Source organism: Streptomyces sp. NPDC056580, from assembly GCF_042793175.1.
In the GTDB taxonomy this organism is placed as follows: Bacteria; Actinomycetota; Actinomycetes; order Streptomycetales; family Streptomycetaceae; genus Streptomyces.
The window spans coordinates 54,105-106,916 of record NZ_JBHTVE010000022.1; the positions used below are offsets into that span (position 1 = coordinate 54,105).

The 52,812-nt window shown below is 72.0% G+C and carries 42 protein-coding genes (1 of these 42 cut by a window edge); 29 read left to right on the top strand and 13 right to left on the bottom strand.

Features of this window, described 5'->3' with window-relative positions:
• Positions 1-1,863: the 5' portion of a helix-hairpin-helix domain-containing protein gene (locus tag ACFQ9Z_RS35565; RefSeq protein WP_383029852.1), read on the bottom strand. The gene continues 612 nt to the left of window position 1, outside the view; 1,863 of the gene's 2,475 nt are visible here — the first part of the coding sequence; its start codon is at positions 1,861-1,863; the stop codon falls past the left edge of the window.
• A complete protein-coding gene (locus ACFQ9Z_RS35570) occupies positions 1,860-2,840 on the bottom strand; it encodes an aldo/keto reductase (protein ID WP_383029855.1) in 981 nt (326 codons plus the stop codon). Before ACFQ9Z_RS35570 ends, ACFQ9Z_RS35565 begins: the two co-directional genes overlap by 4 nt.
• A 197-nt stretch (positions 2,841-3,037) precedes the next feature.
• Between ACFQ9Z_RS35570 and ACFQ9Z_RS35575 the strand changes: the two genes are divergently transcribed.
• Complete coding sequence (locus ACFQ9Z_RS35575) at positions 3,038-4,093, top strand: LLM class F420-dependent oxidoreductase (RefSeq protein WP_383029858.1); 1,056 nt, start codon at positions 3,038-3,040, stop codon at positions 4,091-4,093.
• 123 nt (positions 4,094-4,216) lie between these two features.
• Here the strand turns inward: ACFQ9Z_RS35575 and corA are convergent, their stop codons facing one another.
• Positions 4,217-5,215 (bottom strand): magnesium/cobalt transporter CorA, encoded by a 999-nt coding sequence (corA, locus tag ACFQ9Z_RS35580; protein WP_383029860.1) that lies wholly within the window; start codon positions 5,213-5,215, stop codon positions 4,217-4,219.
• Between the two features lie 62 nt (positions 5,216-5,277).
• Here corA and ACFQ9Z_RS35585 point away from each other — a divergent pair, with 62 nt between their 5' ends.
• The 4 genes from ACFQ9Z_RS35585 to mshC all read left to right on the top strand — a co-directional run bounded on the left by ACFQ9Z_RS35585 (position 5,278) and on the right by mshC (position 8,766).
• The gene (locus ACFQ9Z_RS35585; RefSeq protein WP_383029863.1) at positions 5,278-5,964 is read left to right on the top strand and encodes a histidine phosphatase family protein; all 687 of its coding nucleotides are present in this window, start codon (positions 5,278-5,280) and stop codon (positions 5,962-5,964) included.
• Between the two features lie 91 nt (positions 5,965-6,055).
• A complete protein-coding gene (locus ACFQ9Z_RS35590) occupies positions 6,056-6,646 on the top strand; it encodes a DUF3090 domain-containing protein (RefSeq protein WP_383029867.1) in 591 nt (196 codons plus the stop codon).
• Positions 6,610-7,443: an SCO1664 family protein gene (locus tag ACFQ9Z_RS35595; protein WP_383029869.1), complete on the top strand. Its 834-nt coding sequence runs from the start codon at positions 6,610-6,612 to the stop codon at positions 7,441-7,443. Before ACFQ9Z_RS35590 ends, ACFQ9Z_RS35595 begins: the two co-directional genes overlap by 37 nt.
• Positions 7,444-7,536: 93 nt before the next feature.
• Positions 7,537-8,766: a cysteine--1-D-myo-inosityl 2-amino-2-deoxy-alpha-D-glucopyranoside ligase gene (gene mshC, locus ACFQ9Z_RS35600; protein WP_383029872.1), complete on the top strand. Its 1,230-nt coding sequence runs from the start codon at positions 7,537-7,539 to the stop codon at positions 8,764-8,766.
• Positions 8,767-8,870: 104 nt separating this feature from the next.
• Here the strand turns inward: mshC and ACFQ9Z_RS35605 are convergent, their stop codons facing one another.
• The 5 genes from ACFQ9Z_RS35605 to ACFQ9Z_RS35625 form a co-directional block, all read right to left on the bottom strand.
• Positions 8,871-9,881 (bottom strand): PAC2 family protein, encoded by a 1,011-nt coding sequence (locus ACFQ9Z_RS35605; RefSeq protein WP_383029875.1) that lies wholly within the window; start codon positions 9,879-9,881, stop codon positions 8,871-8,873.
• A gap of 308 nt (positions 9,882-10,189) precedes the next feature.
• Positions 10,190-11,806 (bottom strand): FAD-dependent oxidoreductase, encoded by a 1,617-nt coding sequence (locus ACFQ9Z_RS35610; protein WP_383029879.1) that lies wholly within the window; start codon positions 11,804-11,806, stop codon positions 10,190-10,192.
• Between the two features lie 40 nt (positions 11,807-11,846).
• Positions 11,847-13,385 carry a glycerol kinase GlpK gene (glpK, locus tag ACFQ9Z_RS35615; RefSeq protein WP_383029882.1) on the bottom strand — a complete coding sequence of 513 codons (1,539 nt, stop codon included), beginning with the start codon at positions 13,383-13,385 and terminating at the stop codon, positions 11,847-11,849.
• Between the two features lie 69 nt (positions 13,386-13,454).
• Positions 13,455-14,249 (bottom strand): MIP/aquaporin family protein, encoded by a 795-nt coding sequence (locus tag ACFQ9Z_RS35620; RefSeq protein ID WP_383029884.1) that lies wholly within the window; start codon positions 14,247-14,249, stop codon positions 13,455-13,457.
• 389 nt (positions 14,250-14,638) lie between these two features.
• The gene (locus ACFQ9Z_RS35625; RefSeq protein ID WP_383029887.1) at positions 14,639-15,403 is read right to left on the bottom strand and encodes an IclR family transcriptional regulator; all 765 of its coding nucleotides are present in this window, start codon (positions 15,401-15,403) and stop codon (positions 14,639-14,641) included.
• Positions 15,404-15,698: 295 nt separating this feature from the next.
• Between ACFQ9Z_RS35625 and metH the strand changes: the two genes are divergently transcribed.
• The 3 genes from metH (at position 15,699) to ACFQ9Z_RS35640 (ending at position 22,130) form a co-directional block, all read left to right on the top strand.
• Entirely contained in the window at positions 15,699-19,214 is a 3,516-nt protein-coding gene (gene metH / locus ACFQ9Z_RS35630) for a methionine synthase (RefSeq protein ID WP_383029889.1), read from the top strand.
• A 122-nt stretch (positions 19,215-19,336) separates the two neighbouring features.
• A complete protein-coding gene (locus tag ACFQ9Z_RS35635; protein WP_383029893.1) occupies positions 19,337-20,038 on the top strand; it encodes an HAD family hydrolase in 702 nt (233 codons plus the stop codon).
• Positions 20,039-20,525: 487 nt separating this feature from the next.
• A complete protein-coding gene (locus ACFQ9Z_RS35640) occupies positions 20,526-22,130 on the top strand; it encodes an ABC transporter substrate-binding protein (protein ID WP_383029895.1) in 1,605 nt (534 codons plus the stop codon).
• 89 nt (positions 22,131-22,219) lie between these two features.
• Here the strand turns inward: ACFQ9Z_RS35640 and ACFQ9Z_RS35645 are convergent, their stop codons facing one another.
• Together ACFQ9Z_RS35645 and ACFQ9Z_RS35650 are read right to left on the bottom strand one after the other, a co-directional pair.
• Positions 22,220-22,891 carry a response regulator transcription factor gene (locus tag ACFQ9Z_RS35645; RefSeq protein WP_281293604.1) on the bottom strand — a complete coding sequence of 224 codons (672 nt, stop codon included), beginning with the start codon at positions 22,889-22,891 and terminating at the stop codon, positions 22,220-22,222.
• 83 nt (positions 22,892-22,974) lie between these two features.
• Entirely contained in the window at positions 22,975-23,976 is a 1,002-nt protein-coding gene (locus tag ACFQ9Z_RS35650; RefSeq protein ID WP_383029899.1) for a RecB family exonuclease, read from the bottom strand.
• Between the two features lie 177 nt (positions 23,977-24,153).
• Between ACFQ9Z_RS35650 and ACFQ9Z_RS35655 the strand changes: the two genes are divergently transcribed.
• From ACFQ9Z_RS35655 to ACFQ9Z_RS35665, 3 genes are all read left to right on the top strand, one after another.
• The gene (locus tag ACFQ9Z_RS35655; RefSeq protein WP_383029901.1) at positions 24,154-26,070 is read left to right on the top strand and encodes a site-2 protease family protein; all 1,917 of its coding nucleotides are present in this window, start codon (positions 24,154-24,156) and stop codon (positions 26,068-26,070) included.
• Positions 26,071-26,123: 53 nt separating this feature from the next.
• Positions 26,124-27,026: a tRNA (adenine-N1)-methyltransferase gene (locus ACFQ9Z_RS35660; RefSeq protein WP_360666348.1), complete on the top strand. Its 903-nt coding sequence runs from the start codon at positions 26,124-26,126 to the stop codon at positions 27,024-27,026.
• Between the two features lie 242 nt (positions 27,027-27,268).
• Positions 27,269-27,850: a hypothetical protein gene (locus ACFQ9Z_RS35665; protein WP_383029903.1), complete on the top strand. Its 582-nt coding sequence runs from the start codon at positions 27,269-27,271 to the stop codon at positions 27,848-27,850.
• Between the two features lie 114 nt (positions 27,851-27,964).
• Here ACFQ9Z_RS35665 and ACFQ9Z_RS35670 read toward each other — a convergent pair whose 3' ends face one another.
• Positions 27,965-28,267: a ferredoxin gene (locus ACFQ9Z_RS35670; protein ID WP_383029906.1), complete on the bottom strand. Its 303-nt coding sequence runs from the start codon at positions 28,265-28,267 to the stop codon at positions 27,965-27,967.
• Positions 28,268-28,784: 517 nt separating this feature from the next.
• Here ACFQ9Z_RS35670 and arc point away from each other — a divergent pair.
• The 6 genes from arc to prcA all read left to right on the top strand — a co-directional run bounded on the left by arc (position 28,785) and on the right by prcA (position 34,950).
• Positions 28,785-30,551: a proteasome ATPase gene (arc, locus tag ACFQ9Z_RS35675; protein ID WP_143635368.1), complete on the top strand. Its 1,767-nt coding sequence runs from the start codon at positions 28,785-28,787 to the stop codon at positions 30,549-30,551.
• Positions 30,552-30,783: 232 nt separating this feature from the next.
• Complete coding sequence (gene dop / locus ACFQ9Z_RS35680; RefSeq protein WP_383029910.1) at positions 30,784-32,295, top strand: depupylase/deamidase Dop; 1,512 nt, start codon at positions 30,784-30,786, stop codon at positions 32,293-32,295.
• A gap of 199 nt (positions 32,296-32,494) precedes the next feature.
• A complete protein-coding gene (locus ACFQ9Z_RS35685) occupies positions 32,495-32,713 on the top strand; it encodes a ubiquitin-like protein Pup (protein WP_058079921.1) in 219 nt (72 codons plus the stop codon).
• 42 nt (positions 32,714-32,755) lie between these two features.
• The gene (locus tag ACFQ9Z_RS35690) at positions 32,756-33,349 is read left to right on the top strand and encodes an endonuclease VII domain-containing protein (protein WP_383029914.1); all 594 of its coding nucleotides are present in this window, start codon (positions 32,756-32,758) and stop codon (positions 33,347-33,349) included.
• Positions 33,301-34,146, top strand: coding sequence for a proteasome subunit beta (prcB, locus tag ACFQ9Z_RS35695; protein WP_383029918.1), 846 nt, complete (start codon positions 33,301-33,303; stop codon positions 34,144-34,146). The genes ACFQ9Z_RS35690 and prcB overlap by 49 nt, the downstream gene beginning before the upstream one ends.
• A 60-nt stretch (positions 34,147-34,206) precedes the next feature.
• A complete protein-coding gene (gene prcA / locus ACFQ9Z_RS35700; protein WP_383029921.1) occupies positions 34,207-34,950 on the top strand; it encodes a proteasome subunit alpha in 744 nt (247 codons plus the stop codon).
• A gap of 525 nt (positions 34,951-35,475) precedes the next feature.
• On the opposite strand, the gene ACFQ9Z_RS35705 is transcribed toward prcA, so the two are convergent.
• Positions 35,476-35,667 carry a hypothetical protein gene (locus tag ACFQ9Z_RS35705; protein WP_383029923.1) on the bottom strand — a complete coding sequence of 64 codons (192 nt, stop codon included), beginning with the start codon at positions 35,665-35,667 and terminating at the stop codon, positions 35,476-35,478.
• 66 nt (positions 35,668-35,733) lie between these two features.
• On the opposite strand from ACFQ9Z_RS35705, the gene ACFQ9Z_RS35710 reads away from it, so the two are divergent.
• Positions 35,734-40,035: an HAD-IC family P-type ATPase gene (locus ACFQ9Z_RS35710; protein WP_383029926.1), complete on the top strand. Its 4,302-nt coding sequence runs from the start codon at positions 35,734-35,736 to the stop codon at positions 40,033-40,035.
• On the opposite strand, the gene ACFQ9Z_RS35715 is transcribed toward ACFQ9Z_RS35710, so the two are convergent.
• Positions 40,032-41,048 carry a LacI family DNA-binding transcriptional regulator gene (locus ACFQ9Z_RS35715; RefSeq protein ID WP_383029929.1) on the bottom strand — a complete coding sequence of 339 codons (1,017 nt, stop codon included), beginning with the start codon at positions 41,046-41,048 and terminating at the stop codon, positions 40,032-40,034. The two genes, ACFQ9Z_RS35710 and ACFQ9Z_RS35715, sit on opposite strands and share 4 nt — an antisense overlap.
• Positions 41,049-41,188: 140 nt before the next feature.
• Here ACFQ9Z_RS35715 and ACFQ9Z_RS35720 point away from each other — a divergent pair, with 140 nt between their 5' ends.
• The 11 genes from ACFQ9Z_RS35720 to ACFQ9Z_RS35770 all read left to right on the top strand — a co-directional run bounded on the left by ACFQ9Z_RS35720 (position 41,189) and on the right by ACFQ9Z_RS35770 (position 52,669).
• Positions 41,189-42,448 carry an MFS transporter gene (locus ACFQ9Z_RS35720; RefSeq protein WP_383029931.1) on the top strand — a complete coding sequence of 420 codons (1,260 nt, stop codon included), beginning with the start codon at positions 41,189-41,191 and terminating at the stop codon, positions 42,446-42,448.
• A gap of 9 nt (positions 42,449-42,457) precedes the next feature.
• Positions 42,458-43,819, top strand: coding sequence for a Pup--protein ligase (gene pafA, locus ACFQ9Z_RS35725; protein WP_073899688.1), 1,362 nt, complete (start codon positions 42,458-42,460; stop codon positions 43,817-43,819).
• Between the two features lie 144 nt (positions 43,820-43,963).
• Positions 43,964-44,983: an FKBP-type peptidyl-prolyl cis-trans isomerase gene (locus ACFQ9Z_RS35730; protein ID WP_383029935.1), complete on the top strand. Its 1,020-nt coding sequence runs from the start codon at positions 43,964-43,966 to the stop codon at positions 44,981-44,983.
• 94 nt (positions 44,984-45,077) lie between these two features.
• On the top strand, positions 45,078-45,458 hold the full coding sequence (locus ACFQ9Z_RS35735; RefSeq protein ID WP_143635351.1) for an FKBP-type peptidyl-prolyl cis-trans isomerase: 381 nt from the start codon (positions 45,078-45,080) through the stop codon (positions 45,456-45,458).
• Positions 45,459-45,619: 161 nt separating this feature from the next.
• Entirely contained in the window at positions 45,620-46,597 is a 978-nt protein-coding gene (locus ACFQ9Z_RS35740) for a helix-turn-helix transcriptional regulator (RefSeq protein WP_383029938.1), read from the top strand.
• 19 nt (positions 46,598-46,616) lie between these two features.
• Entirely contained in the window at positions 46,617-47,660 is a 1,044-nt protein-coding gene (locus ACFQ9Z_RS35745) for a helix-turn-helix transcriptional regulator (RefSeq protein ID WP_383029940.1), read from the top strand.
• A 62-nt stretch (positions 47,661-47,722) separates the two neighbouring features.
• Entirely contained in the window at positions 47,723-47,983 is a 261-nt protein-coding gene (locus ACFQ9Z_RS35750) for a hypothetical protein (RefSeq protein WP_383029973.1), read from the top strand.
• A 20-nt stretch (positions 47,984-48,003) separates the two neighbouring features.
• Positions 48,004-48,198: a hypothetical protein gene (locus tag ACFQ9Z_RS35755; RefSeq protein ID WP_383029943.1), complete on the top strand. Its 195-nt coding sequence runs from the start codon at positions 48,004-48,006 to the stop codon at positions 48,196-48,198.
• A gap of 229 nt (positions 48,199-48,427) precedes the next feature.
• Entirely contained in the window at positions 48,428-48,715 is a 288-nt protein-coding gene (tatA, locus tag ACFQ9Z_RS35760) for a Sec-independent protein translocase subunit TatA (RefSeq protein ID WP_383029945.1), read from the top strand.
• A 48-nt stretch (positions 48,716-48,763) separates the two neighbouring features.
• On the top strand, positions 48,764-49,708 hold the full coding sequence (tatC, locus tag ACFQ9Z_RS35765) for a twin-arginine translocase subunit TatC (RefSeq protein ID WP_383029948.1): 945 nt from the start codon (positions 48,764-48,766) through the stop codon (positions 49,706-49,708).
• A 108-nt stretch (positions 49,709-49,816) separates the two neighbouring features.
• A complete protein-coding gene (locus ACFQ9Z_RS35770) occupies positions 49,817-52,669 on the top strand; it encodes a DEAD/DEAH box helicase (protein ID WP_383029952.1) in 2,853 nt (950 codons plus the stop codon).
• Positions 52,670-52,812: the final 143 nt, after the last annotated feature.

Here is a 52,812-nt window from a genome sequence, read left to right on the forward strand (position 1 = left end):
CTTGCCCGGCGCCGCCACCTGGTTCAGCTCGCCGGCCCCGATGCCCGAGACCAGCTCGCCCAGCGGGCCCGGGTCGGGCACGCGGGAGGCGAGCTGCGGGCAGGCGCGGGCGGCCAGCAGATCGGCGAAGACCCGGCCGGGCCCGGCCGACCACAGCACCGCGGGGTCGCCGCTGAGCACCAGCCGGGCCCCGTCGGGCAGCGACTCCACCAGCATCGCGCCGCTCTCCACGTCGAGTTGCGGCGCGTCCAGCACGATCAGGAGATCCAGGTCGAGCGCGCCCTCCGCGTCCCGGCCGGGCCCCTCGGCCCCGGAGAGGACACCGGCGACCGTGCCGACGGCCCGGGCGCCCTCCGGCCCGCCGAGCAGGGCGGCCAGGCGCCGGCGGCCGCCCGGGGTGTGGCAGACGGCGAAGGCACGCAGCCCCGCGGCCCGGGCCGCGCCGAGCAGCGCGGCCGGTTCGGCGCGGGCCGCCTCGCCGCCGGTGTGCAGCACCAGCGCGTGCCCGGCGACCGCGCGGGCCAGCTCGGCCGCTGCGCCGGACGCCGCCCCGGCGGCGACCGTCTCCCAGGGCCCGGCGGCCTCCTTGGGCAGCGAGTTGACCAGCCGGGCCAGGCCGTCGGCGAGGCTCTCCTCGGCGAGCGCGTACCGCTCCAGACCGGCGAGGACCCGGACCGGGCGCTCCTCCTCCTCGCCGTCCTGCTCCTGCGACCCCGGGGCGCCCGGCTCCTCCAGGGCGTCCTGGAAGACCAGCGCCTCCGCCTCGGCGACCGTGCTCTGCACCGCCGCGTCCGGGTCCGGGACGCCGCGCTGCGCCACGGCCGCGGTGAGCGCAGGCAGTTCCAGCGCGGTGTGGCCGGCCAGCGCCGCCTGCTCCAGCAGCCAGACGGTCACCGCGCGGCCCCGCCGCTCGTCGTCCGGACGGCACTCCGCGCCGAGCAGCGCCCGCGCGAACCCGTCGGCCTGCTCCGGGCGCACCCCGCCTACCCGCAGCAACTGCCAGGGGTCCTCGCGCAGCACGGCGTCGGCGCCCTCGCCGAGTCCCGCGGCCACCTGGGCGGCCAGGGCCTCCGGCGCCCCGCCCTCGGCGAGCAGCCGCCGCACGGCCTCGACTGTCCCGGGCGCGGGAGCGTGGGCGGCGGGCGCCGCGGCGGGGACGGGCTGCGGCCGCCGTACCGGCTCGGGAGCCGGCCGGCGCGGAGCCGGCGCGGGCTCGGCGAAGACCGTGGCGGCCGGCTGCGCGCCGCCCTCCACGGCCCGGACCGCGGCGAGCAGATCGGCCGCCTTGCCGCTCAGCTTGGTGCCGCTGGCGATGGGCGCCGTACGCTCGGCCTTGCGCCGCTCGATCCGGTCCCGCTCCACCCGCTGCGCGGCCAGCTCGGCCTCCGCCTCGGACCGCTCGGACGCCCCCGCGCTCCCACCGGGCTCGGTACCCGCGTTCCCGGTGGGATCCGCTCCCGCGTCCTCGGCGGGCTCGGCCTCCGTGCTCCTGTTGGGCTCGGCCAACGCGTCTCCGCCGGGCTCGGCCCCCGCGTCCCCGGCAGGCTGGGCACCCGTGCCCCCGGTGGGATCCGCTCCCGCGTCCTCGGCGGGCTCGGCCTCCGTGCTCCTGTTGGGCCCGGCCCCCGCGTCTCCGCCGGGCTCGGCCCCCGCGTCCCCGGCAGGCTCGGAACCCGCGCCCCCGGTGGGATCCGCCTCCGCGCCCTCGGCGGGCTCGGCCTCCGTGCTCCCGGTGGGCTCCGGGTCTGTCGGGCCGTCGCCGGCCGCCGTGCCCTGGTGCGGGGTTCGCGCCGTGTCCGGGCTCTCCGGGGTGTCCGGGTCCTTCGGCCCGGTGCCCTCCGTGGTCTCCGGCTCCGTGCTCACAGCGTGCTCCAGTCGTGATCGGGATAGCGGTGCACGGGCGCCGACACATCGTCCAGCGCCCGGCAGATCTCGTCAGGAAGACTAAGCGCCTCCACTGACAGTGCCGCCGTGAGCTGTTGAGCGTTGCGCGCGCCGACCACCGGCGCGGCCACCCCGGGCCGGTCCCGGACCCAGGCGAGCGCCACCTGGAGCGGCGTCACCGCGAGCCCGTCCGCGGCCGTCGTGACGGCGTCCACGATGTGGCAGGCGGTGTCGTCGAGGTACGGCTCGACGAACGGCGCGAGGTGCTCGGAGGCGCCGCGCGAGTCCGCCGGGGTGGTGTGCCGGTACTTCCCGGTGAGCACACCGCGGCCCAGCGGGGAGGAGGGCAGCAGCCCGACGCCCAGGTCGAGCGCGGCGGGCAGCACCTCGCGCTCGGCGCCGCGCTGGAGCAGCGAGTACTCGAGCTGTGTGCCGGCCAGCCGGGTCCGGCCCGGCGCCGCGAGCTGCCAGGTGGCCGCCTTGGCGAGCTGCCAGCCGCAGAAGTTGGCGACGCCCACGTACCTGGCCCGGCCGCTGTTCACCGCCAGGTCCAGGGCCTGGAGGGTCTCCTCCAGCGGGGTGCCGGGATCGTAGACGTGGATCTGCCACAGGTCGACGTGGTCGGTGCCGAGGCGGGCCAGGGAGGCGTCGAGGGCGGCGAGCAGATGGCCGCGGGAGCCGTCGACGCGGCGGTCCGGGTCGGCGACGCTGCCCGCCTTGGTGGAGATCACCAGATCCCGGCGCGGCACCAGGCCGTCCATGAGCCGCCCGAGCAGGTACTCCGCCTCACCGTCGGCGTACACGTCCGCGGTGTCGACGAGGGTGCCGCCCGCCTCCCAGAACGTCTTCAGCATGTCCGCGGCGTCGTGCTCGTCGGTGTCCCGGCCCCAGGTGAGGGTGCCGAGCCCGATCCGGGACACGCGCAGGCCGGTACGGCCGAGATGCCTCTGCTCCATGTGCGCGAGATTACTGGCCGGAACTGGCGCCGTGGGTGCCTGTGGACAACCGGATCCGCCCCGGCGGGCGCCCGGATTCCCGGGCCGCCGCGCGGCCCGCGCCCGCGGGGCGCGGCGGGCGGGGGCTGTGCGCGGACGGCCCCGGCTCGCTAAGGTCGCAGCCAACGGACGTTACTCATGGGTAAGGGGATTCGGCCATGCAGCTCGGGATCAACCTCGGCTACTGGGGTGCCGGGATGGACGCGGACAATCTGGCCGTCGCGCAGGAGGCCGAGCGGCTGGGCTACGCCGTGTGCTGGGCCGCCGAGGCGTACGGCTCGGACGCGGCTACGGTGCTCAGCTGGGTCGCCGCCCAGACCGAGCGCATCGACGTCGGCTCGGCGATCTTCCAGATCCCGGCCCGGCAGCCCGCCATGACCGCGATGACCGCGGCCACCCTGGACTCGCTGTCCGAGGGCCGCTTCCGGCTCGGCCTCGGCGTCTCCGGACCGCAGGTCTCCGAGGGCTGGTACGGCGTCAGGTTCGACAAGCCGCTCTCCCGCACGCGCGAGTACGTGGAGATCGTGCGCAAGGCGATGACGCGCGAGCGGCTCTCGTTCGAGGGCGAGCACTGGACGCTGCCGCTGCCCGGCGGCCCGGGCAAGCCGATCAAGCTGACCGTGCACCCGCAGCGCGAGCACATCCCGCTGTACATCGCAGCCATCGGCCCGAAGAACCTGGAGCAGACCGGCGAGATCGCCGACGGCGCCCTGCTGATCTTCCCCTCCGCCGACCACCTCGAGGACACCACGATCACGCACCTGCGCGCCGGACGGGAGAAGGCCGGCAAGACCCTCGACGGGTTCGACATCTGCCCGACGCTGCCGCTGGCCGTCGGCGACGACAAGGACGTGTCCCGGCTCGCCGACACCTTCCGGCCCTACACCGCGCTGTACGTCGGCGGCATGGGCAGCGCGAAGCAGAACTTCTACAACCGGCTCGCCCAGCGCATGGGGTACGAGAAGGAGGCCGCCGAGATCCAGGAGAAGTACCTGTCCGGCGACAAGCAGGGAGCCGCGGCCGCGGTCCCGCAGGACCTGATCGACAAGACGACGCTGCTGGGCTCGGTGGACCGCATCGCGGACCGGATGAAGGCGTACGCCGCCGCCGGCGTCACCACCCTCTCCCTGGCCCCCGCCGGCTTCACGCTCGACGAGCGGATCGCCTCCCTGCGGGCCGGCAGCGAGGCCCTGGAGCGCGCCGGGCTCGGCTAGGGGCTGTCGCGGGGATGTTCAGCGGCCGTGGTGGGGGCTCGGGGGTCCTCCCCGCCACGGCCGTCACGCGGAACAACGCGCCGGACGCCCGCTGGTTACGACCCCCGGCGCCCCTTCTTCCGCTCACAGCCAGCCGCGCCGCTTGAACTGCCGGTACAGCAGCAGCTCAAGCACGGCCATCAACGCGATCACCGCCGGGTACGACCACAGCCAGTGCAGCTCGGGCATGTGGTCGAAGTTCATCCCGTACACGCCCGCGATCATCGTCGGCACCGCGGCCATCGCCGCCCAGGCGGAGATCTTCCGCATGTCGTCGTTCTGCCGCACGCTCGTCTGCGCCAGGTGCGCCGACAGGATGTCCGACACCAGCCGGTCCAGGCCCTCCACGGACTCGTTCACGCGCGTGAGGTGGTCGCTCACGTCCCGGAAGAAGGGCCGCGCCTTGTCGTCCACGAACCGCACCCCGCCACTGCCGAGGGGCCCGGTGCCGGCCAGCCGGTTCAGCGGCGCCGCGAGCGGCCCGGTCGCCCGGCGGAACTCGAGGACCTGCCGCTTGAACGCGTAGATCCGCGACGCGGTGTGCCGCGAACCGCCGCTCACCGGCTCGAAGACCTCGGCCTCCAGTTCCTCCAGGTCGGTCTGCAGCTCCGTCGCCACCTCCAGGTAGTGGTCGACGACGGCGTCGGAGATCGCGTACAGCACCGAGGTGGGGCCCTTGCCGAGTATCTCCGGGTCCTCCTCCAGCCGGTGCCGAACGGCCGCGAGCGGCGCTCCCACGCCGTGCCGGACCGTCACCACGAAGCCGTCGCCGACGAACACCATGACCTCCCCGGCCGATACGGTGTCGTCCTTCGGCTCGTACACCACCGGCTTGAGGACCATGAAGAGCGAGTCGTCGTACACCTCGAGCTTGGGCCGCTGATGGGCCTTGAGGGCGTCCTCCACCGCCAGCGGGTGCAGCCCGAACTCCCGGGTGACCAGGTCGAACTCCCGTTCCGACGGCTCGTGCAGGCCGATCCACACGAAACCGCCCGCCGCCCGCGCCTCGTCCAGCGCGTCGGAAAGGTCCTCGGGGCCCTCGATGCGGTGCCCGTGCCGGTACACCGCGCAGTCCACGATCACGGAGCGCACTCTCCCTTCGCCCGTTCACCGGTGCATGTACTGATGCGCTTACCCTGGGCCGCATGCCCACGCTGATCCTCGTCAGGCACGGACGGTCAACCGCAAACACCTCGGGCGTGCTCGCCGGGTGGACGCCAGGCGTCGCCCTCGACGAGCGCGGCGCCGCCCAGGCCGCCGCGCTGCCCGGACGGCTGGCGGGACTGCCGCTCGCCGAGGTCGTCGCGAGCCCCCTGCAACGCTGCCAGGAAACCGTACAGCCGCTGCTCGACGCCCGGCCGGGGCTGCGCGCCCACACCGAGGAACGCATCGGGGAGTGCCACTACGGCGACTGGTCCGGCCGCAAGCTCGCCGAGCTGAAGGACGAGCCGCTGATGGAGGTCGTCCAGGCGCACCCGTCCGCCGCCGCCTTCCCGGGCGGCGAGTCCATGCGGGCCATGCAGACCCGCGCCGCCGAGGCCGTGCGCGAGTGGAACGCGCGCGTGGAGCGCGACCACGGCGCCGACGCCGTCTACCTCATGTGCTCGCACGGCGACGTCATCAAGTCGCTGGTCGCCGACGCCCTCGGACTCCATCTCGATCTCTTCCAGCGGATCTCCGTCGAACCGTGTTCCATCACCGCGATCCGCTACACCCGCCTCAGACCGTTCCTCGTCCGCCTCGGCGACACCGGGGACTTCGCTTCACTCGCCCCGCGCGAGGAACCCGCAGAGGGCGACGCACCGGTCGGTGGCGGTGCGGGCGCACCGTGATCGTCGCCCGCAGTAGGGTGAAGCGGTCCACCCCGTAAAACCGCCCACGGCCCGCACCGCAGCAGCCCCCGATCCCACATGGAGACAGGACGTGTCCCGTCAGGTGTTCCTCTTCGACCCGCCGGACCGCTTCGTCGCGGGCACGGTGGGCCTGCCCGGACGCCGTACGTTCTTCCTCCAGGCCACCGCAGGCCCCCGGGTGACCAGCGTGGCCCTGGAGAAGACCCAGGTCGCCGCGCTCGCCGAGCGCATGGACGAACTGCTGGACGAGGTCGTGCGGCGCAGCGGCGGCAGCGCCGCGGTGCCCGCCGTGGCGCCCACCGAGATCACCGACACCGGCCCGCTGGACACCCCCGTGGAGGAGGAGTTCCGGGTCGGCACCATGGCCCTGGCCTGGGACGGCGAGGAACAGCGCATGATCGTCGAGGCGCAGGCCCTGGTGGAGCTGGACGCCGACACCGAGGAGGACCTCGCCGAGGCCGAGGAGCGACTGCTCCAGGACGAGGAGAACGGGCCCCCGATGCTGCGGGTCCGGCTGACCGGCGCGCAGGCCAGGGCCTTCGCCAAGCGCGCCCTCGACGTCGTCAACGCCGGGCGGCCGCCGTGCCCGCTGTGCAGCCTCCCGCTCGACCCGGAAGGACACGTATGTCCGCGCCAGAACGGATACCGCCGCGGAGCGTGACGGCCGCTGACGAAGGCGCCGCCGAGCTGCTCGCGCGCGGTGAGCTGTCCGTGCGCGGACGCATCCGCGAGGCGTCCAACGCGGCGCTGTACTGCACGGTCGCGCTCGACGGCCGGGAGGCCACCTGCGTGTACAAGCCGGTGGCCGGGGAGCGCCCGCTGTGGGACTTCCCCGACGGCACCCTGGCAGGCCGCGAGGTGGCCGCCTACGAGGTCTCCGAGGCCACCGGCTGGGGCCTGGTCCCGCCGACCGTGCTGCGCGAGGGCCCCTACGGCGAGGGCATGTGCCAGCTCTGGATCGAGGCCGTCGCCGACGCGGAACTGCTCGCCCTGGTGGACGCCGAGGAACCGGAACCCGGCTGGAAGGCGATCGGCCTCGCCGACGTCGGCGAGGGCCGTACCGCGCTGCTCGTCCACGCAGACGACCAGCGGCTGCGCCGCATGGCCGTGCTCGACGCCGTGATCAACAACGCCGACCGCAAGGGCGGCCACCTGCTTCCCACCGGGGACGGCCGGCTCTACGGCATCGACCACGGAGTGACCTTCAACACCGAGGACAAGCTGCGCACCCTGCTGTGGGGCTGGGCCGGGGAACCGCTCACGGCCGAGGCCGTGGCGGTGCTCGGGGAACTGCGCGGGTCGCTCGCCGCCGGCGGCGAGCTGGCCGCGCGGCTGGCCCCGCTGATCACCCCGGCCGAGATCGACGCGACGCGCGCGCGGGTCGACGCGCTGCTCGGCGCCGGCCTCCACCCGGAGCCCGGCGGGGAGTGGCCGGCGATCCCCTGGCCACCCGTGTGAGCACATCACGGCGCGAACCGCAAGGACGCACAACCGGCCATCCGGTCCGATCCCGTTCGTATCCGCAGCTCGCGGCCGGTTAGGCTCATGTACATGCATGCCTGGCCCGCTTCCGAGGTCCCCGCCCTGCCTGGTCAGGGCCGCGACCTGAGGATCCACGACACCGCGACCGGCGGCCTCGTCACCCTCGACCCCGGTCCCGTCGCCCGTATCTACGTCTGCGGCATCACGCCGTACGACGCGACCCACATGGGTCACGCGGCGACCTACAACGCGTTCGACCTCGTGCAGCGCGTGTGGCTCGACACCAAGCGGCAGGTCCACTACGTCCAGAACGTCACCGACGTCGACGATCCGCTGCTGGAGCGCGCGGACCGGGACGGCGTCGACTGGGTCGCCCTCGCCGAGAAGGAGACGGCCCTCTTCCGCGAGGACATGACCGCCCTGCGGATGCTCCCGCCGAAGCACTACATAGGCGCCGTCGAGGCCATACCCGGCATCGTCCCGCTCGTGGAGCGGCTGCGGGAACTCGGCGCGGCCTACGAACTCGACGGCGACGTCTACTTCTCCGTCGGGTCCGACCCGCACTTCGGGCAGGTCTCGAACCTGGACGCGGCCGCCATGCGGCTGCTGTCCGCCGAGCGCGGCGGTGACCCGGACCGGCCGGGCAAGAAGAACCCGCTGGACCCGATGCTGTGGATGGCCGCCCGCGACGGCGAGCCGAGCTGGGACGGCGGCACCCTCGGCCGCGGCCGCCCGGGCTGGCACATCGAGTGCGTCGCCATCGCTCTCGACCACCTGGGCATGGGCTTCGACGTCCAGGGCGGCGGCTCCGACCTGGCCTTCCCGCACCACGAGATGGGCGCCTCGCACGCCCAGGTGCTCACCGGCGAGTTCCCCATGGCCAAGGCGTACGTGCACGCCGGGATGGTCGCCCTGCACGGCGAGAAGATGTCCAAGTCCAAGGGCAACCTGGTCTTCGTCTCCCGGCTGCGCCGCGACGGCGTCGACCCGGCCGCCGTCCGGCTGGCCCTGCTCGCCCACCACTACCGCTCCGACTGGGAGTGGACCGACCAGGTGCTGCGGGACGCGGTGGACCGGCTCGGCCGCTGGCGGGCCGCCGTGTCCCGGCCCGACGGCCCGTCCGCCGACGCGCTCGTCGAGGAGATCCGCGAGGCCCTCGCCGCCGACCTCGACGCGCCTGCCGCGCTCGCCGCGGTCGACCGCTGGGCCGAACTCCAGCAGCGCGAGGGCGGCACCGACACCGGCGCCCCCGGCCTGGTCTCCCGGGCCGTGGACGCGCTGCTCGGCGTGGCCCTGTGACGCACCAGCCCGGCCCGGGCGCGGTCCGGGCCTGACGGCGAAGGGGCGGTACGCGAGTCGCGTACCGCCCCTGATGCAGTCCTGGGAGCCGGCTTCGTCCCTGTTCAGTCCTCGGAGCCGCCTTCGTCGTCGCCCTCGGCGCCGTCGGGGGTTTCCGTGTCCGGCTTGGCCGGCCGCGGCGGCCGGGCGCGGCCGCCCGGTGCGTCGCGGGGCGTGTCCCGCCGGAACGAGCCGCCCTCGCCGCCGTCCGCCGTGGCGTGCCCGCCCGGCGGGCCGACGTCCCGGCGCCGCAGGTACCGCTCGAACTCGCGGGCGATCGCCTCGCCGGACGCCTCCGGCAGCTCGGCGGTGTCCCGGGCCTCCTCCAGCGTCTGCACGTACTCGGCGACCTCGCTGTCCTCGGCGGCGAGCTGGTCCACGCCCACCTGCCAGGCGCGCGCGTCCTCGGGCAGCTCGCCCTGCGGGATCCGCAGGTCCAGCAGGTCCTCCAGCCGGTTGAGCAGGGCCAGGGTGGCCTTGGGATTGGGCGGCTGGGACACGTAGTGCGGCACCGCCGCCCACAGCGACACCGCCGGCACGCCCGCGTGCGTGCACGCCTCCTGCAGGACGCCGACGATGCCCGTCGGGCCCTCGTACTTGGTCTCCTCCAGGTCCATGCGGCGTGCCAGGTCGGGGTCCGAGGTGACCCCGCTGACCGGCACCGGGCGCGTGTGCGGGGTGTCGCCGAGCAGGGCGCCCAGGACGACCACCAGCTCCACGCCCAGCTCGTGCGCGAAGCCAAGCAGCTCGTTGCAGAACGACCGCCAGCGCATGGATGGTTCGATGCCCCGGACCAGCACCAGGTCGCGCGGCTTCTCCCCGCCGACCCGCACCACCGACAGCCGGGTCGTCGGCCATGTGATCTTGCGCACCCCGCCGTCCATGAACACCGTGGGGCGGTTCACCTGGAAGTCGTAGTAGTCCTCGGCGTCCAGCGCCGCGAACACCTCGCCCTTCCACTCGCGTTCCAGGTGCGCGACCGCCGTGGAGGCGGCGTCACCGGCATCGTTCCAGCCCTCGAACGCGGCCACCATGACTGGGTCGATCAGCTCGGGAACCCCCTCCAGCTCGATCACCCAGTGCCTCCTTCCGACGTGCTCTCGCCTGACCACCCAACCTTACGGCGTCCGGCGGGAGCGCCCGCGACCCCCTTGACCGGGGGCTGCCCGGATCACTGCCCCGTTCACCACGCCGGAACACACGGCGGAGCGGGGCGCGCCGGGCGCCCCGGCCGGGCCGCGGCGGGCCGGCCGGGCAGGCGGGAGGGGGCGGCCCCACGGTCGTGGAGCCGCCCCCTCCCGCCCCTGCGGCCCCGGTGCGGCGGGGTCCGGCTCGGCAGCGGCGGCCGGCCCTGGTCAGGGGAGGGGCCGGCCGCCGCGCGGTCCTACTTCTTGTCGAGCACGTCCTGGACCCTGGCGCGGACCTCGTCCGTGGCGAGGCCGCGGACAGTCAGCGTGGTGCGGCGGCGCAGCACGTCGTCGGGCGTCTCGGCCCACTCGTGGTCCCGGGCCCAGACGACCTGCGCCCAGATCTCCGGGGCGTCGGGGTGGACGCGCTCGGCCAGCTCCGGGTGCTCGTTGGCCAGCCGGGCGATGTCGAAGGCCAGGGAGCCGTAGTGGGTCGCCAGGTGCCTGGCGGTGTCGGCGGCCATGCGCGGGCCGGGCGCCGGGTGGTCCACCAGCAGGCGGTGGGCGACCGCGCGCGGGTTGGCCACGCCGGGCAGCGGCAGCTTCTTCGGCAGCGAGGAGACCGGCTCGATGTCGTCGCCGAGCGGGTGGCCCGGCAGCTGCTCCAGCTTCTGCATCACCGTGCGGCCGATGTGGCGGAACGTCGTCCACTTGCCGCCCGCGACGGACAGCATGCCGCCCCTGCCCTCGGTCACCACGGTCTCGCGCTTGGCCTTGGCGGTGTCGCCGGGCCCGCCCGGCAGCACCCGCAGACCGGCGAAGGAGTAGGTCATCAGGTCGCGCTGGAGCTGCTGGTCCCGGACGGAGAACGCGGCCTCGTCCAGGATCTGGGCTATGTCCTTCTCGGTGACCGAGACGTCCGCCGGGTCGCCCTCGTACTCCTCGTCGGTGGTGCCCAGCAGCAGCATGTCCTCCCACGGGAGGGCGAAGGTGATGCGGTACTTGTCGATCGGGGTGGCCAGCGCCGCCTTCCAGGGGGCGGTGCGCCTGAGCACCAGGTGCGCGCCCTTGGAGAGGCGGATCGAGGGCGCCGCGTTCGCGTCCTCCATCCGGCGCAGGTGGTCGACCCAGGGGCCGGTCGCGTTGAGCACCAGCCGGGCGTTGACCCCGAACTCCGTGCCCGAGATCCGGTCCTTGAGGTCGGCGCCGGTGACCCGGCCCTGGGTGAAGCGCAGGCCGGTGACCTCGGCGTGGTTGAGCACGACCGCGCCCGCCTCGACGGCCGCGCGGACCGTCATCAGCGCCATGCGCGCGTCGTTCATCTGGTCGTCGCCGTACACGGCCACGGCCTTGAGGTTGTCGGTGCGCAGCTCCGGCACGTCCTGCGCGGCCCGCGCGGGGGAGAGCAGGTGGCCGACGCCGTCGCCGAACGCGGAGAGCGCGGAGTAGGCGAAGACGCCGGCGCCCAGCTTCGCCGCGCCGTGCGGGCCGCCCTTGTACACGGGGAGGTAGAACGTGAGCGGGTTCGCCAGGTGGGGGGCCACCTGGCGGGAGACCGCGCGGCGCTCGAAGTGGTTCTCCGCCACCAGCTTCACCGCGCCGGTCTGCAGGTAGCGCAGACCGCCGTGGAGCAGCTTGGAGGAGGCGGAGGAAGTGGCACCGGCGAAGTCGCCGGCGTCGACCAGAGCCACCCTGAGTCCGGACTGCGCGGCGTGCCAGGCGGTGGAGATGCCCAGGATGCCGCCGCCGATCACAAGAAGGTCGTACGACGCCTTGGCGAGTTGCTCCCTGGTCTCGGCGCGGCTCGGGTTGGAGCCGGAGGCCGGGTGCGTTCCCAGGGCAGGCACGGACTGCAGGGTGGACTGACTGGTCATGTCGGGTACTTACTCCTCGTCAGAGCTGTCGGGGGTCAGCTCAGCTCTCGTCCTCGATCCAGCCCATGGTCCGGTCGACGGCCTTGAGCCAGTTCTTGTACTCACGGTCGCGGGTCTCCGCGTCCATGCGGGGGGTCCATTCGGCGGCCCGGCGCCAGTTGGCGCGCAGCTCGTCGGTGCTGGACCAGAAGCCGACGGCGAGGCCGGCGGCGTAGGCGGCGCCGAGGCAGGTGGTCTCGGCGACCATCGGGCGCACCACGGGTGCGTCCAGGACGTCGGAGAGCGTCTGCATCAGCAGGTTGTTGGCGGTCATGCCGCCGTCGACCTTGAGGGTCACCAGCTCGTCGCCGGAGTCCTTGGTCATGGCGTCCGCGATCTCCCGCGTCTGCCAGGCGGTGGCCTCCAGGACCGCGCGGGCGAGGTGCGCCTTGGTGACGTACCGGGTCAGGCCGGCGATCACACCACGGGCGTCGGAACGCCAGTGCGGGGCGAACAGGCCGGAGAAGGCCGGCACGAAGTAGGCGCCGCCGTTGTCCTCGACCGAGAGCGCGAGCGTCTCGATCTCGGCCGCGGTGGAGATCAGGCCCATCTGGTCGCGCATCCACTGCACCAGGGAGCCCGTGACGGCGATCGAGCCCTCGAGGGCGTAGACCGTCGGCTGCTCGCCGATCTTGTAGCCGACGGTGGTCAGCAGACCGGCGTAGGAGTTGATGATCTTGTCACCGGTGTTCATCACCATGAAGGTGCCGGTGCCGTAGGTGGACTTGGTCTCGCCCTCGGAGAAACAGGTCTGGCCGAACAGGGCCGCCTGCTGGTCGCCGAGCGCGGAGGCGACCGGGATGCCGCCCAGCAGTTCGCCCAGCTTGCCGCCGGTGATCTCGCCGTAGACCTCGGCGGAGGAGCGGATCTCCGGCAGCATCGCCAGCGGGACGCCGATGGACTCGGCGATCTTCGCGTCCCACTGCGTGGTGTGCAGGTTCATCAGCAGGGTGCGGGAGGCGTTGGTGACGTCGGTGACGTGCTTGCCGCCGTTGACGCCGCCGGTCAGGTTCCAGATGACCCAGCTGTCCATGGTGCCGAAGAGGATGTCGCCGGCCTCGGCGCGCTCCTGGAGGCCGTCGACGTGGTCGAGCAGCCAGCGGGCCTTGGGCCCGGCGAAGTAGGAGGCCAGCGGCAGGCCCGTCTCGCGGCGGAAGCGGTCCTGGCCGACGTTGCGGCCCAGCTCCCTGCACAGGGCGTCGGTGCGGGTGTCCTGCCAGACGATGGCGTTGTGGACGGGCTCACCGGTGTTCTTGTCCCACAGCACGGTGGTCTCGCGCTGGTTGGTGATGCCGATGGCCTTGATGTCGTCACGGGTGATGCCGGCCTTCTCGACGGCGCCGGCGACGACTTCCTGGACGTTGGTCCAGATCTCGTTGGCGTCGTGCTCGACCCAGCCCGGCTTCGGGAAGATCTGCTCGTGCTCCTTCTGGTCGACGGAGACGATCCGGCCGTCCTTGTCGAAGACGATGCAGCGCGAGGAGGTGGTGCCCTGGTCGATCGCGGCGATGAACGGGCCTGCGGTGTGGGCGTCGGTCACTGTGTGCTCCTGAAAGATCCGTGGTGGTGGGGCTTTACGTACGGCGCGTGCGCGGAGGCTCGGTGCTTCCTAGACGAAGGCGACGTTGTAGATGCCTGCGGCGATGGCGCCGCCGATCAGCGGACCGACCACCGGGACCCAGGCGTAGCTCCAGTCGGAACCGCCCTTGTTGGGCAGGGGCAGCAGGGCGTGGACGATGCGGGGGCCGAGGTCACGGGCGGGGTTGATCGCGTAGCCCGTGGGGCCGCCGAGGGAGAGGCCGATGGAGACGACCACGAGCGCCGTGATCAGGGCGCCCAGGGTGCCCAGGCCGTTGCCCTTGTCGTTCAGGCCCTGAGTGAGGACGGCGAGCACCAGCACCACCGTGCCGATGATCTCCGTGAGGAGGTTCTGGACCGCGTTGCGGATCTCCGGACCGGTGGAGAAGACGCCCAGGACCGGGCCGGCGCCCTTCTCCTGCGCCTCGACGGCCTTGGTCGTCGTGGCCTGCGCCCCCGGACCGCCGACGATCTCCTTGTCGGTGAGGTGCGCGTGGAACTGGCCGTAGTAGGCCGCCCAGACCAGGGCCGCGCCGATCATGGCGCCGAGCAGCTGACCGCCCCAGTACACGGGCAGGGTGCTGAAGTCCTTGTCCTTGATCGCGAGTGCGAGCGTCACGGCCGGGTTCAGGTGGGCGCCGGAGAGCGGCGCCGAGGTGTAGACGGCCGTCAGAACGGCGAAACCCCACCCGAAGGTGATGGCGAGCCAGCCGGCGTTACGGGCCTTGGAGGCCTTCAGTGTGACGGCGGCGCACACGCCACCGCCGAGCAGGATGAGTATGGCGGTACCGATGGTCTCGCCGATGAAGATGTCGGAGCTGGACACCCGCGACTCCTTTGTCCTTCGTCCAGGGAAACCGAACCCCGGGTCCCTCCGGGGGTTCTGGCGCCCTCGGGGGTGAGAGCGATGCCGGCCCTTGGCGTTGTCACACTCTAGCGCTTATTGCCGTTAGGCGTTCGACAATGCCGACCGATGGACGGGAGTCTTGCTTCGGCGTCACGCGTGCGTCAAGGGTTCTGTTATCGAAAACAGGATCGTTATTGATCGATGTCGGTTATCGCTCTTCCTGCGCTGACGTACCTACTCACCCGATATGTCCACTTCAGGGTATGGCGATAACCGGGACGTCGCCTCGCGTCCCGGTCGTCAGGGATTCCACGGGCCCGGCGGGCCTCCTGGGCCCGCGGCCCGGCAGTGGACCGCCCCTCGGGCGGTCAGAAACGCGCCGCGCCCAGGTCCCGCGACACCGCGCGGGCGCAGTCGCGCACCGCGGCGATCAGCTCGGGGCGCACCTCGCCGTCCCGGCACAGCCGCTCCACCGCGCCCGCGATGCCGAGCGCGCCCACCGGCATCCGGCGCCGGTCGTGGATCGGCGCGGCGATCGACGCCACGCCCTCCCAGGTCTCCTCCACGTCCGCCGCGTAGCCACGCGCGCGCGTGAGGTCCAGCAGGTGCTCGAAGTCGGCCGGCTCGCACACCGTGCGGTCCGTGAACGGCTTGCGGTCGGCCTCGAGGGCCTCGCTGTGCGCCACGGGGTCGTACGCGGCGAGCACCTTGCCCAGCGCCGTGGAGTGCAGCGGCTGCATCGCCCCGATCTCCAGCACCTGCCGGCTGTCGTCCGGCCGGAAGACGTGATGCACGATCAGCACGCCCTGCTGGTGCAGGACGCCCAGGTACACGCTCTCCCCGCTGGAGCGGGCCAGGTCGTCGGTCCACACCAGGGCCCGCGCCCGCAGTTCGTGCACGTCCAGGTAGGTCGTGCCCAGGCGCAGCAGCTCGGCGCCGAGCTGGTAACGGCCGGAGACGCCGTCCTGCTCGACGAACCCCTCCTGCTGGAGGGTGCGCAGGATGCCGTGGGCGGTGCCCTTGGCGAGGCCCAGTGACGAGGCGATGTCCGAGAGGCCGAGTCGCCGCTCGCCCCCCGAGAGCAGCCGCAGCATCGCCGCCGCCCGTTCGAGCGACTGGATGTTCCGTGCCATCGCCGTCCTGCCCTCCGTCCCTTCCGACCATTGCCGAACAGGGCACAACACCCCGTTCGGCAATGTCGAACACTACCGGTCCATGTCGACCGACCGCCAATAGTCGGACGACACCTGTTACATCCCGCGCGGCCCGACGGTGACGATCCGGCCATCCGGCACGCCCCGCGTCCGTCTCGTGGACGCCGGTGCCCATCCAAGCCCACCGGCGGTTACGCTGACGCCGTGCCCTGCCCCGGTTACCGACCGGAGAAGGCGCATAGCCGACAGCCGTCGCACCTCAGGGAGCCCCTTCATGGCCTCGTCGCCAACGACCCCTTCCGCCGACAGCCGGACCCGTGTGTCCGCGCTCCGAGAGGCACTCGCCACCCGTGTGGTGGTCGCCGACGGAGCGATGGGCACGATGCTCCAGGCCCAGGAGCCCACCCTCGAGGACTTCCAGCAGCTCGAGGGCTGCAACGAGATCCTCAACCTCACCCGCCCCGACATCGTCCGCTCCGTCCACGACGCGTACTTCGCCGTGGGCGTCGACTGCGTCGAGACCAACACCTTCGGGGCCAACCACTCCGCCCTCGGCGAGTACGACATCCCCGAGCGCGTGCACGAACTGTCCGAGGCCGGCGCCCGCGTCGCCCGCGAGAGCGCCGACGCGTTCACCGCCAGGGACGGCCGGCCCCGCTGGGTCCTCGGCTCCATGGGCCCCGGCACCAAGCTGCCCACCCTCGGCCACGCCCCCTACACCACCCTGCGCGACGCCTACCAGCGCAACGCCGAGGGCCTGGTCACCGGCGGCGCCGACGCACTGCTCGTCGAGACCACCCAGGACCTGCTGCAGACCAAGGCAGCCGTGCTCGGCGCCCGCCGCGGCCTGGACGCCCTCGGCCTCGACCTGCCGGTGATCGTGTCCGTCACCGTCGAGACCACCGGCACCATGCTGCTCGGCTCCGAGATCGGCGCCGCCCTCACCGCGCTCGAACCGCTCGGCATCGACATGATCGGCCTGAACTGCGCCACCGGCCCGGCCGAGATGAGCGAGCACCTGCGCTACCTCGCCCGCAACGCCCGCATCCCGCTGTCCTGCATGCCCAACGCGGGCCTGCCGGTGCTCGGCAAGGACGGCGCCCACTACCCGCTGAGCGCGCCCGAGCTGGCCGACGCCCAGGAGACCTTCGTCCGCGAGTACGGCCTCTCGCTCGTCGGCGGCTGCTGCGGCACCACCCCCGAGCACCTGCGCCAGGTCGTCGAACGCGTCCAGGGCCTCGCCCCGGGCGCCCGCGACCCGCACCCCGAGGCCGGCGCCGCCTCGCTCTACCAGAGCGTGCCCTTCCGCCAGGACACCTCCTACCTCGCCATCGGCGAGCGCACCAACGCCAACGGGTCCAAGAAGTTCCGCGAGGCCATGCTCGCGGGCCGCTGGGACGACTGCGTGGAGATGGCCCGCGACCAGATCCGCGAGGGCGCGCACATGCTGGACCTGTGCGTGGACTACGTCGGCCGCGACGGCGTCGCCGACATGGAGGAACTCGCCGGCCGCTTCGCCACCGCCTCCACCCTGCCGATCGTCCTCGACTCCACCGAGGTCGACGTCATCGAGGCGGGCCTGGAGAAGCTCGGCGGCCGCGCCGTGATCAACTCCGTGAACTACGAGGACGGCGCCGGACCCGGCTCCCGCTTCGCCAAGGTCACCGCGCTGGCCCGGGAGCACGGCGCCGCGCTGATCGCGCTGACCATCGACGAGGAGGGCCAGGCCCGCACCCCGGAGAAGAAGGTCGAGATCGCCGAACGGCTCATCGACGACCTCACCGGGAACTGGGGCATCCGTGAGGAGGACATCCTCATCGACACCCTGACCTTCACCATCTGCACCGGCCAGGAGGAGTCCCGCAAGGACGGCATCGCCACCATCGAGGCCATCCGCGAACTCAAGCGCCGCCACCCGGCCGTCCAGACCACCCTGGGCCTGTCCAACATCTCCTTCGGCCTGAACCCGGCCGCCCGCATCCTGCTGAACTCCGTCTTCCTCGACGAGTGCGTCAAGGCCGGACTCGACTCGGCGATCGTGCACGCCTCCAAGATCCTGCCCATCGCCCGCTTCAGCGAGGAGGAGGTCACCACCGCCCTCGACCTCATCCACGACCGCCGCGCCGAGGGCTACGACCCGCTGCAGAAGCTGATGCAGCTCTTCGAGGGAGCCACCGCCAAGTCCCTGAAGGCCGGCAAGGCCGAGGAACTCGCCGCGCTGCCCCTGGAGGAGCGCCTCAAGCGCCGCATCATCGACGGCGAGCGCAACGGCCTCGAAGCCGACCTCGACGAGGCCCTGCGGGACCGGCCCGCCCTGGACATCGTCAACGACACCCTGCTGGACGGCATGAAGGTCGTCGGCGAACTGTTCGGCTCCGGCCAGATGCAGCTCCCCTTCGTGCTCCAGTCCGCCGAGGTCATGAAGACGGCCGTCGCCCACCTCGAACCCCACATGGAGAAGTCGGACGCCGAGGGCAAGGGCACCATCGTGCTGGCCACCGTGCGCGGAGACGTCCACGACATCGGCAAGAACCTCGTCGACATCATCCTGTCCAACAACGGCTACAACGTCGTCAACCTGGGCATCAAGCAGCCCGTCTCCGCGATCCTGGACGCCGCCGAGGAACACCGCGCCGACGTCATCGGCATGTCCGGCCTCCTGGTCAAGTCCACCGTGATCATGAAGGAGAACCTGGAGGAGCTGAACCAGCGCGGCCTCGCCGCCCGCTTCCCGGTCATCCTCGGCGGCGCCGCCCTCACCCGCGCCTACGTCGAGCAGGACCTGCACGAGATCTACGACGGCGAGGTCCGCTACGCCCGCGACGCCTTCGAGGGCCTGCGCCTGATGGACGCCCTCATCGGCGTCAAGCGGGGCGTGCCCGGCGCCAAGCTGCCCGAACTCAGGCAGCGCCGGGTCCGCTCCACGGCCGCCGTGGAGGTCCAGGAGCGCCCGGAGGAGGGGCACGTCCGCTCCGACGTCGCCACCGACAACCCCGTGCCCACCCCGCCGTTCTGGGACACCCGCGTCATCAAGGGCATCCAGCTCAAGGAGTACGCGACCTGGCTCGACGAGGGCGCGCTGTTCAAGGGCCAGTGGGGCCTGAAGCAGGCCCGCACCGGCGACGGCCCGACCTACGAGGAACTCGCCGAGACCGAGGGCCGCCCCCGCCTGCGCGGCCTGCTCGACCGACTCCAGACGGAGAACCTGCTGGAGGCGGCCGTGGTCTACGGCTACTTCCCGTGCGTCTCCAAGGACGACGACCTGATCATCCTGGACGAGCGGGGCAACGAACGCACCCGGTTCACCTTCCCGCGCCAGCGCCGCGGCCGCCGCCTGTGCCTCGCCGACTTCTTCCGCCCGGAGGAGTCCGGCGAGACCGACGTCGTCGGCTTCCAGGTCGTCACCGTCGGCTCCCGGATCGGCGAGCAGACCGCCAGGCTCTTCGAGGCCAACGCCTACCGCGACTACCTCGAACTGCACGGACTGTCCGTACAGCTCGCCGAGGCCCTCGCCGAGTACTGGCACGCCCGGGTGCGCGCCGAACTCGGCTTCGCCGGCGAGGACCCCGCCGCCATGGAGGACATGTTCGCCCTGAAGTACCGGGGCGCCCGCTTCTCCCTCGGCTACGGCGCCTGCCCCGACCTGGAGGACCGCGCCAAGATCGCGGATCTGCTGCGGCCCGAGCGGATCGGCGTCCACCTGTCCGAGGAGTTCCAGCTCCACCCCGAGCAGTCCACCGACGCGATCGTGATCCACCACCCGGAGGCCAAGTACTTCAACGCCCGCTGACTTCCCCGGCCCGGAGCGCCGGACGAGGCGTTCCGGACGTCGGCGTCGTACACTGGTCGGTCCACCGCAGGCCGGTTCCCGCACGGGAACCGGCCTGGCCGTCCCCAAGGAGGTGCGCCCGGATGACCAGTACGGTCCCAGCGCTCGGAACCCGCACGGCCGAAGGCTCCGCCCTGCAGGCGGTGCTCCTCGACATGGACGGCACCCTGGTGGACACCGAGGGATTCTGGTGGGACGTCGAGGTGGAGGTATTCGCCGCCCTCGGCCACGTCCTCGACGAGTCCTGGCGGCACGTCGTCGTCGGCGGCCCCATGACCCGCAGCGCCGGCTTCCTCATCGAGGCCACCGGCGCCGCCATCACCCTCCCCGAAGTCTCGGTGCTGCTCAACGAAGGCTTCGAGACCCGCATCGGACAGTCCCTGCCGCTGATGCCCGGCGCCGCCCGGCTGCTCGCCGAACTCCACGAGCACGGCATCCCCACCGCCCTTGTCTCCGCCTCCCACCGGCGCATCATCGACCGCGTGCTGGACGTGCTGGGCCCCCACCACTTCGGCCTGTCCATCGCCGGCGACGAGGTCTCGCGCACCAAGCCCTACCCCGACCCCTACCTGCTGGCCGCCGCCGGGCTCGGCGTCGACCCGGCCCGCTGCGCGGTCGTCGAGGACACCGTCACCGGGGTCACCGCCGCCGAGGCCGCCGGCTGCCAGGTGGTCGCCGTCCCCTCCATCGCCCCCATCGCCCCGGCCGAACGGCGCACCGTCGTGTCCTCCCTCGAAGAGGTGGACCTGGCATTCCTGCGCGGCCTGATGACGCAGGTGCGCTGACCGTTCACCGGCGGTACCACCGGACCCGGATCCCGCCGGATCCCGGCGGACTGACAAGCCCGCAGGGCCTGTTGGACAGATTTCCGGGAAGGTACACCAGGAGTGGAATACCGGAGGAGTGGAATACCGGCCGGTCACCCGGCTGAATTCCGGTGACCGCCGACCGGGCCCGACGCTGTGACGTTCCCCACGCGTCGGGTCCTCGACAACGTTGCCCAAGTGTGCAGACCGCCCCCATCCGGGACGTGACGGCACGTCCTTGTGTCCCGATTGGGGGGACGCTGCACTAATCCTGCCGCTGTCGGGTTTTCGGTGTGTCCACACCCGGTTTCACTCCGTGATGGACGCTCAACTCACGCGCCTGTGAACCCCCGTGCGGGCGCGGACTAATCTCGTTCGCGGAAACATCGAAGCAACCCCCGTGACTCGCCGCACCACCCCTGCATGCCGAGTACATGGACTCGAACAGCTCTGGAGAAACTCCCGCATGAACCGCAAGACTTTGGTGCTGCCGGCAGTGGTCGGCCTGCTGACGCCGGTTCTCGCCGCGTGCGGCGGATCCGACAGCGGGAGCAAGAGCGGGGACGCCATCGTGGTCGGCACCACGGACCGCTTCGAGGCCACCAGCGACGCCCCGGCGCCCCTCGACCCCGCCTACGCCTACGACGTCGGCACCTGGAACATCCTGCGCCAGACGGTGCAGACCCTGATGACCCAGCCCAAGGGCGAGGGCAACCCCGTCCCGGAGGCCGCCGAGAGCTGCTCCTTCACCGACAGCGGCAACGAGCGCTACGCCTGCAAGCTGCGCGAGGGCCTGAAGTTCTCCGACGGCGACAATGTCACGGCCGCCGACGTCAAGTACTCCATCGAGCGTGCCCTGCGCATCAACGCGGACAGCGGTGTCGCCACCCTGCTGAACACGATCGACACGGTCGAGACCCAGGGCGACCGCGAGGTGATCTTCCACCTCAAGACGGCCGACGCCACCTTCCCGTACAAGCTGTCCACCCCGGTCGCGGCCATCGTCAACCCGAAGGACTACGCCAAGGACAAGCTGCGCGACGGCTTCGAGGTCGACGGCTCCGGCCCCTACACCCTCAAGGCCGACGTCAAGGACAACGCGATCGTCACCGCCACCTTCACCAAGAACCCTTCCTACAAGGGCAGCGTGACGGTGAACAACGACCAGGTCCAGATGCGCTCCTTCGACGACGCCGACGCCATGGGCCAGGCCATCGAAAAGGGCGACATCGACCTGATGACCCGCACCATGTCGCCGTCCCAGATCGACAAGCTGGACTCCGGCTCCCAGGCCAACGTCGACCTCGTCGACATGCCGGGCCTCGAGATCCGCTACCTCGCCTTCAACACCGACGCGCCCACCGTGAAGTCCAAGGCCGTCCGCCAGGCCATGGCCCAGGTCGTCAACCGCGGCGAACTCGTCTCCAAGGTCTACGGCACCCAGGCCGAGCCGCTGTACTCGCTCGTCCCGGCCACCCTCACCGGCCACTCCAACTCGTTCTTCAACAAGTACGGCGACCCCAGCGCCGCCAAGGCCAAGAGCCTGCTCGAGAAGGCCGGCATCACCACCCCGGTGAAGCTGACGCTGCACTACACCACCGACCACTACGGCTCGGCCACCAAGCAGGAGTTCGAGATCCTGCAGAAGCAGCTCAACGACAGCGGCCTGTTCGACGTGAGCATCCAGGGCCACCCCTGGAAGACCTTCCGGCCCGACGAGCAGAAGGGCCGGTACGACGTCTACGGCATGGGCTGGTTCCCCGACTTCCCCGACGCCGACAACTTCGTCGCGCCCTTCCTCGACAAGGGCAACTTCCTCGGCTCGCCCTACTCCAACAGCACCATCCAGCGCACCCTGATCCCCGAGTCCCGGCGCGAGGCCGACCGCCTCAACGCGGTCAAGACCCTCACCGAGATCCAGGACACCGTCGCCGACGACGTCCCCGTGCTGCCGCTGTGGCAGGGCAAGCAGTACGTCGCCGCCCGCGACAACATCACGGGTGTCTCCTACGCCCTCAACTCCGTCTCCTCGCTCCAGCTCTGGGAGCTCGGCCGCGGCGTGAGCGGCTGACCCCCCTCCCGCACAGCACCGAGGGCGCCCCTTCCCGCACGGGAAGGGGCGCCCTCGGCGTCGTACCGGCGTGCCGCCGCGGACCCGGCTCAGCTCGCGCCCGGCCGCACCAGTCCGCTCTCGTAGGCGTACACCGCCGCCTGCACCCGGTCACGCAGCCCCAGCTTGGTCAGCACATGCCCGACGTGCGTCTTCACCGTCGTCTCGCTGACGAACAGGTCCGCGGCGATCTCCGCGTTGGACAGCCCGCGCGCCACCAGCTTCAGCACCTCCACCTCGCGGTCGGTGAGTGTGTGCAACGTGTCCGGCACGGACTCCTCGCCGGACGGCAGGTGCGTGGCGTACTTGTCCAGCAGACGGCGCGTGATGCTCGGCGCCAGCATCGCCTCCCCGGCGGCCACCACCCGGATCGCCTGCACCAGTTCGTTGGCGGGCGCGTCCTTCAACAGGAACCCGCTGGCCCCGGCGCGCAGCGCCTCCACCACGTACTCGTCCAGGTCGAACGTGGTCAGCACCAGCACCTTCGCCGGGCCGTCCCGCCCCGGACCGGAGATCTGCCGGGTGGCCTCCACACCGTCCATCCGCGGCATCCGGATGTCCATCAGCACCACATCCGGCTGCAGGGCCCGTACCTGATCCAGGGCCTGCAGACCGTCACCGGCCTCGCCGACGACCGCGATGTCCTGCTCGGCCTCCAGGATCATCCGGAAACCGGTGCGCAGCAGGGGCTGGTCGTCGACCAGTAGGACGCGGATGGCCACGTGACACTCCTTCGCTAGTCCGCACCCATTCTGCCCTGCCCCCTCCAGGCCGCCCGAGGCGCCCTGGAGGCAGCCGCCGGCCGCTACTCGCCGGCCGCGGCAGGCCGCACCGGCAGCGGGTAGGGCGGGGGAGTGCCGCCGAACTCCGGGCAGTGCGACCGGTGATCGCACCAGCCGCACAGCTTCGTCGGCCGGGCCCGCCACTCGCCGGTCTCCGTCGCCTGCCGGATCGCCTCCCACAGCGCCAGCAGCTTGCGCTCCACCCGCTCCAGGTCGGCCAGGACGGGATCGTAGGTCAGCACGTCACCGCTGCCGAGGTACACGAGCTGCAGCCGGCGCGGGACGACCCGCTTCAGCCGCCACACCACCAGCGCGTAGAACTTCATCTGGAACAGCGCGCCCTCGGCGTACTCCGGCCGCGGCGCCTTCCCCGTCTTGTAGTCCACGATCCGCACCTCGCCGGTGGGCGCCACGTCGACACGGTCGATGATCCCGCGCAGCCGCAGCCCCGACTCCAGCTCGGCCTCCACGAACAGCTCCCGCTCGGCCGGCTCCAGCCGGGCGGGGTCCTCCAGCGTGAACCACCGCTCCACCAGCCGCTCGGCCTCACCCAGCCAGCGGGCCAGCCGCTCGCCCTCCGGGTCCTCGGCGAAGAGCTCCCCGACCTCCGGCCGGCTCTCCCGCAACCGGTCCCACTGCCCCGGGATCAGCGACTTCGCCCGGGGCGCCGTCCGCTCCGCGGCGGGCGCGTCGAACAGCCGCTCCAGCACGGCGTGCACCAGCGTCCCCCGCGTCGCCGCCTCGCTCGGCTTCTCCGGCAGCCGGTCGATCACCCGGAACCGGTACAGCAGCGGGCACTGCATGAAGTCACTGGCCCGCGACGGCGACAACGAGGACGGCGCGACGGCCGCGCGCTCACGGGCGGACCCGGCCGCACCGCCGCCGGACACCGCCGCCTCCCCGGCGGCCGGCGGGGGAACGGCCACGGCCGCCGCCGGCTCCGCCGCCCCCACCGCGCCCGCTGCCGGATCCGTCTCCCCGGCCGGACCCGGCAGGGCCCCCGCGTCCTCGATGCTGCTGTCCATGACCCCAGACCATACGGCCCGGCACTGACAGCGACCCAGCCACGGCCCGCGTTAGGCCGCGCGACAGCGGGGCAAACACAAGGGGTGCCGGGGCGGAACGGACCACCCGAGCCGCATACCATCGACCCGAGACCTTCCGGCCCCTGGCGCGGAAGACGCTTCGAACGAGGGGACAGCGTGGACGTGAGCGGCGGGAGCGGGCAGCCGCGGTCCGGCAACGACGAGCCGGCCGAGCACCCCGCGGGTCCTACGGCCCCGGCGACCGGATCCACCGGCCACCACCGCGGACCGGAGCCCCACGACGCCCCCGAACCCGCCGGCGCCCCGCGGCCCGGCCCGGGCGACCACGACGACCGGCCCGGGACGGGCGGCCACGGCGACCGGCTGGAGTCCTCCGACCACGACGGCCGGCCCGGGACGGGCGGCCAGGACCGCCGACCCGAGACGACTGGCCACGACGGCCGGTCCGAGACGGGCGGCCACGACGGCCGGCTCGAGTCCTCCGACCACGACGACCGGCCGGGGACCGGCGACCACGACGACCGGCTCGAGTCCTCCGACCACGACGACCGGCCCGGGACGGGCGACCACGACGACCGGCTCGAGTCCTCCGACCACGACGGCCGGCCCGAGGCGACCGGCCAAGGCGACCGGCCCGAGGCGACCGGCCACGGCGACCGCGCCGAAGCGGGCGAGCGACACGAGCGGGGCGGCGCGCACGAGCACCCCGCCGCCGACGAGCACCCCGGCACGGACACCCGGCGGGACACCGGGACCGCGAGCCCAGGACCGCCCGGAACCGGACAGGCCGCCGGCCCCGCCCGCTCCCACCCCCGCCCCGACGAGGAAACCCCCGCCACCGGCAGCGGCACCCACCCCACCGAACACCGCACCCTCGCCCACTCCGGCATCGCCAAGGGCGAACCCCCGACGCCACGGCCCAAGGAACCCGGCGGCGGACTGCTCATGGGCCGCCCCTTCGGCGTCCCCGTCTACGTCGCACCCAGCTGGTTCCTGGTGGCCGCCCTGATCACCTGGGTCTTCGGCGGCCAGCTCGACCGGGTCCTGCCCGAACTCGGAGCCGCCCGCTACCTGGTCTCCCTCTTCTTCGCCGTCGCCTTCTACGCCTCCGTCCTCGTCCACGAACTGGCCCACACGGTCGCCGCGATCCGCTTCAGACTGCCGGTGCGCCGCATCCAGCTCCAGTTCTTCGGCGGCGTCTCCGAGATCGAGAAGGAGGCCGAGACCCCAGGGCGCGAATTCGTCCTCGCCCTCGTCGGCCCCCTGCTCTCCCTCGTCCTGGCCGGCCTGTTCTACCTGGCCATGAAACCCGTGCAGCGGGACAGCGTCCCCGGCGTCCTGCTCGCCGGCCTGATGATCTCCAACCTCATCGTCGCCGCCTTCAACCTGCTGCCCGGCCTGCCCCTCGACGGCGGCCGCATGCTCCGCGCCGTCGTCTGGAAGATCACCGGCAAACCCATGAGCGGCACCGTCGCCGCCGCCTGGGTCGGCCGTGCCCTCGCCATCTCCGTCCTGGTCGGCCTGCCGGTGCTCAACCAGTCCGGCGCCTTCGGCGGCGGCAACCGGGACGTGGGCGGCATGCACACCGTCACCGACGCCCTGCTCGCCGCCATCCTCGCCGCGATCATCTGGACCGGCGCCGGCAACAGCCTGCGCGTGGCCCGCCTACGCGAACACCTCCCCGAACTCAAGGCCCGCGCCCTCACCCGGCGAGCTGTCCCCGTCGAGACCGACACCCCCCTGTCCGAGGCCCTCCGCCGCGCCAACGCCGCAGGCGCCCGCGCCCTCGTCGTCGTCGACGCCGAAGGCAACCCCCTCTCCCTCGTCCGCGAGGCCGCCATCGTCGGCGTACCCGAACACCGCCGTCCCTGGGTCGCCGTCAGCGGCCTCGCTCAGGACCTCACCGACGGCATGCGGGTCTCCGCCGAGCTGGCCGGAGAGGAACTCCTCGACACCCTCCGGGCCACCCCCGCCACCGAATACCTCGTCGTCGAGGAGACCGGCGAGATCTACGGCGTCCTGTCCGCCGCCGACGTCGAGCGCGCCTTCGTCAAGGCCATGGCCCGCCCCTGACCGCCCGCCCTCCCGTGGTCGGCGGCCCCCGTAAACGCCGGTAGGCTGGTCACATGTCCGAACCGACCGGTGCCGCCCGCAGGCGCGGGCCCTTCAAGGTCGGGGACCAGGTTCAGCTGACCGACCCCAAGGGCCGCCACTACACGTTCACGCTCGAAGCCGGGAAGAACTTCCACACCCACAAGGGCTCCTTCCCGCACGACGAACTGATCGGCGCTCCCGAAGGCAGTGTTGTCCGCACCACCGGCAACGTCGCCTACCTCGCGCTGCGCCCCCTGCTCCCCGACTACGTCCTGTCCATGCCCCGCGGGGCAGCCGTCGTCTACCCCAAGGACGCGGGGCACATCCTCGCCTTCGCCGACATCTTCCCCGGCGCCCGCGTCGTCGAGGCCGGCGTCGGCTCCGGCTCGCTCAGCAGCTTCCTGCTGCGCGCCATCGGCGACCAGGGCATGCTGCACTCCTACGAGCGCCGCGAGGACTTCGCCGAGATCGCACGGGCGAACGTCGAGCGCTACTTCGGCGGCCCGCACCCCGCCTGGCAGCTCACGGTCGGAGACCTCCAGGACAACCTGTCCGACACCGACGTCGACCGCGTCATCCTCGACATGCTCGCCCCCTGGGAGTGCCTGGAGGCCGTCTCCAAGGCACTCGTGCCCGGCGGCATCGTCTGCTGCTACGTGGCCACCACCACCCAGCTCGCCCGGACCGTCGAGTCCATCCGGGAGATCGGCTGCTTCAACGAGCCGACCTCCTGGGAGACCATGATCCGCAACTGGCACATCGAGGGCCTGGCCGTCCGCCCGGACCACCGCATGATCGGCCACACCGGCTTCCTGCTCACCGCCCGCCGCCTCGCCGACGGAGTCGAGCCGCCCATGCGCCGCCGCCGCCCCGCCAAGGGCGCCTACGGCGAGGACTACGCCGGACCCAACGCCGACGGCGGCGCCGGCCGCTGACCGGCCCCTCCCGGCCCGCCCAACGCCGAGGCGCCGTGGCCCAGTTCCCCATCGCAACCGGGAACCCGGCCACGGCGCCCACGCGTTGACACGGCAGCAGGCAGCACACGGGGGCCCCACACGCGCATACTGCTCGCCTGCGAGACCCCAGTACCGACCCCGCCGTTCCCCCGCACTGTGACGTGTGGCACCATGCTGGCCACCCCCCCCCACCGGCACAGCCCTCACAGGAGACACTCCTAGTGCAGCCATCCGCCGTTCCGGAGCTCGCCCACACGCACACCCGGCCCGTCCACTGGGTCGCCACCGCCGCCGCGATAGCCGGCGTCGTCGCCCTGTCCTCCGCCCTGCAGCCAGGATCGGCCACGGCCGCCCAGCCCGCCGCCGGCACCGAGGGCAGGACGGCCCCCGCGGCCGCCGCCCCGCCCAGCACCACCGGCGTGCACTTCCCGCTCGACTGCGGACCCGTCAAAGCACTCGTGGTCAAGAAGGCCACCGGCGACCTGGACGGCGACGGCACCCCGGAGACCGTCGCGGTCGTCCACTGCGACGCCCCCATGGGCACACCGCCCGACGGCGTCTACGTCCTCACCCGGGGCGCCGCCGGCGCCGCCGCCCGCGTCGTCGCCACCCTCGTCGACCCCAAGGACCGGCACACCGTCACCGACTTCGCCCTCGACACCGGCACCGTCACCGCCACCCTGCTCGGCTACTCCTCGGCCGACGTACCCAGTTGCTGCCCCGACCTGAAGACCCCCACGAGCTGGCACTGGAACGGGAAGGCGTTCATCCGCTCCACGCCCACCGCGGCCCACAGCGTGTGACGCCTTCCGGCCGCACCCCACACCCTTGCACCCGGCCCGAACACGCCGCACGCGCGCGACCCGCCCGAAGACGGCCCACGCGCGCGCACACCACAGCCGGTCACCGGCCGGACCTCACTCCGCGTCCGGACCGCAGACCTCGACCTTGTCCAGAACCCGGCGCACATGGATGCACTCCCCGGGGCACTCCTTCGCCGAGTCCACCACGTCCGTGAGCAGCGGCAGCGGCACCGGCACCGTCGCGCCCTCTGCCTGCAGCAGCTCGTCGTCCGCGCCCTTCACGTAGGCCAGCCCGTCGATGTCCAGCTCGAACACCTCCGGCGCGTACTGGGCGCAGATCCCGTCGCCGGTACACAGAGCCTGGTCGATCCAGACCTCCAGCGCCTCGCCGCCCGCGGCCTCCTGCTGCACGGTCACCTCTCCTGCCGTCGAATCGCCGGACGGCGCCCCGGCACCACGGCCAGCGACGTCCGCACCAGCGGCTGTTGAACAACCCCGACCCTACCCCCGCCCGCACACCCTCCCGATTCCACGGGTATCGGGGTTTCCCTCGGCACCCCCTCGGGTACGAGCGCCCGACCGGGCAAGGGAGCCCCGGAACCGAGCGAACAGATCCAGCCACCCCGACGATGACAACGACCGACCAGACCATCGCTCTGCGTGATGACCGCACGAGTGCCCCGAAACGTGCCCGCGAACCGGCCGACCGGCCCGGAACGGACAACTCCGGCCACACACGCCGGGTATTGACCACCACGGACCAGGAACAACCGGCTTCCGAATCACGTTCAGTGGGTATCCCCTCCGTGCGAGAGGGAGCGCACCGGGTGACCGACGACACACCTTGACAGTCTTTGTGATCTAGGGGTTTCAATCGACACCCACCCAGGTAGGGTCTGGAAGCGTCCAGCTCCCCTTGGAGGAGGTGAGGACCGTGGCAGCCCACGACGACGACATGAACCGCGGCATCCGCCCGGGACGAGGGTCCGACGACCCCGCCGGACAGATCGCCTACCTTGAGCAGGAGATCGCCGTCCTGCGACGCAAGCTCGCCGACTCTCCGCGGCACACGAGAATTCTCGAAGAGCGGATCGTCGAACTGCAGACCAACCTGGCCGGCGTGTCCGCCCAGAACGAGCGACTGGCCAACACGCTCCGCGAGGCCCGCGACCAGATCGTGGCCCTCAAGGAAGAAGTCGACCGGCTCGCCCAGCCGCCCGCCGGCTTCGGAGTCTTCCTGCAGGCCAACGAGGACGGCACCGCCGACATCTTCACCGGAGGCCGCAAACTCCGCGTGAACGTCAGCCCCAGCGTCGAACTCGACGACCTCAGGCGCGGCCAGGAAGTCATGCTCAACGAGGCGCTCAACGTGGTCGACGCCATGGAGTTCGAGCGCGTCGGCGACATCGTCACCCTCAAGGAGATCCTCGAGGACGGCGAGCGCGCCCTCGTCCTCGGGCACACCGACGAAGAACGAGTGGTCCGGCTCGCCGAACCCCTCCTCGACGTCACCATCCGCCCCGGCGACGCACTCCTGCTCGAACCCCGCTCCGGCTACGTCTACGAGGTCGTCCCCAAGAGCGAGGTCGAGGAACTCGTCCTCGAAGAGGTCCCCGACATCGGCTACGAGCAGATCGGCGGCCTCGGCAACCAGATCGAGGCGATCCGCGACGCCGTCGAGCTGCCCTACCTCTACCCCGACCTCTTCAAGGAGCACGAGCTGCGCCCGCCCAAGGGCGTCCTGCTCTACGGACCGCCCGGATGCGGCAAGACGCTCATCGCCAAGGCCGTCGCCAACTCGCTCGCCAAAAAGGTGGCCGAGGTCACCGGACAGGCCGCCGGCAAGAGCTTCTTCCTCAACATCAAGGGCCCCGAGCTCCTCAACAAGTACGTCGGCGAGACCGAGCGGCAGATCCGCCTCGTCTTCCAGCGGGCCCGCGAGAAGGCCAGCGAGGGCACCCCCGTCATCGTCTTCTTCGACGAGATGGAATCGCTCTTCCGAACCCGCGGCTCCGGCGTCAGCTCCGACGTGGAGAACACCATCGTCCCGCAGCTCCTCGCCGAGATCGACGGCGTGGAAGGCCTGCAGAACGTGGTCGTCATCGGCGCCTCCAACCGCGAGGACATGATCGACCCCGCCATCCTGCGCCCCGGCCGCCTCGACGTGAAGATCAAGATCGAGCGCCCCGACGCGGAGGCCGCCAAGGACATCTTCGGCAAGTACCTCACCGAGCGCCTCCCGCTCCACGCGGACGACCTCGGCGAGCACGAAGGCGACAAGGCCACCACCGTCCAGAGCATGATCCAGACGGCGGTCGAGCACATGTACGCCGAATCCGAGGAGAACCGCTTCCTGGAAGTCACCTACGCCAACGGAGACAAGGAAGTCCTCTACTTCAAGGACTTCAACTCCGGCGCCATGATCGAGAATATCGTCGGCCGCGCCAAGAAAATGGCGATCAAGGACTTCCTGGACAAGAACCAGAAGGGCCTCCGCGTCTCCCACATCCTCCAGGCCTGCGTGGACGAGTTCAAGGAGAACGAGGACCTGCCCAACACCACCAACCCGGACGACTGGGCCCGCATCTCCGGAAAGAAGGGCGAACGGATCGTCTACATCCGCACCCTCATCACCGGAAAGCAGGGCGCCGACACCGGACGCTCCATCGACACAGTGGCGAACACCGGTCAGTACCTGTAGAACCAGGGCGGCTGCGGGTGCCCACCACGGGTACCCGCAGCCGACTGCTTTTCCGGCCACGACCGGAGCAGCCAATGACGCAAATGATCTCCCCACCAGCGCAAAGGCGTTCTAGGCTCTTTCCTACCGCCGAGTCGCACAATGCGGGGACGGGCACCGCACACGCACCGGAGCGCCGGCGGTACGCGAGCGCCACCCACGACCGAGGGTGCCGCCGGGCAAGGAGGGCCGCATGACCGTACGGCGAGTAATGGGCATCGAGACGGAGTACGGGATCTCCGTCCCCGGCCACCCCAACGCCAATGCCATGCTCACCTCATCCCAGATCGTCAACGCCTACGCCGCGGCGATGCACCGGGCCCGCCGGGCCCGCTGGGACTTCGAGGAGGAAAACCCGCTGCGGGACGCCCGGGGCTTCGACCTCGCCCGCGAGGCCGCCGACGCCAGCCAGCTCACCGACGAGGACATCGGCCTCGCCAACGTCATCCTCACCAACGGTGCGCGCCTCTACGTCGACCACGCCCACCCCGAATACAGCGCCCCCGAAGTCACCAACCCCCGCGACGCCGTCCTCTGGGACAAGGCCGGCGAACGCATCATGGCCGAGGCCGCCGAACGGGCCGCACAACTCCCCGGCGCCCAGCCCATCCACCTCTACAAGAACAACACCGACAACAAGGGCGCCTCCTACGGCACGCACGAGAACTACCTGATGAAGCGGGAAACCCCGTTCTCGGACATCGTGCGCCACCTGACGCCCTTCTTCGTCTCCCGCCAGGTGGTCACCGGCGCCGGCCGCGTCGGCATCGGCCAGGACGGCCACGAACACGGCTTCCAGCTCAGCCAGCGCGCCGACTACTTCGAGGTCGAGGTCGGCCTGGAGACCACGCTGAAGCGGCCCATCATCAACACCCGCGACGAACCGCACGCCGACGCGGAGAAGTACCGCCGCCTGCACGTCATCATCGGCGACGCCAACCTCTCCGAGATCTCGACGTACCTCAAGCTGGGCACGACCTCCCTGGTCCTGTCCATGATCGAGGACGGCTTCATCGCGGTCGACCTGGCCGTCGACCAGCCCGTGCGGACCCTCCACCAGGTCTCCCACGACCCCGGCCTCCAGCGCCTGATCACCCTCCGCAGCGGCCGCACCCTCACCGCGGTACAGCTCCAGATGGAGTATTACGAACTGTCCCGCAAGTACGTCGAGGAACGCTTCGGCGCCGACGCCGACGACCAGACCAAGGACGTCCTCTCCCGCTGGGAGGACACCCTCAACCGGCTCGAGAACGACCCGATGAGCCTGGCCGGCGAACTCGACTGGGTCGCCAAGCGAGAACTCATGGAGGGCTACCGCCGCCGCGACGGCCTCGACTGGGACGCCGCCAAGCTCCACCTCCTCGACCTCCAGTACGCCGACGTACGCGCCGAGAAGGGGCTGTACAACCGCCTGGCGGCCCGCGGCCGCATGAAGCGCCTCCTGGACGAGGCCGCGGTCGAGCGCGCCCGCACGACGCCTCCTGAGGACACCCGGGCCTACTTCCGCGGCCGCTGCCTGGAGCAGTACGCCGACGACGTGGCCGCGGCGAGCTGGGACTCGGTCATCTTCGACCTGCCCGGCCGGGACTCGCTGCAGCGCGTCCCAACCCTGGAACCGCTTCGCGGAACGCGAAATCACGTCAAGGAGTTGCTGGACCGCTGCCGCACGGCGGAAGACCTGGTCAGGGTGTTGTCGGGCGGCTGAGCGGGACCAGCGGGGTACTCGGACCGGTCCGGGCGGCCGGGGTGGAAAGCCCGCCGTCCGGGAATCATCGAGATGGCCCCCGCACGTTGTCGAAACTGCGGGGCCGATGTCGGACCCGGCTTGTAGGGTCTGATCATCACCGATCGGCAGCAATGCCGACCCGTCGACCATGTCGGGCGAACTGAGCGGGGTGAGGGATATGGCAACCAAGGACACCGGCGGCGGCCAGCAGAAGGCTACGCGCTCCACCGAGGAGGTCGAGGAGCAGGCGCAGGACGCGCAGGGCTCCGAGGACCTCAAGGAACGGCACGAGAAGCTGAGCGACGACGTGGACTCGGTCCTGGACGAGATCGACGACGTCTTGGAGGAGAACGCAGAGGATTTCGTGCGCTCCTTCGTTCAAAAGGGTGGGCAGTAAGCGCAAATCGCCTTCGAATCGAAGGTGACGGGGGAGTTGGGGTTGGCGAGCGGAGAAAGTGCGAAGCGTTGCTCGCGGTGTAAGCAACACAAACCGCGGGCAACGTTCGCGCGGAACAAGGCGATGCGTGACGGGCTGCAGGCCTACTGCAGAGAGTGCGCCGCCGAGTACCACCAAGAGCGCCAGGTAGCCAAAGGACGCAATGTCCGGCCGAGGGTCGCTGTGCCGCCAGGGCACAAGTTCTGCCGTACGTGCGGCGAGATCAAGCCGCACGGCGAGTGGTCTCGGAACCGCAGCGCCTCGGACGGCTTGGCGACCCTCTGCAAGGCGTGCAAGGCCGCAAAGGGGAGGACGCAGTACCTGAAGCGCAATTACGGCCTCACCGAGGCCGAGCGTGACGCGATGATCGCCTCCCAGCGGGGCCTGTGTGTGATTTGCCTGGAAGCCCCGGCCGCACATGTGGATCACTGCCATGAGACGGGTAGGGTCCGTGGCGTACTGTGCTTCAGCTGCAATGCCGCACTGGGGCAGTTCAAGGATCAGCCCGAGGTCATAAGGCGGGCTGCTGCATACGTGGAAGGAAACGCGTGGAAGCCAACACTCGTAGCACCGGGCGTCTACCAGCTGCCTTCCTGACGCCAGGATCCTCCTCCTTCATGGACTTCCTCTCCGAGCACCAGCCCGAGCTGCTGCCCGGCAAGCGGCAGCTCCCGCCCACCCAGGGTGTGATCGAGGCGCCGCACGGGACGACGATCGTCGCCGTGACCTTCCCCGGGGGTGTCGTGCTCGCCGGTGACCGCAGGGCCACCATGGGCAACGTGATCGCCCAGCGGGACATCGAGAAGGTGTTCCCGGCGGACGAGTACTCGGCCGTCGGCATCGCCGGCACCGCCGGTCTCGCCGTGGAGATGGTGAAGCTCTTCCAGCTCGAGCTGGAGCACTTCGAGAAGGTCGAGGGCGCGCAGCTGTCGCTCGAGGGCAAGGCGAACCGGCTGTCGACGATGATCCGTTCCAACCTCGGCATGGCGATGCAGGGTCTGGCCGTGGTGCCGCTGTTCGCCGGGTACGACCTGGACCGGGAGCGTGGGCGGATCTTCTCGTACGACGTGACGGGCGGGCGTTCCGAGGAGCACAACTTCGCGGCGACGGGTTCGGGCTCGATCTTCGCGCGTGGTGCGATGAAGAAGCTGTTCCGGGACGACCTGTCGGAGGAGCAGGCCACGACGCTGGTGGTCCAGGCCCTGTACGACGCGGCCGACGACGACTCGGCGACCGGTGGTCCCGATGTCGCCCGCCGGATCTATCCGATCATCACCGTGATCACCGAGGACGGTTTCCGCCGGCTCACCGAGGACGAGGCCTCGGAGCTGTCGCATGCGGTGCTCCAGCGGCGGCTGGAGGAGCCGGACGGTCCGAAGGCCGCTCTGCTCTGAGCGTGGCCCGGCTGTTTTCGAGGTGATCCAGTGACCATGACAGAAAGGGACGGATAACCGGTGTCGACGCCGTTCTATGTCTCACCCCAGCAGGCGATGGCCGACCGGGCGGAGTACGCCCGCAAGGGCATCGCGCGTGGCCGCAGCCTGGTGGTCATGCAGTATGCCGATGGCATCGTGTTCGTCGGCGAGAACCCGTCCCGTGCGCTGCACAAGTTCAGCGAGATCTACGACCGGATCGGTTTCGCGGCCGCCGGCAAGTACAACGAGTACGAGAACCTGCGGATCGGCGGTGTGCGGTACGCGGATCTCCGTGGCTACACCTATGACCGGGACGACGTGACGGCCCGGGGTCTGGCGAACGTGTACGCGCAGACGCTGGGCACGATCTTCTCTTCGGCGGCTGAGAAGCCGTACGAGGTGGAGCTGGTCGTGGCCGAGGTCGGGGCGACGCCGGAGGGGGATCAGATCTACCGGCTGCCGCATGACGGTTCGATCGTGGACGAGCACGGCTCGGTCGCGGTGGGCGGCAACGCGGAGCAGATCAGTGGCTTCCTGGATCAGCGTCATCGTGACGGCATGTCGTTGGCCGAGGCGCTGAAGCTGGCCGTGCAGGCGCTGTCGCGTGACACCAACGGCAGTGAGCGGGAGATTCCGGCCGAGCGGCTCGAGGTCGCGGTGCTGGACCGTACGCGGCCGCAGCAGCGCAAGTTCAAGCGGATCGTGGGCCGTCAGCTGGCGCGTCTGCTGGAGGCGGACGGTGCGGCCACGGAGGCGGAGAGCTCTGTGGAGGACGAGGAGTAGTCCTTGCGGGGCGGTTTCGCCGTGCCCCTTCCTCTGTCGCGCCCCGGCCGTTTCGGCCGGGGCGCGGTGCGTTGCGGGGCCGGCCGGGTGTCGTTCCGGGTGCGGTGCGCGCCGGGGGACCGGAACCTGGAGGTGTGGGCGTCGTTTCGCCCGTTTTCCTGCGGGATGACGGTCTGTGCCGGGGCACTCGGAGGCGCGGCAGGACTGTGCGGAGGTGGAGGAGTCATGGCGGAGCAGAGGTCGTCCTCGGTTCTCACCGCACCGGTGCGGGGTGCGGCCTCGGTGCTGGGGCGGTTGCCCGGTGCCGGGATGGTGAGCAGGGCCGCGGAGGGCGCGCTGAACAAGGTGGGCGCGGTGTCGCCGAGGAGCCGTCGGCTGGCGGTGTACACGGGGGCCGGGGTGCTGGGGGTGGCCGGGGTGGTGGAGTGGCCGGTTGCGTTGACGGGTGCCGCGGTGGCGTGGCTGACCCAGCCGCGGCCCGGTGGTGTGGTCGCCGGGCAGGTGGCGGCGGGGGCGGGGCGGGGTCTAGGTGAGCCGGTGGAGGACGGTGAGCCGCTGGAGCGTACGGATGTGGCGGATGTGCCGGAGGAGCCGGTGCCGGCCGAGCCGGACGACGAGGCGATGGCGTGGGCGGCGACGCACCGGACGGCGCCCGCCGGGGAGCGGGCGGGGCAGCCGCATGGCGAGGCTGCCGGGTCTGCGGGTGCGGCTGGGCACGCTCTGCACGGTGGGCCGCTCGGGCCTACGGCGCGACCGGACCGTACGACGCGCTGAGGGCGTGCGATGGCGTTCTCCTTGCTGACGGTTCCTGCGTCCGCCGCCCGGCTGGTGCCGGCGGCGCCGCGGTTGCTGGCGCGGGTGGCCGTTCCGGCGGTGGGTGTGGCGGCGGGGGCGGTGGCGGGTGCGGCGCGTGCCGGGGTGCGGGGCGCGGATGCGGCGGTGCGGGTGGCCCGGGTGGCGGGGAACGCGCTGCCGGGTGGTGCGGGGCGGTGGCGTTCGGGGGTGCGGCAGCATGTGGCGTTGCGGCCGGTGGACGAGGCGGCGGCGCGGTGTGGGGTGGCGCGGCTGGGGCGGCGGGTGGCCGCGGTGGTGGCGGAGCATCCCGATGTGCTGCTGGCGTACTGGGACGAGGGGTTGGGGCGTCTGGTGGTGAAGGTGACCGAGGCGGAGCTGTCGGATCGGGTGCTGGAGTATGTGGCGGATGTGGCGGCGCGGCACGGTCTGGAGCTGGGTGGTGATCCGGGGGAGTTGTCGCATCCGGCGGATCCGGTGGCGGTGCGGGTGGCGGCTGGGGCGCTCGCGGCGGATGTGGTGGGTACGGGTGCGGCGTTCGCGGCGTATGCGTGGCGGTTGCCGCCGTCGCCGCGGACGGTGACGGCGGCGGTGACGTTCGTGCGGGAGAACCCGTGGGTGCGTGCGGTGTTGCGGCGCCGGCTGGGCGAGCCGGGGATGGATCTGGTGCTGGCGGGTGCGAACGCGGTGGCGCACGGGGCGGGACAGAGTCCGGCTTCGCTGGTGCTGGACGGGGCGTTGCGGCTGTGTCAGCTGGCGGAGGCGGTGGCCATGGTCGCGGCGTTCGACGTGGTGCATGACGAGTTGTGCGCTCCGGAGCGGGTGAGTGTGGGGGGCGGGAGGTGGGAGCGGCCGGAGTTGCGGTCGACTCCGGCGCAGGAGTACGCGGCTCACGCAGGGGCGGGGAGTGTGATCGGCGCGCTGGTGACGTTGTTGCTGAAGCACGACGTGGATGAGGCGGCGGAGGCGGTGCTGGCGGGTTCGCCGAAGGCGGCGCGGTACGGTCCGGCGGCTTTTCACGCGGTGCTGGGTGGTGCGCTGGCGCGGGTGGGGGTGCTGGTGCGGGCGCCGGAGCGGTTGCGGCAGCTGGAGCTGGCGGGGACGGTGGTGCTTCATCCGAGTGCGCTGCGGGCGCCGGACGGGTCGGCGGACGCGTGGACGGAGCCGGTGCTGGACGCGGCGCGGCGGGCGGGGCTGCGGGTCGTGGTGGTGGACGATCCGGTGCTGGAGGATTTCGCGGGTCTGGCGGATGTGGTGGTGGACGCGCGGCGGCCGCTGGATGACGTGGTGTGTGGGATGCGGGGTGACGAGGGGGCGGTGATCACGGTCGCCCGGCTGGGTTCGGCGGACGAGGGCGGGGTGCTGGCGGGGCTGTGTGCCAGTGATCTGGCGGTGGCTCTGGTGGACGGGGACGGGGCGGTGGTGTGGGGTGCGGATGTGCTGGCCCGGCGTGGGCTGCCGGATGTGTGGCGGCTGCTGAGGGCGGTTCCGGTGGCGCGTGCGGTGGGTGGGCGGTCGCAGACGTTGGCGCGGTCGGGTGCCGCGTTGTCGGGGTTGCTGGTGGCGGTGGGGGAGTCCCGGCGTGTGCGTGGGCGGCTTGCGCTGCTGCCGGGGCTGCGGCATGTGCCGGTGGACGCGGCGGCGGCGGGGGCGCTGCTGTCGGGGGTGCGGGCGGGTTTCGCGGTGGCGGTGGCGTCGGCTCCGAGTCCGCGTCCGCGGGTGCACTGGCATGAGCTGGACGCGGAGGAGACGCGGGAGCGGCTGGGCCGGGAGCCGGCCGCGGAGGTGGGCGGGGCGGGCCGGGTGGTGGCCGGGGTGCGTGGGGCCGCGGGAGCGGTGGCCGGGCTTCCGGCGGTGGCTCCGCTGCGCTGGGGGGTGCGGCTGGGCCGGGCGGTCAGTGGTGAGCTGCATGATCCGTTGACTCCGGTGCTGGCGGTGGGTTCGGCGGCGTCGGCGATCCTGGGTTCGGTGGTTGACGCTCTGCTGGTGGTGGGTGCGCTGGATCTGAACGCGCTGGTGGGTGGGGTGCAGCGGTTGCGTGCGGAGCGGGCTCTGTCGGGGCTGCTGGCGGATCAGAAGCGCAAGGCGCGGGTGGCGCCGGCGCGGGACGAGGCGCCGGCGGCTGGTACGCGCACGGTGGACGCGGGTGGTCTGCGGCCGGGTGACGTGATCGAGCTGGCCGGGGACGACGTGGTGCCGGCGGATGCCCGGTTGTTGTGGGAGGAGGGTCTGGAGGTCGACGAGTCCGCGTTGACGGGGGAGTCGCTGCCGGTGCAGAAGCAGACGGACCGGACGCCGCATGCCGTGGTGGCGGACCGGCGGTGCATGGTGTTCGAGGGGACGACGGTGGTGGCGGGGCAGGGCCGTGCGGTGGTGGTGGACACCGGTGACCGTACGGAGGCGGCGCGGGCGGTTCATCTGGCGGCTCGGACGCCGCCGGCGGGTGGGGTGCAGGCGAGGCTGCAGGAGCTGACGCGCCGTGCGCTGCCGTGGACGCTGGGGGGCGGGGCGGCGGTGTCGGGGCTTGCGTTGTTGCGGGGGACGCCGGTGCGGGACGCGGTGAGCGGTGGGGTGGCGGTGGCCGTGGCGGCGGTGCCTGAGGGGTTGCCGCTGGTGGCGACGGTGGCGCAGTTGGCGGCGGCGCGGCGGCTGAGCCGTGGCGGGGTGCTGGTGCGGACGCCGCGCACGCTGGAGGCGCTGGGGCGGATGGACACGGTGTGTTTCGACAAGACGGGCACGTTGACGGAGAACCGGCTGCGGCTGGTGCGGGTGTGGGACGCGGACGGCCGGGTGCGTGGCGCGGGCGAGGGGGCGGCGGCGGAGACGGTGCGGGCGGCGGCGCGTGCGTGTCCGCGGTCGAACGGCGGTTCGCAGCGGGTGGTGCACGCGACGGACGAGGCGGTGCTGGACGCGGCCGGGGAGGATCCGGGGTGGACCCAGTTGGAGGGGCTGCCGTTCGAGGCCGCTCGCGGGTATGCGGCGGCGGTCGGGCGGACGGGTGACGGTGCCCGGGTGCTGGTGGTGAAGGGTGCTCCGGAGACGGTGCTGCCTGCCTGCCGGGATCTGCCGTCGCACGCCTGGGAGGGGGCGCATGTGCTGGCGGGTGACGGGTTGCGGGTGCTGGCGGTGGCCGGGCGCCGGCTGGCGGAGGGCGAGGGGGCGACCGGGGTGCTGGAGGGGGCGCTGGGGGAGCTGGATTTCACGGGGCTGCTGGCGTTCTCGGACGTGCCGCGGGAGACGTCGACGGCGTTGGTGCGGGGTCTGTACGAGGCGGGTGTGCGGCCGGTGATGCTGACCGGGGACCATCCGCAGACGGCGCGGGCGATCGCCCGGGAGCTGGGGTGGCCGGAGGAGCCGGTGGTGGTGACGGGGGAGGAGCTGGGTGCGGCGGACCGTTCGGGGCGGGCGCGGATGCTGCGGGACGCGGGTGTGGTGGCGCGGGTGGCGCCGGAGCAGAAGCTGCAGGTGGTGGAGGCGCTGCGGGATGCGGGCCGGGTGGTGGGGATGGTGGGCGACGGTGCGAACGACGCGGCGGCGATCCGTGCGGCGGACATCGGTGTGGGCATCAACGCGCGGGGTTCTGCGGCGGCGCGCAACGCCGCGGACATCGTGCTGACGGACGACGATCTGACGGTGCTGATCGACGCGGTGGTCGAGGGGCGTGCGCTGTGGCACAGCGTGGCGGACGCGATCGCGATCCTGATCGGCGGCAATGCGGGCGAGGTGGGTTTCGGTCTGCTGGGCACGCTGGTGTCGGGCCGGGCGCCGTTGTCGACGCGGCAGATGCTGCTGGTGAACCTGTTCACGGATCTGTTCCCGGCGATGGCGGTGGCGGTGACGCCGAAGGCCGGGGCGGAGGGGGCGGGGCGGCCGCGGTCGCCGGAGGACGCGGCGGGCGGTGTGCTGGGGGAGCCGTTGATCCGGCAGATCCGGCACCGGGCGCTGACCACGTGTCTGGGTGCGGTGACGGCGTGGCTGATCGGTCGTTTCACGCCGGGTACGGCGCGCCGGTCGAGCACGATGGCGTTGTGCGGGGTGGTCGGCACCCAGCTCGCGCAGACGTTGCTGGATCGCCGGGACAGTCCGCTGGTGCGGGTGACGTCGCTGGGTTCGGCGGTGGCTCTGGTCGCTCTGATCCAGGTGCCCGGGGTGAGCCGGGCGGTGGGCTGCACTCCGCTGGGGCCGGTGGGCTGGGCCGGTGTGGTGGCGGGGATCGCGGTGGCGCTGGCGGGGCAGCGGGTGCTGCCCCGGCTGGAGGAGACGGTGGGCCGTCTGCTGCCGGGCGCCGCCTAGGCGGGCGGTGCGGGGGCCGTGGAGCCGCGTACGACGAGTTCGACGGGGATGTCGCCCCGGGCGGGTTCCCGGCCGTCCAGGACGGCGAGGAGGGCTTCCATGCCGCGTTGCCCGAACAGTTCGGCGTCGAGGCGGACGGTGGTGAGTTCGGGGTCCAGGGCGGTGGCGAGGGCGAGGTCGTCCAGGCCGGTGACGGACACGTCGTCGGGGACGCGCAGGCCGAGGCGGCGCAGGGCCTTGTAGGCGCCGGCGGCGAGTTTGTCGTCGTCGCAGACGACGGCGGTGGGGCGGGGGCCGGGGGCGGCCATGGCCGCCTCGGTGGCGGTGCGGGCGCCGTCGATGGAGATGGGCGCCGGGGCCGTGCGCAGTTCCGTGCCGGGCGCGGCGGCGAGGCGTGCGGCGAGTTCCCGGGCGCGCGCCTCGAAGGTCCAGGAGGGGACGTCGGCGGCGAGGTGCAGGAAGCGGCGGTGGCCGAGGGCGAGCAGGTGCGCGGCGACCTGCCGTACGCCGTCGGCGATGTCGAGGTTGACGGTGGCGGCGCCGAGGCTGCCGCCGGGGTCGCTGTCGAGCATGACGAGGGGGAGCTGGTCGCCGCGGATGGCGGTGAGGGCGTCGGCGGCCATGGAGGAGGCGATGACGCCGTCCAGGGCGGACTGTGCGGAGGCGAAGGGGTCGCGGGCGGGGCCGATGCCTTCGGGGGAGGGGTAGAGCACGACGCCGAAGCCGTGCCGGGCGGCGACGCGGGCGGCGCCGGTGTAGACGCCGGCGAAGAACTCGGTGGTGAGGGCGGGGACGACGAGCAGGACGGTGCGGGTGTGGCCCAGGCGGAGGTTGCGGGCGGCGAGGTTGGGCCGGTAGCCGAGGTCGCGGGCGGCCTCCCGGACCCGGTCGGCGGTGGCCTCGGAGACCCGGCCGCGCCACTTGTCGCCGAGCACGAGGGAGACGGCTGCCTGGGAGACCCCGGCCGCCTGGGCGACGTCACGGCTGGTCGGGCGGGTGCTGCTGCGTGCCACCGCGGGGGTGCTCCTGTTCTGGCGGCCGTGCGCCCGCGGGCTTCGCGGCCCGCCGGCCCACGTCCGGTCGTGTGGACGGGTGAACAGCGCACATGGTACGTATGACGGGCGGGGTTATACGTAACACTTGGAGGCGGGACATGGCCGCGGGATACCTGGAGATCCTCAGGGCGAGACACGCGGCCCGGCTGCTGGCGGGCACCCTGGTGGGCCGGCTGCCCAACGCGACGGCCGCCATCGCGCTGGTGCTGTTCGTCCGCGCCGAGGGCGGCACGTACGGCCTGGCGGGCGCACTCGCGGCCGTCTACGGCGTCGCCAACGCCGTCGGCCAGCCGGTGCTGGGCCGCCTGGTGGACCTGTACGGCCAGCCGCGCGTCCAGCTCCCCGCGGCGGTGACGTCGGCGCTGGCGATGACCGTCTTCGCGTTCAGCGGCACCGCGGCGCTGCCCCTCGCCTGCGCCGCCGTGGCCGCCGCCGGCCTGTTCACCCCGCCGCTGGAGGGCGGCCTGCGGGCCCTGTGGCCCTCGGTGCTGCGCCGCGAGGAGCAGGTGCACACCGCGTACGCCATGGACGCCGTCGCCCAGGAAGTCATGTTCACCGTGGGCCCCTTGCTGGTCACGCTGTGCGTGTCGCTGTGGTCGGAGCGGGCCGCGCTGCTGGTGCTCAACGCCCTCGGCGTCCTCGGCGCCCTCTGCGTCGTCCTCTCGCCGCCCTCGCGCGCGTGGCGCTCGGCGCCGCGCGAGGCGCACTGGCTGGGCGCCCTGCGCTCGCCCGGCCTGCTCGTGCTGCTCGGCGCGTTCCTGTTCGTCGGCATCGCGCTCGGCTCCATCACCGTGGCCTCGGTGCCGTACGCCGACGAGCACGGCGGCGACGCGGTGTACGGCTGGCTGATGGCCGCTCTCGGCCTCGGCGCGCTCATCGGCGGCACCGTGTACGGCGCGCGCGCCTGGAGCGGCCCGCCCGAGCGGCGACTGCGGGTCCTGGTCGCCCTTCTGGCGGTCTGTTACCTGCCGCTGACGCTCATGCCGGGCGCCGTCGCCATGGTGCTGCTCAGCATGGTCTCCGGGGTGTTCCTCGCCCCCTGCATCGCCTGCGCCTTCATCATCGTGGACCGGCACGCGCCGAGCGGCACCGTCACCGAGGCGTTCTCCTGGCTCGTCACGACGTTCACCGTGGGCGCGTCGGTGGGAACGGGCCTGGCGGGTCCGGTGGTCCAGGCCGGCGGCGCGCTGTGGGGATACGCCGTCCCCGGCGCCGCGGGGGCCGTGTCCCTGCTGGTCCTGCTCGCCACCGGGCGGGTCCTCGCAGCTCCCGTGCGGAGCGGGGTCGTTGCGGCTTCATCGGAAAATGATCCAAATCGTGCTGCCGAACCCCGTTTCAGCTCGGGGGATCGGGCGTAATGTTCAGTCATGGACCGCCGCATTTTCGGGCTGGAGAACGAGTACGGCGTCACGTGCACGTTCAGGGGACAGCGCCGCCTGTCTCCTGACGAGGTGGCGCGGTACCTCTTCCGCCGTGTCGTGTCATGGGGCCGCAGCAGCAATGTCTTTCTGCGAAACGGCGCCCGGCTCTATCTCGACGTGGGTTCGCATCCGGAATACGCCACACCCGAATGCGACAACGTGACCGAACTGGTCACCCACGACAAGGCCGGAGAGCGCATTCTCGAAGGACTCCTGGTGGACGCGGAACGACGCCTGCACGAGGAGGGGATCGCGGGCGACGTCTACCTCTTCAAGAACAACACCGACTCGGCGGGCAACTCCTACGGCTGCCACGAGAACTATCTGGTGGCCCGGCACGGGGAGTTCTCCCGGCTCGCGGACATCCTCATCCCCTTCCTGGTGACCAGGCAGCTGCTGTGCGGCGCGGGCAAGGTCCTGCAGACCCCGCGCGGCGCGGTGTACTGCGTCAGCCAGCGCGCCGAGCACATCTGGGAGGGCGTCTCCTCGGCGACGACCCGCTCCAGGCCCATCATCAACACCCGCGACGAACCGCACGCGGACGCGGAGCGTTACCGCCGGCTGCACGTCATCGTCGGCGACTCGAACATGTCCGAGACGACCATGCTGCTCAAGGTCGGCGCCACCGACCTGGTGCTGCGCATGATCGAGGCGGGCACCGTGATGCGCGACCTCACCCTGGAGAACCCGATCCGGGCGATCCGCGAGGTCAGCCACGACATCACCGGCCGACGCAAGGTGCGCCTGGCCAGCGGCCGGGAGGCCTCCGCGCTGGAGGTGCAGCGCGAGTACTTCGACAAGGCCGTCGACTTCTGCGACCGCCGCGGCATCCGCACCGGCACGGTCGCGCAGGTCCTGGAGCTGTGGGGCCGCACCCTCGACGCGATCGAGACCGAGGAACTGGACCGCATCGGCACCGAGATCGACTGGGTCATGAAGTACAAGCTCATCGAGCGGTACCGGGCCAAGCACAACATGACCATGTCGCACCCGCGGGTCGCCCAGATAGACCTCGCCTATCACGACATCCACCGTCGCCGGGGCCTGTACTACCTGCTGGAGAAAAAGGGCCAAGCCGCCAGGATCTGCAACGATTTGAAGATCTTCGAGGGCAAGTCGGTCCCCCCGCAGACCACTCGGGCCCGCCTTCGCGGCGACTTCATCCGCCGGGCACAGGAACAGCGCCGGGACTTCACGGTCGACTGGGTCCACCTCAAGCTCAACGACCAGGCACAGCGCACCGTGTTGTGCAAGGACCCGTTCCGCTCGGTGGACGACCGGGTGGAGAAGCTCATCGCCGGAATGTGACACCCGCACGCGAGTCAAGCGTCACCGCGCAGAAATGCCGGAACGCCACACGGGCGCCGTACGTTTCCAGTACGGCGCCCGCCTCGCGTCGTAGAGTTGCGCGCACGCCAATCCGCAAGACCGATCGATTACGAGGCCCTCCCCGTGCGCCGACGCTCACTCCTTCTTGCCGCCGTACCCGCAGGACTGGTCACGCTCGCCGGGTGCGGCGACGGCAAGTCCGAGTCCAGCAAGACAGGCGCGTCACCGACACCGGCACCGTCGGTCTCGGCGTCCTCCGCACCCCCGCCCAAGATCGTCCAGGGGCCGCTGCCGGCGATCACGGCGGGCACCAGGCTCGGCGAGAAGCCGACCGTCGCCAAGGGGCCGGGCGAGCCGTCGAAGGACCTCGCCGTCAAGACGGTCATCGCGGGCGGCGGCCGTACGGTCGCCGAGAACGACTTCGTCCAGGCGAACTACCTGGGCCAGATCTGGAGCACGGCGAAGGTCTTCGACAACTCCTACGACCGCCACCGGCCGCTGGTCATGCAGCTCTCCCAGGGCAGCCTCATCGACGGCTGGCGGTACGCCCTGCAGGGCAAGAAGACCGGCAGCCGGGTGCTGATCGCCGTCCCGCCCGCCTGGGGCTACGGCACGGCGGGCAACGCGCAGGCGGGCATCAAGGGCACCGACACCCTGGTCTTCGTCATCGACGTGATCGACTCCTTCAACTCCAAGAGCTCCGCCCACGGCAAGCCCGTCCCGCAGGACGACGCCGCGCTGCCGACGGTCGGCACCAACACCGACGGCAAGGCGCCGAAGATCAAGCCGGCCAAGCAGGGCACCCCGCCGAAGAAGCTGGCCACCGCCTACGTCCTGGAGGGCGACGGCCCCGAGGTCAAGGCGGACCAGGCGGTGCTGTGCCAGTTCAAGGGCGTGGTCTGGGGCAGCGACAAGGCGTTCCAGCAGACGTACGACTCCGGACGGCTCAGCCAGTTCTCGCTTGAGCAGATGCAGCAGGTCGTCAAGGGGCTGTCCCAGGGGCTGACCGGCAAGAAGGTGGGCAGCCGGGTCCTGGTCGTCGTACCGCCGAAGCTGGGCTACGGCGACACCCCGCCGAGCGGCAGCGGCATCAAGAAGGGCGCCACGCTGGTCTTCTCGGTGGACATCCTGGCCGCCATGTGACCGGTCTCCGCCACGGGCGCGGTGGCGGGCGGCAGACCTGCGAGGATGACAGACTGTCCGTGTTTCGTGTCGTACACAAGCAGGAGCTTTTGACGTGAGCATCGAGAAGCCCGAGATCGACTTCCCGGGCGGCGAGCCCCCGGCCGACCTGGAGATCAAGGACATCTGGGAAGGGGACGGCGAGGTCGCCGCGGCGGGCGACATCGTCAAGGTCCACTACGTGGGCGTCGCGTTCTCCTCCGGCGAGGAGTTCGACGCGTCCTGGAACCGCGGCACCCCGCTGGACTTCCAGCTCGGCGTCGGCCAGGTCATCCAGGGCTGGGACAAGGGCGTGCAGGGCATGAAGGTCGGCGGCCGCCGCCAGCTGACCATCCCCGCGCACCTCGCGTACGGCGACCGCGGCGCCGGCGGCCGGATCGCCCCGGGCGAGACGCTGATCTTCGTCTGCGACCTCGTGGGCGTCGCCAAGCGCTGACCGGACCTGGTCGAAGGAGGGCCCGTGCCGTCCGCACGGGCCCTTCTCGCGCGACCGCCCCCGTTCAGGACGGCTCCGCTTCCCGCTCCGGCTTTTGCCCCGACACTCCGGGGCGGTACGGTCAACGGTCGGAAGCACATGAGGGAAGGCGAAGGGCGTCGATGGCCATTGCCAAGGCAGAGCGGCTGATGAACCTCGCGCTGTGCCTGCTCGGCACACGCCGGCCGCTCAGCAAGCGCGAGCTGCGCGACTCCATCGAGGCGTACGTCGAGGCCGCGAGGCCGGAGCGGGGCGCGGCGAGCAGCGACGACTCCTTCAACCGCATGTTCGAGCGGGACAAGGACGACCTGCGCGAGCTGGGCCTGGTCATCGAGACCGTGGAGAACCTCGACGGCGAGGTGGGCTACCTCGCCCGCCGCGACAGCAACCGCCTGCCGCCCATCACCCTGGACGCCGAGGAGGCCGCCGCCCTGGGCCTGGCCGCCAAGGTCTGGCAGCAGGCCCGGCTGGCCGGCGCGGCCAGCGGCGCCCTGCAGAAGCTGCGTGCCGCCGGGCTCCCCGAGGACGTCGACCCCTACGAGGCGCACGGCGCCCTGGAGCCGCGCATCCCCGTGCACGAGGCGGCCTTCGAGCCGCTGATGCTGGCCTGCCGTGACCGGCGCCCGGTCGTCTTCGACTACCGCAAGGCCTCCGCCGCCCGTCCCGAGCCCCGGCACGTCGAGCCGTGGGCGCTGGAGTGCTGGCGCGGCCACTGGTACCTGGCCGGCTTCGACCGGGGCCGGGGCGCCGAACGCGTCTTCCGGCTGTCCCGGATCACCGGCCGGGTGCGCTCCCGCGGCACCGGCTTCACCGCGCCCGTGCCCGACGTGGTCACCGTGCGCGAGACCGTCGCGAGCTGGGCCGGCGAGGTCGCCGACCGCTCGGCGCTGATCCGGCTGCGCTCCGGCTCCGGCTACCCCCTTCGGGCGAAGGCCACCGCGGTCCGGGAACTCGGCGACGGCTGGGACGAGTTGGAGATTCCGTACGGGCACGGGCTGGACGCCTGGCTGGTGGAGTTCGGGCCGGACGTGGTGGTCGTGGAGCCGGCCGAGCTGCGCGCCGACGTGGTCGACCGGCTGCGTGCCGTGGCCAAGGGCTGAGGGGGAGCGGAGCACAACCATGGCAGGCAAACCGGTCAGGCCCGTGAACGCCATCGACCAGACCCGGCGGATGCTCTCGCTGGTCACGTACCTCCGGGAGCGCCCCGGCGCGCGGATCGCCGACGTGGCGCGCGCCTTCGGCATCACCGAGGACGAGCTGGTCTCCGACCTCGACCTGCTGCCCATGTGCGGCACCAGCTTCCGCGGCGGCGACCTGCTGGACATCGACACCGACGGCGAGCGCATCTGGTGGCACAACCCGGCCGCGCTCGGCGAGGAGGCGGCCGAGCCGCTGCGGCTCGCCGCCGACGAGGCCACCGCCCTGCTGGTGGCGGCCCGCGCGGTGTCCACGCTGCCCGGCCTGCGCGAGAGCGACCGGCAGGCACTGCTGCGGGCCACGGCGAAGGTGGAGACGGCGGCCGGTGAGGCGGCCGGCGCCAGCGCCCGGCTCTCGGTGACCTTCGAGTCGGAGGGCGGGGTCTTCGCCGACGTCGACCGGGCGATCTCCGAGCGCCGCCGGCTGTGGATCCGCTACTACTCGCCCGCGCGCGACGAGATCACCGAGCGGGAGATCGACCCCATCCGCCTGGTCAGCGTCGGCCACACCTACGTGGAGGCCTGGTGCCGCCGCTCCGAGGCGCGCCGCACCTTCCGGCTGGACCGGGTCGCCGAGATCAGGATCCTGGACGAGCCGTCCGCGCCGCCCGAGATGGAACTGCGGGACCTGTCCGAGGCCCTGGTGCAGCCCGCCGCCGAGGACCCGGAGGTGGTCATCGAGGTCGGCCCCGGCGGCCGCTGGGTGGCCGAGTACTACCCGCACGACAGCGCCGATGAGCTTCCCGACGGCGGGCTGCGTATCACTCTGCGCACCCCCGATCCGGCCTCGCTGAGACGGCTGGCCCTGCGCCTGGGCCGCGACGGCCGGATCGTCTCGCCGCCCGAGCTGGCCGACAGCGCCCGCCGGGCGGCCCGCGAGGCACTGGCGGCGTACGACACGGACAGCCCGCCGGTGCGCGGCGGCGGTGCCGACCGGCGTGACGACAGGCAGGAGCTGAAGCGTTGAGCGAGCCTCCGGTGACCGGTGCGGCCCGAGCCACGAGGGAAGCGGAGGAGGCCGGCGCCCAGATGACCGTGGCGTCCGCGTTCGCCGGCATGACGAGAGCGGTGCCGGTGGTGTTCCGGGCCGGCTGCCCGGACTGCCGGGGCCGCTTCGAACTCGCCGCGAGCGCCCTGCGCCTGGCCATAGGCGCCACCAGCCGGACCACGTTCTACTCCTTCACCTGTCCCGGCTGCGGCGCCTCGGTGCGCAAGCCCGCGGGGGAGCGGATCGTGGAACTGCTCACCGGCGGCGGCGTCCGCACCCTGCGGCTGCACTCCACGGTGTAGGACCGTCTAAGGTCGAGGTCATGTTCTGGCCGATGTTCGCGGTAGCCGTGGGATTTGTGTCACTCGCCGTGCTGGGGGTGCTCGCCGTGCGGGTCTTCCTGGAGGCCCGGCGCCTCGGACAGCAGGTCGCCGACTCCGCGCGCCGCATCAACCGGGCCGCCGAGGACCTGGAGCGTGCGGCGGTGAGCGCGGCCCGCGCCGTGGACACGTTGTGAGTCCCGCACCCTTGTACGGTGTGCGCCGCTTCGCCCTGTCATGGCCCGGGTGCGGCCAGGTACGCTGCTGGTCGCGGCCCGGTGAGCGAGGCACGGTCCGCGGCAGAGAAATACGCAAGGGGATTGTTCCGCGTTCACTCCCGGGCGTTACGATCGCTGCCAGCACGATGGTCAGACTCGTGTCCGACCGGTCGGACACCCACCCGCCTCGGTGAGAAGGTGAAGAACTATGTTCCGCAACGGACTTGAGCCGTGGCACCTGCTGCTCCTCGTACTGGTGATCGTCCTCGTCTTCGGTTCCAAGAAGCTTCCCGACATGGCTCGCTCGCTCGGCAAGTCCGCGCGCATCCTCAAGAGCGAGGCGAAGGCCATGAAGGACGACGGCAAGCAGTCCGACGCCGGCACCGCCCAGTCCACCGAGGACCCCGCTCCGGCGCAGCGCACGATCCAGGCCGCCCCCGGTGACGTGACCAGCTCCCGGCCGGTCAACGAGCCCACGGACACGACCAAGCGCTGACGCGAGGACCGGGGGCGTCCGGTCCGCTGCACGAGATGAGGATGTGGGTTGCTCAAGTCCGCCCGCAAGAAGGAGAGGGATCCCGAGGGGCGGATGCCGCTCGCGGATCACTTGCGCGAGCTGCGCAACCGGCTCGCGAAGGGTGTCCTGGCGATCGTCGTCGTCACGGTCGTGGCGGCGTTCTTCTACAGGGACATCATCAACTTCGTCACCGAGCCGGTGCTCGACGAGATCGGTTGCCACCAGTCCTTCGGTGAGCTGGCCGCGGCCAAGAACGTCCACTGCGCGCACATCACCGTCAGCGGCCTGCTGGCGCCGTTCACCCTGGCGCTGAAGGTCGCCCTGATGGCCGGCGTCGTGTTCGCGTCGCCGATCTGGCTCTACCAGCTGTGGGCGTTCGTCGCGCCGGGCCTGCACCGCAACGAGAAGAAGTACGCCTACGCGTTCGTCGGTTTCGGCTTCCCTCTGTTCCTCGGCGGCGGCTACCTCGCGTTCAACGTGCTGCCGACCACCGCCAGGGTGATGATCGACCTGACGCCGTCCGGCGCCGAGAACCTGCTGCCGCTGGACGACCTGCTGGACCTGGTCACCCGCATGATCGTCGTCTTCGGCCTCGCCTTCGAGATGCCGTTGCTGCTGGTCATGCTCAACCTCACCGGTGTCCTGTCCGGCCGGCGCATGCTGGGCTGGTGGCGGGGCATGGTCGTCGGCATCACCGCCTTCGCGGCCGTGGCCACGCCCAGCCCCGACCCGATGACGATGCTGGCGCTGGCGGCGCCGATCTGGGGGCTCTACTTCATCGCCGTGGCGATCGCGCTGATCAACGACTCGCGGCGGGCCCGCCGCGAGGCCGCGGGACCCGGCGACGACGAGGCGTCCGAGCTGGATCTCACCCCCGAGGACATCGGCGAGGTCGAGCCCGTCCCGGCAGCCCGTGCGCTGCCCGAGCAGACGAGCACGGAGCGGGTCAACGGCTACGACGACGTGACCTGACCCCTCCGCCGCGACACCGCCGGTGCCCCCGTCCCCCAGGGACCGGGGGCACCGGCCGTCGCGTGCCCGGTGCGGGGATCCGGTGCAGCTCAGCGCACGATCGGGATAATGATCGTCCTGTTGTCGGCGGAGCCCGGTACGCTCGAAAGCACGATGACAGAGGACCTCTCACCGGCCGAGCGGTACGCGGCAGCCCGCACGCGGGCAGCCGAGCAGGCCACCGCGCTCGCGTCCTTCCGCGAGATGTACGACTTCGGCCTCGACCCCTTCCAGATCGAGGCCTGCCAGGCGCTCGAGGCGGGGAAGGGCGTGCTGGTGGCCGCCCCCACCGGCTCCGGCAAGACGATCGTGGGCGAGTTCGCCGTCCACCTCGCCCTGCGGCAGGGCAAGAAGTGCTTCTACACGACACCCATCAAGGCGCTGTCCAACCAGAAGTACGCCGACCTGTGCCGTCGCTACGGCGCGGCGAAGGTCGGACTGCTCACCGGCGACAACAGCGTGAACCCGGACGCCCCGGTGGTCGTGATGACCACCGAGGTGCTGCGCAACATGCTGTACGCGGGCTCGCAGACCCTCCTCGGCCTCGGCTACGTGGTCATGGACGAGGTGCACTACCTCTCCGACCGCTTCCGCGGCGCCGTCTGGGAGGAAGTGATCATCCACCTGCCCGAGTCGGTGACCCTGGTGTCGCTGTCGGCGACCGTGTCCAACGCCGAGGAGTTCGGCGACTGGCTGGACACCGTCCGCGGCGACACCGAGGTGATCGTCTCCGAGCACCGGCCCGTGCCGCTGTTCCAGCACGTGCTCGCCGGGCGCCGTACGTACGACCTGTTCGAGGAGGGCGAGGGCCACAAGAAGGCCGTCAACCCAGACCTCGTCCGCCTCGCCCGCATGGAGGCGAGCCGGCCCTCGTACCAGGACCGGCGGCGCGGGCGCGCGATGCGCGAGGCCGACCGGGAGCGGGAGCGCAGACAGCGCTCCCGCGTGTGGACGCCCAGCCGGCCCGAGGTCATCGAGCGCCTCGACTCCGAGGGCCTGCTGCCCGCCATCACCTTCATCTTCAGCCGGGCGGGCTGCGAGGCCGCCGTCCAGCAGTGCCTGTACGCGGGCCTGAGGCTCAACGACGACGAGGCCCGGGAGCAGGTCAGGGCCCTCGTCGAGGAGCGCACCGCCGCCATCCCTCCGGAGGACCTGCACGTCCTCGGGTACTACGAGTGGCTGGAGGGCCTGGAGCGCGGTATCGCCGCGCACCACGCGGGCATGCTCCCGACCTTCAAGGAGGTCGTGGAGGAGCTGTTCGTGCGCGGCCTGGTCAAGGCCGTGTTCGCGACCGAGACGCTCGCGCTCGGCATCAACATGCCCGCCCGCTCGGTGGTCCTGGAAAAACTCGTCAAGTGGAACGGCGAGCAGCACGCCGACATCACCCCCGGCGAGTACACCCAGCTCACCGGCCGGGCCGGACGCCGTGGCATCGATGTCGAGGGCCACGCGGTCGTGCTGTGGCAGCGCGGCATGAGCCCCGAGCACCTCGCGGGCCTGGCCGGCACGCGCACGTACCCGCTGCGCTCCAGCTTCAAGCCGTCGTACAACATGGCGGTCAACCTGGTCGAGCAGTTCGGCCGGCACCGCTCGCGCGAGCTGCTGGAGACCTCCTTCGCGCAGTTCCAGGCCGACAAGTCGGTCGTCGGCATCTCCCGCCAGGTGCAGCGCAACGAGGAGGGCCTGGACGGCTACAAGGCCTCCATGACCTGCCACCTCGGCGACTTCGAGGAGTACGCGCGGCTGCGCCGGGAGCTGAAGGACCGGGAGACCGAACTGGCCCGGCAGGGCGCCCACCAGCGGCGCGCCGAGGCAGCCGTCGCGCTGGAGAAGCTCAAGCCGGGTGACGTCATCCACGTGCCCACCGGCAAGTACGCCGGCCTCGCGCTGGTGCTCGACCCGGGCCTGCCCGCCGGGCGTTCCGACGGCCACCGCGGCTACGACCACCACGACGGGCCGCGCCCGCTGGTGCTGACGGCCGAACGCCAGGTCAAACGGCTGGCGTCGATGGACTTCCCGGTGCCGGTGGAGGCGCTGGACCGGATGCGGATCCCGAAGTCCTTCAACCCGCGCTCCCCGCAGTCGCGCCGGGACCTCGCCTCGGCGCTGCGCACCAAGGCCGGGCACATCCCGCCGGAGCGGGCCCGCAAGAAGCGGTCGCAGGCCGCCGACGACCGGGAGATCGCCCGGCTGCGCACGGCGATCCGCGCCCACCCCTGCCACGGCTGCGACGACCGTGAGGACCACGCCCGCTGGGCGGAGCGCTACCACCGCCTGCTGCGCGACACCTCGCAGCTCGAGCGCCGGATCGAGGGCCGCACGAACACCATCGCGCGGACCTTCGACCGGATCGTGGCTCTGCTCACCGAACTGGACTACCTGCGCGGCGACGAGGTCACCGAGCACGGCAGGCGGCTCGCGCGCCTCTACGGCGAACTGGACCTGCTGGCCAGTGAATGCCTGCGCGAGGGCGTCTGGGAGGACCTCGCCCCGGCCGAACTCGCCGCCTGCGTCTCGGCGCTGGTGTACGAGGCCCGGGTCGGCGACGACGCGATGGCGCCCAAACTGCCCTCGGGCAAGGCCAAGGCCGCCCTCGGCGAGATGGTCCGCATCTGGGGCCGGCTGGACGCGGTCGAGGAGGAGTTCCGGATCAGCCAGACCGAGGGCGTCGGCCAGCGCGAACCGGACCTCGGCTTCGCCTGGGCCGCCTACATGTGGGCCTCCGGCAAGGGCCTCGACGAGGTGCTGCGCGAGGCGGAGATGCCGGCGGGCGACTTCGTGCGCTGGTGCAAGCAGGTGATCGACGTCCTCGGGCAGATCTCCGCCGCGGCGCCCGCGCAGGGCTCGACCGTGGCGAAGGCCGCGCGCAAGGCCGTGGACCAGTTGCTGCGGGGCGTGGTGGCCTACTCGTCGGTGGGCTGAGCCCCGCCGCGGGGGGGCGGCCCCCCCCCCCCCCCGCGCGGCCCCCCCCCCCCCCCCCCCCCCCCGCCCCCCGGGGGGGGGCGGGGGGGCGGGGGGGCGCCCCCCCGGGCAGGGGCCCCCGAGGGAGTGACCCTCCCCCAGCC

What these genes read in the sequence shown, in the direction of transcription:
- ACFQ9Z_RS35570 (WP_383029855.1), bottom strand. Translation starts at nt 2,840, where the DNA reads ATGGAGCAGAGGCATCTCGGCCGTACCGGCCTGCGCGTGTCCCGGATC.
- ACFQ9Z_RS35575 (WP_383029858.1), top strand. Translation starts at nt 3,038, where the DNA reads ATGCAGCTCGGGATCAACCTCGGCTACTGGGGTGCCGGGATGGACGCG.
- ACFQ9Z_RS35585 (WP_383029863.1), top strand. Translation starts at nt 5,278, where the DNA reads ATGCCCACGCTGATCCTCGTCAGGCACGGACGGTCAACCGCAAACACC.
- ACFQ9Z_RS35595 (WP_383029869.1), top strand. Translation starts at nt 6,610, where the DNA reads ATGTCCGCGCCAGAACGGATACCGCCGCGGAGCGTGACGGCCGCTGAC.
- mshC (WP_383029872.1), top strand. Translation starts at nt 7,537, where the DNA reads ATGCATGCCTGGCCCGCTTCCGAGGTCCCCGCCCTGCCTGGTCAGGGC.
- ACFQ9Z_RS35610 (WP_383029879.1), bottom strand. Translation starts at nt 11,806, where the DNA reads ATGACCAGTCAGTCCACCCTGCAGTCCGTGCCTGCCCTGGGAACGCAC.
- ACFQ9Z_RS35625 (WP_383029887.1), bottom strand. Translation starts at nt 15,403, where the DNA reads ATGGCACGGAACATCCAGTCGCTCGAACGGGCGGCGGCGATGCTGCGG.
- metH (WP_383029889.1), top strand. Translation starts at nt 15,699, where the DNA reads ATGGCCTCGTCGCCAACGACCCCTTCCGCCGACAGCCGGACCCGTGTG.
- ACFQ9Z_RS35635 (WP_383029893.1), top strand. Translation starts at nt 19,337, where the DNA reads ATGACCAGTACGGTCCCAGCGCTCGGAACCCGCACGGCCGAAGGCTCC.
- ACFQ9Z_RS35640 (WP_383029895.1), top strand. Translation starts at nt 20,526, where the DNA reads ATGAACCGCAAGACTTTGGTGCTGCCGGCAGTGGTCGGCCTGCTGACG.
- ACFQ9Z_RS35650 (WP_383029899.1), bottom strand. Translation starts at nt 23,976, where the DNA reads ATGGACAGCAGCATCGAGGACGCGGGGGCCCTGCCGGGTCCGGCCGGG.
- ACFQ9Z_RS35660 (WP_360666348.1), top strand. Translation starts at nt 26,124, where the DNA reads ATGTCCGAACCGACCGGTGCCGCCCGCAGGCGCGGGCCCTTCAAGGTC.
- dop (WP_383029910.1), top strand. Translation starts at nt 30,784, where the DNA reads ATGACCGTACGGCGAGTAATGGGCATCGAGACGGAGTACGGGATCTCC.
- ACFQ9Z_RS35685 (WP_058079921.1), top strand. Translation starts at nt 32,495, where the DNA reads ATGGCAACCAAGGACACCGGCGGCGGCCAGCAGAAGGCTACGCGCTCC.
- ACFQ9Z_RS35710 (WP_383029926.1), top strand. Translation starts at nt 35,734, where the DNA reads ATGGCGTTCTCCTTGCTGACGGTTCCTGCGTCCGCCGCCCGGCTGGTG.
- ACFQ9Z_RS35720 (WP_383029931.1), top strand. Translation starts at nt 41,189, where the DNA reads ATGGCCGCGGGATACCTGGAGATCCTCAGGGCGAGACACGCGGCCCGG.
- pafA (WP_073899688.1), top strand. Translation starts at nt 42,458, where the DNA reads ATGGACCGCCGCATTTTCGGGCTGGAGAACGAGTACGGCGTCACGTGC.
- ACFQ9Z_RS35740 (WP_383029938.1), top strand. Translation starts at nt 45,620, where the DNA reads ATGGCCATTGCCAAGGCAGAGCGGCTGATGAACCTCGCGCTGTGCCTG.
- ACFQ9Z_RS35745 (WP_383029940.1), top strand. Translation starts at nt 46,617, where the DNA reads ATGGCAGGCAAACCGGTCAGGCCCGTGAACGCCATCGACCAGACCCGG.
- ACFQ9Z_RS35750 (WP_383029973.1), top strand. Translation starts at nt 47,723, where the DNA reads ATGACCGTGGCGTCCGCGTTCGCCGGCATGACGAGAGCGGTGCCGGTG.
- ACFQ9Z_RS35755 (WP_383029943.1), top strand. Translation starts at nt 48,004, where the DNA reads ATGTTCTGGCCGATGTTCGCGGTAGCCGTGGGATTTGTGTCACTCGCC.
- tatA (WP_383029945.1), top strand. Translation starts at nt 48,428, where the DNA reads ATGTTCCGCAACGGACTTGAGCCGTGGCACCTGCTGCTCCTCGTACTG.
- ACFQ9Z_RS35770 (WP_383029952.1), top strand. Translation starts at nt 49,817, where the DNA reads ATGATCGTCCTGTTGTCGGCGGAGCCCGGTACGCTCGAAAGCACGATG.